Raw genomic sequence first — 54834 nt, 5'->3', positions numbered from 1 at the left:
CTGGCGCAGCGAGCGAGCCGAGTGCGGCAAGATCGCGCTCCGCGTGGCTTTGCCGCAGGAACACGGGCAGGTCGGCCATGGCCTGTGCGAAGGTGGGGTCGCGACACAGCGGCCCCGCACCCAGCGCCCTGCCCGCATGGCTCATGACCTCGTTGGCCGCCTGCTCCACGGCCAGGCGCGCGCGCAAAGCCACCTGCCTCGCATCGTCGCGCGGATGGCGGTCGATCCACGCGGCCGTCTCCCGCAGCAGTGCGGCCGCAGGCGTCAATGCCGCATCGATGGCGCCGAGGTGTGCCAGCCGATGGGCATCGGGGGCCCTGCCCATGAGGCCACGGACCTTTCGCGCGATGCCCCATGCGCCGCCGAACCAGCACGCGGCGATGCCCGCACCGCCTTGCCAGAACCCGGGGCGCTGCGTGTAGTCGCCGGGCTGCCCGAGCCAGCGGGCCCGTGCGCGGTCGAACCGGACATTCACGCTGGCCGAGGCAGCCATGCCCACGGCGTGCCATCCCTCGCCCGTCACCAGAACACCGGGCTGGTCCATCTCGACCATGGCAAGGCAAGGCTTGCCGTCCCGGTTCCAGCAACTCACGACCGCGTGCGTGACGGCGGCGGCGCCCGAGCACCACGCCTTGGTGCCGCTCAGCCGGATGTCTTCGCCACCACCCTCCTCGTCTTCGGCCATCACGCGGGCATCCGGCGGCTCGGCGCACCATGTCGCCCAGCGTGCGCCTGCAGCGGCGATAGAGGCGCCACCCAGTTCGGCCTGGATCGCGAGCGCGTCCGTGTGCCCCTCGAAAAGCTTGACCAGCGAAAGATCATGGGCCGCCACTTCCGCCAGCACACGCCACCGCGCCAAGGTGCGGCCGCCGCCCGGCATGGGCAGGACGTCCAGTCCCGCCTCCACGAGATGCCGCAGCGCCAGATCGCCGCCGAGCCGGAGCTGCAAGTGCCGCAGGTCGGTGTCGCTGGAGTGGTCGTACATGGATGATCGATGGAGACGGGAAGGACTTCAGGACAAGGTAGACAGGCGCCGCGCCGCCACCCGTCGGCGGGCCGCCCTCGCCTTTGTAGGAAGAACCGCGAGGCCCGGGCCCGTCTCTCCATGGTTGATCAGCGGCATGTCGGGCCGCCGGGTCTGCTGGCAGCTTCGAAGCAAACGCCGGCCGCAGTCCGTTGCCGGGACCCTTCGACCAGGAGACCCGCCGCTCAAGCCCGCGCTGTTCAGGCCGGGCCTTTTTGCTCCAACCACCTGGACGCGATGGTCATGCAGCGCAGGCATTTGCCTCGCGTCGCAGCTCGCGGTCGTCGGTGTGCGCTCGCGCCTCTCAGGCCATCGGCCCGGGGGCCTTGAGATAGCGCTCGCGAATCGCCTTCGCCGACCAGTAGGTCAGCGCCGCCACCAGTCCGGTCGGGTTGTAGCCCAGGCCTTGCGGGAAGGCCGAGGCGCCCGGCACGAAGACGTTGTGCACGTCCCAGCTCTGCAGGTAGCGGTTGACCGCGCTGGTGCCCGGGTCGACGCCCATGATCGCGCCGCCGTTGAGGTGGGTCGTCTGGTAGCCCACGACGTCGAAGTGCTCGCCGAAGTTCTTGACGAGAACACGCAGGGACTTCGGGCCCATGGCCTCGGCGATGCGCTGCATCTTCTGCGCCATGAAGCGCGTCATGCGGATGTCGTTGTCCTTCCAGTCGAAAGTCATGCGCAGCAGCGGCAGGCCCCACGCGTCCTTGTAGGTCGGGTCCAGGCTCAGGTAGTTGTCGCGATAGCTCATGTGCGCGCCGTGCGCGTCCATCGAGATGGTGTGGTTGTAGTTGTCGGCCACGGCCTTCTTCCAGCCGCTGCCCCAGGCCGGCGCGCCGTCGGGCAGCGAGATGCCGCTGATGGGCTTGGCGCCGGCCTGGTTGACCCACATCGGCGAGCCGCCGACGAAGCCGGCCGGGCCGTGATCGAAGTTGTCGGCATTGAAGTCGTCGATTGCGACGCCGTTGCCGCCCGCGCCGATGAAGGGATTGGCGTGCACGTCCTTGTCGAAGTAGGCCTTGATGGTCGCCATGTTCTGGTAGGCGAAGTTGCGCCCCACCGTGCCCTGGCCGGTGGCCGGGTCGTACGGCGTGCCGATGCCGGACAGCAGCATCAGCCGCACGTTGTGGAACTGGAAGGCCGCGATGACGACGATGTCGGCCGGCTGCTCGACCTCGCTGCCCTGCGCGTCGAGATAGGTCACGCCAGTCGCGCTGCGGCGGTCGCCCGAGAGGTTCACCCTGAGCACGTGGGCGTTGGTGCGCAGTTCGAAGTTCGGCGCCAGCCGCAGCGCCGGCAGCACGTTGACGTTGGGCGATGCCTTCGAATAGTTGTAGCAGACGTAGCCGCTGCAGTAGCCGCAGAAGTTGCACGGCCCCATCTGGCAGCCGTAGGGGTTGGTGTAGGGTCCGGAGGCGTTGGCCGAGGGCAGGTCGTAGGGATGGTGGCCGAGCTTTCGCGCCGCCTCGCCGAAGCGCTGCGCCGACACCGTGCGCTTCTGCGGCGGCAGCGGGAAGTCGCTCGAGCGGTCCGGTGCGAACGGGTTGCCGCCCTCGCCCACCCGCTTGCCCGCCACCGTCCATGCCGCGCCCGAAGTGCCGAAGACCTTCTCCGCGAAGTCGAAATGCGGCTCCAGCTCCTCGTAGCTGACGCCGAAGTCCTGGATGGTCATGCCCTCGGGAATGAACTTGCGGCCATAGCGTTCCTCGTAGTGGCTACGCAGCCGCAGCTCGACGGGGTCCACCCGGAAGTGCACGCCCGACCAGTGCAGCCCCGCCCCACCCACGCCCGTGCCCGGCAGGAAGGCGCCCAACTGGCGATAGGGCAGCGCCGTGTCGTTCACGCCGTGTCGCACGGTGACTGTTTCGCGCGAGACGTCCTGGAAGAGCTTGCGGCGGATGCTGTAGGCCAGCTCGTCCAGCACCTTGGGATAGATGCCGTCGGTGGCGGTGTCGCGCATCGGCCCCCGCTCGAGCGCGACCACGTTCAGGCCGGCCTCGGTCAGCTCCTTGGCCATGATCGCCCCGGTCCAGCCGAAGCCGACGATCACCACGTCGGCCTTCTTCATCGTGCGCGCCGCCATCTCAGCCTCGCCTCCCGCTCAGGTCCACCGGCGGCAAGGGGTACGGAACGTCGCGCTCAACCCAATCCATGAAGTCGGCGCGCACGCCGGGAAAGCCGATCAGCTTCCATCCGGCCAGGCCGCGGTTGCCGCCATGCACGGGATCGGCAAAGAAGCCTTCGCGCACGTTCTGCAGCAGCAGCGAAAAGAAAAGCCCGGCCGGCACGGTGTCGAACTGCGCCTGCCCTGCTTCGATGGCATGCAAGACCGCGTCCTGCGCATCCGCCGCGAGCTGGGCAAAGGGCTTGCCGTGCGCCTTGCGCGCATGGCCATCGGCGGCGGCGAGGCCCAGCCGATAGATCTGCTGCGGCGTGAGCTGCGACTGGTAGCCCAGCGCGGCCGGCGCATCGGCCTGGAACGGGCCCTGCATGTACCACAGCGCCCCCGCGGCCCAGGGCGTGTCCATCTGCCGGTCGATGAACTCCGGCACGCCTGCCTCGATCGCCCCAGGCCCCAGCGCGTCGCTCGGAATCAACCGACCGCTGGCGGCGCGGACGAAGGCCCATTCGTCCGCCGTGAAAAAGCGTGGCGTGTAGGGCTGCGTTTCCGGGGCCGCGCCCGCGCTGCCGGGCGTTGCCGCCGCCGGCCGGCTGTCGCAGGCGGGCAGCGCCACGGCGGCGAAGGTCGCTGCGCCCAGGCCCTTGAATAGCCTGCGCCTGGAAGAGGAATCGGGGGAAGAATCGGGTGAGTTCGGTGCGGTCACGGGGATGCTCCTGTGTGTGGCGTCCAAGGCCTATCGGGCGGCAGGCGACTGCGCGGCCATTTCCTTCTCGACAGCCTTGCGAATGGGGCCCACGCGCGCCGCGTCCACCGCCGGCGCCTGGTTGCCCCAGCTCTGGCGCACGAAGCTCGCGAGCTGCGCGACCTCATCGTCCGACAGGCGCCAGCCGAAGCCGGGCATGGCCAGCTCGGAAGGCGCCGTGCCCGTGGCGGGCAACTTGCTGCCTTGCAGGATCAGCCGGATGACCGAGCTCGGATCGGCGCTCAACACGGTCGAGTTGCCGGCGATGCCGGGAAAGACCTGCGCGTAGCCCTTGCCGTCGCTGCGATGGCAGCCTGCGCAGTTGTCCGCGTAAAGCTCGGCGCCGCGTGTCGCGTTGACGCCCTGCCCCAGGGCCGTGGCGGTGGCGGGATCCGCCTTGAATGTCGACACCGAATCGGCGCTCGGCCCCAGCGTCTTCAGATAGGCGGCCACGGCGTTCAGGTCCTCGTCGCTCAGGTGCTGCGTGCTGTGCACGATGGCGTCGTTCATCGGACCGCCGACCACCGCGTGGGACGCGTTGCGTGCCGCGCGCAGGGTGGCAACGATGTCGGCCGCCGACCAGGCGCCCAGGCCGTCCGCAGGATTGCCGCGCAGGTTCACCGCGACCCATCCGTCGATGACGGGACCGCCCGCCAGGTAGGCCGGCCCCGACTCGTCCAGCGCCTTCTCCTGCATCGTCAGCGACCGCGGCGTATGGCAGCTGCCGCAATGGCCCAGCCCCTGCACGAGGTACGCGCCGCGCGCCACCGACATGTCCGCATAGCGGTGGGCATCGAAGGCGATGGCATCGGGCTTTGGCGCAAAGGCCTTGCGCCACAGCGCCAGCGGCCAGCGGATCGACAAGGGCCAGACCAGGCCGCGCGGATGCGGTGTCGCAGGTGCCGGCGCCACGCCATGCATGAAGAAGGCGTACAGCGCGCGCACGTCGTCGTCCGTCATGCGCGCATAGGAGGGAAAGGGCATCGCCGGATACAGCGAGTCGCCATCGGCCCGGATGCCATGGCGCACCGCGCGATCGAAGTCGTCCAGCGAGTAACTGCCGATGCCGCTGTCGCGATCGGGCGTGATGTTGGTGCTGTAGATCGCGCCGATCGGCGAGGCCAGCGGCAGCCCGCCCGCGAAGGGCGCGCCGCCTGCCGCGGTGTGGCAGGCGATGCAGTCGCCTGCCTGTGCGAGGTACTTGCCCTTGGCCACCAGGCCCGGCGAACCGCTGTCCGCGCCGGCGGCGATGGTCCTCGTGGACGTCGGCCACAGCGCCAGCGCCAGCAGGGCCACGAGGACGAGTGCCGCAAGGCCGAGCACAGCCCATAGGTACTTTTTCAGCATCGATGCGCTCCTCTCGGGGGCGGTCCGTTCAAGGTGGGAGAGATGTCGACGAGCATTTCCGGCACCAGCAGCCGAGGCCGAACAAAGACGGCGCTTCGAACAGTTTGCAGCAAGCCCGGATTTCTTGCATCGACGTCGTCGGCGCCGCTGCGCTCGACGAAGCGGCGTCCACGCTGCCGGAGACGACTTCAGGGCGCGTCAGGCGCGGCACCGCGGGCGGTCTCGACGGGCAGCTCGAGTTCCTTCGCCACCTCTGCGAGATACGCATTGACCAGCGGAATGGACAGGACCCGCTTGGCTTCCTCGCGCGCATCGCACGGCAAGGTGCCGAATTTCACATTGGCCCCGGGAAAGGGCGAGACCTTCCCCGCTTCGACGCCCGCCAGCCATGCCTTGAAACGGGTCCGGTTCTCCGAGGAGGGCTGATCGGATCTGTCCAGCGCGTCGAAGAGAGCCTGGGCATAGGCGAGGTAGTTTCTGAACGCGTGCACGTTACCCGATATGTCGTCCGGGTTGTCGCCGAAGAGGCTGTCCCAGGCATGCCCCCAGATCACGTTGTAGGCCTTGAGCGTCTCCCCTTCGCCGTGCACGTGGGCGTAGCTGTCGCCCAGCGCATGGATCAGGAAGCCGACCTTCCAGAACTCCTTCCGGTTCTCGGGACGCAGGTCGAATTTCCGGATCATCGCGGCAAGGCGCTCGCGCCTCGCCTCGACCGCCTTCTGGTGCCCGCCGTGCAGCGAGTGAAGCGTTTCGACGATCCGCTGCCGGTAGGGAAGCCACACCACGCCCCATATCGCCACCGCGGTGGCCGAGTACGAGAGCGCCAGATCATCGGGCGCCTGGCTGAACAGCGTGATCTCCCGGTTGACCTCGGCGCTGAGGCCGGCCAGTTCCGCCACCTTGTTGGTCGTGAAGTAATGGCCGTCGGGGGCGAACTCGATGTCGGGACGGGAGCACACCTCGGGAAGCGGGTTGGGGTTGCCGGGACCTTTGCCGATCTCGACCATGGCCTGCTGGAAGTCTGCCGCGACGCAGGGCATACCGAGGACTGCGGCCAGAAGGAATCCCGCTGCCTGGCCCGGCCACTTCATGCCAGCCTCCTCTCGCCGACGCCGGTCCGAGCCGCAGGCACGCATGGGTCGGACAGGGCACGAGGCAGGGCGGGGGCAGGCATAGGCGGTATGGTTGAGCAAGAAACAAGGGCTGCGATCCTAGCGGTGGCCGCTCGCCACGAGAAGAGCCTGTGCGCAGGCGTTGCCTGGCCCATACGGCGCCAGGTTGCGTTCATGCATTCCCGCTGCGCTAGCGCCACGATCTCTTTACGGGCTCGGCAGGCTGCATGCGCTCATCTTGTCATTTGCCCTGGCTACAGCGTGGGAACCGTGCCGCCGTCGATCCGATATTCAGCCCCAGCGATCGAAGCGGACCGCGGGGACGCCAGGAAGGCGATCAGATCGGCTACCTCCTGAGGTGCGGCGGGGCGGCCCACCGGAATTCCGCCCAGCCAATCCATGACGATCTTCTTGCCGCCCTCGTAGTCCGTCCCGGCCTGTGCAGCCATCCGCTGCGCAAACGCGACGGAAGCCTCGGTCTCGATCCAGCCGGGTGCAACACTCAGCACGCGAACTCCCTTGGGCGTCACTTCCCTTGCCAGCGACTTGCTGTACGTGGTGAGGGCTCCCTTGGCCGCGGCGTAGGCGGTCGTCGACTCGGGCAGAGGCAGTACGCGCTGGATGGAACTCACGTGGATGATGACACCCGAGCCTTGAGCCAGCATCGCTGGAAGCAGCGCACGATCCAGACGCACGGCAGGCATCAGGTTCAGGTTCAACTCGGCGAACCAGTGCTCGTCACTGATCGCAGCGAAGCCGCCGCCAGGAGTCTTTGAGCCGCCGAGCACGTTGATCAAGATGTCGGCGCCGCCCCAATCCTGCAGGATGGCCTGAGCGAAGTGACTCGTGCCTTCTGCCGTCGACAGGTCGGCAGCCACGTAAGTGACCCCCTTCAGCGGCTGCGCTGGCACGGTGCGCGCGGACGTCGCCACGCGGGCGCCGGCCTCTGCAAGGGTTTTGACGACTGCAGCGCCCAGGCCCAGCGTGCCGCCGGTGACCACTGCCCGCAGGCCATTCAGGTGAAGGTCGAAGTTCATGCCGTGACCTCCAGCGATGCGATCAGGCCTCTTTCAAGGCGAAAGCGGTAGGACAGGACGATCGGGCTGCCCGGGAAGTTGCCGGTGACGTTGGCGCGCACGAGTTGGAAGCCGTCCTCCCGCTCGATGGCGAACGGCACACTCGTTGCGCCGTACTTGGCCGAGGCTTCGGCCATGAAGGCCTTGATGGCGTTGATGCCCGTGTAGGTATGACCATCGTCCTTCATGACGGCTTGCGACGTGAAGCAATGCGCCAGGGCTTCAGGGTTGTGCTCCGCCGCAAAGTACGCGGCGATCGGCTCGGGAAGGGTCAGGGTGTTCACTTTTTTGGCTCCATGAGATCACTGAAGCCCCGAGGATGCGCGCCGGGGTGAATTTAATGAATACCCTAGAATCCGGATGAGCTGTGTAGAAACGAATACATAATGCGCGGATCCGACTTTGCCGAGTTGAAGGCCTTCGTGGCCGTCGTGGAACGCCAGAGCTTCGCGCGTGCCGCAGAGCATCTGGGCCTCTCGCCCTCGGCACTCAGCCAGACCATCCGTCAGCTCGAAGGCCGCATCGGCGCTCGCCTTCTGAATCGAACGACCCGAAGCGTCGCGCCGTCGGCAAGCGGCGAGCTGCTCTACAGGCGCATAGCTCCGCTGTTCCGGGAGATGGCTGCTGCAGTCGCTGAAGCCGCCGATGCGACAGGACAGATGAGCGGCACGCTGCGCATCAACACGCTCGGGATCGCAGCGAGAACCATCATTGCCCCCCGCCTTTCACGCTTCCATCAAGCACACCCCGACGTGGTTCTCGACATCGTGGTCGACGACGCGCTGGCCGATATTGTTGTTGGCCGCTTCGACGCAGGGATCCGGGTGGGCAACCGGCTCGAGAAGGACATGGTGGCCGTGCGCCTCACACCGGACCTGAACATGGTTGCCGTGGCGTCGCCGGACTACCTCGCGCGTCGAGGAACGCCCAAGTCACCCGCCGAACTGCATGACCATGCATGCATCAACTGGCGCCTCCAGATGGACGGTCGGCACTATCGCTGGGAGTTCAAGAAGCGGGGGCAACGACTCGAAGTCGCGGTGGATGGCCCCGTCGTCACCAACCATGCCGACATCGGCATTGCTGCCGCGCTGAACGGGCTGGGCATTGCCTATCACTTCGACGCAGATGGCGTGGGCGAACTGCTGGGCCAGGGGCGGCTCGTCCAAGTCCTTGCGGACTGGTCGATCTCGCGCCCGGGACTGTTCCTCTACTATCCGAACAGGCAGCATCGACCTGCCCTCCTCGGCGCATTCATCGACTGCCTGCTGGATAGAAAACCGTTCGATGGGGTCTAGACCCTAGAACGGACGAGCGGCCGGGTGCCCTTCAGCCAGTTCTACCTCACCTGGCCAACGGCGCCGCCCCCAGACGCACCGGGAGGGCGCCCCTTTGTCCGACGCCTCAGCTCTTGAAGAACGCCAGCAGATCCGGATTGAGAACGTCTGCGTTGACGGTGAGCATGCCGTGGGAGTAGCCCTTGTACACCTTGAGCGTGCCGTTCTTCAGCAGCTTGATCGACTTCAGCGCGGCGTCGGCGATCGGAACGATCTGATCGTCGTCGCCATGCATGACCAGGGTCGGAATGGTGATCGCTTGGAGGTCCGCCGTCTGATCGGTTTCCGAGAAGGCCTTGATGCCGTCATAGTGGGCCTTGGCGCTGCCCATCATGCCCTGCCGCCACCAGTTCTGGATCACCCCCTGGGAGACCTTCGCGCCCTCGCGGTTGAAGCCGTAGAACGGGCCGGTCGCGACGTCTAGGAACAGCTGTGCCCGGTTGTCGGCGACACCCTTGCGGAAGCCGTCGAACACTTCGACCGGCAAGCCTTCCGGATTGCTCGCTGTCTTGAGCATCAAGGGGGGGACGGCACTCACGAGCACGGCCTTCGCGGCGCGGCCGCTGGGCTGGCCGAACTTCGCGACGTAGCGCGCCACCTCGCCGCCGCCGGTCGAGTGTCCGACGTGGAAGACCTTGGTCAGGTTTAGCGCCTCGACGACGGCGAAGGCATCGGCAGCGTAGTGGTCCATGTCGTGGCCCTCGCTGACCTGCGCCGATCGCCCATGGCCGCGCCGGTCATGCGCGATCACGCGGTAGCCGCGCTGCACGAAGAAGAGCATCTGGGCATCCCAGTCGTCGCTCGAAAGAGGCCAGCCATGATGGAACATGATGGGCTGGCCGTCCTTGGGTCCCCAGTCCTTGTAGAAGATCTCTACGCCGTCCTTGGTGGTGATCGTGTTCATGAGGTGATGTCCTTTCTGAGAATGCGCTGTTGCGCGGTGCTTGGTGGAGGGAGTTGCATTCCCCGCCATCGGGAGACCGGCGATCGCCAGGGTCCCCGCGCCGGCGAGAAGAAGCTTGCGCCTGTCGCTGTCGAAAACGGTGTGAAGATCGAGCTGTTTCATGTGTGACCTCGGCAGCTTCAGGCTTGCGCTTCAAAGGCAGCGACTGAACGGACTGCCTCGAGAACGACATCGGCTTCCACCTTCTGTTCGGACACCCAGGCCAAGTGAACCAGCAGGACGGGGATCATGGGATCGGTGGGAATATTCATGGGTTTCCTGAAAGAAATCAACGGGCTCGGATCGCGCAAGCCGACCGTTTTGAAGACGGCGGCGATCCATGGAGCCTGACTATGAGGCGCAGCGCAACGCGCGTATTGCACATTCGGCGCCCGGATTGAACGCTTGTTTTTCCTCCGCGTCCGAGGCGCCGCATCGGCTTGCGCGACAACCTCGCGACCGCGACCGCCTTGGCCTCCCGCTCGACTATTGATTTTCAGGAACAAGTTTTTTGCCGCGGGCGGGGTTTTCCGGCAAGGGGACCGAACGCACACTCGGCGCCGATCGCGCACTGCTTCGCCTCACTCGCGACCAGCACCGCTCGGCCGTCGCGGCACGCCACATCTACACTGGCCGCTGGCACGCAATGTGCGAAAGGAAGAACGAGGTCGAGCCGACAAGGGTGCAGCCCCCACGGGTTCGATCGACTGCGTGAGGACTATCTTCAAGGAGGCGCGCAAAATTTCTATCCATCGTTCGTCGCAGCGCCGCCAATCGGATACCCCGTCACTTCAACTCCCGCCCTCCCAGTTCATGCGCGCCGAAATCACTCTCAACGAAGGGAGAGGTCAACCGCTCCCCGCAGGGCAAGGGCTCGCGCCACAAGACCTGCTCGGGTGCACGGTCGACCATCTGCAGAGAAATCAGGAACTTTCGGCTGACGGCGTTCGCATCTATCGCAAGACCGTGAACGCCCATGAGCGTCACCATGTCGAGACGGCCGCCAGCGGGCGAGGCGTCCTGCTCGGCATCTCGTTGCGCGACGGTCATCGTCGACGAATCCTTCATGAACACCATGCGTCTTGTCACGACTTCGGCAAAGGCTCGATCTATGTGCGCGATTTCTGCGACCGCTATCGCGCGGACATGCAAAGCGGCTTCGACTTCGTGCTGCTCGAGATCTCCCACCCGGCCCTGCAGCGCGCCATCGACGAAAGACCGGGGCCGCGCGTTGGCGGCCTGGTCGATGTCGCGGGCGTCAGGGACGAGGTGCTCGCCCATCTCGCAAGCGCGCTGATCCCTGCGCTCGAACGTCCTGCCGAGGTCAGCCTGCTGTTCATCGATCAGCTCAGCGTTGCGATGACGAGCTACCTGGTCGACAACTACGGTCGCGCCGCGCCTGCCACCGAGCCGCGGCCGAACCGGCTGCTTTCGCGTTCGCACGAGGCGCGCGTCAAGGAGATGTTGCGCAGCAAGATGGACGGCAGCATTTCGATCGCCGAGATTGCCGACGCCTGCAACCTGTCGCGCAGCTATTTCATCCGCGCCTTTCGCGAGACCACCGGCCAGACACCGCACCAATGGCTGACCGCACAGCGGCTGGAACGCGCGCGCGCGTTGCTGGAGGACGCCGAGCGGCCTCTGGCGGACGTGGCCGCAGCCTGCGGCTTTGCGGACCAGAGTCACTTCACGCGCGTCTTTTCCCAGCACACCGGCATGCCGCCGGGCGGCTGGCGCAAAAAGATGCAGCTTGAAAAATGAGGATGGCCGAACGCGGATGCCGATACGAAACGCCGAGTTCTGCAGTCCTTCCTACTCGCCACCCCGCACCTGCTCGATCGACTCCGTGACGCCATGGAGCGTGCATTGCGAGAACCGTCCGCACCCTGGCCGCACGCCGCACGGCGCGGCCTGCGGCTAGATGCCGAGCTGCGCTGCGATCGCCTGCCCCAGCACAGCGTCGACCAGCCTGAAGTGCTCGATCTGCCGTCGCTGGATGGTCTCGGGCACGCCCGCCATCGCCGCTGCGACGTTGGCGGCCAGACGCTCCCGCTCCGCGCTGCCCATCCGGCGGTACAGCGCCGTGGCCTGCACATAGTCCCCGAGGCCCTGGCGATCGTCGAAGCGCGCCGCATCGCCGCTCAGCGGTAGCGCAGGCTCCGCGTGCCGTCGATCAGGACGCGGTCCGCCGAAGGAGTTGGGCTCGTAGTAGGCGTCGGTGCGAGGCGGCACGTCCAGCCGCATCGCACCGTCGGCGTGGTAGGTGTGCACCGGCGCGCGCGGGCGGTTCACCGGCAGCGCCGCATGGTGCGTGCCGACGCGGTAGCGCTGCGCGTCGGCATACGCCAGCAGGCGTCCTTGCAGCAGTCTGTCGGGCGAGATGCACAGGCCCGGCACCATGTGCGCCGGGTTGAAGGTCGCCTGTTCCACCTGCGCGAAATAGTTGTCGGGGTTCGCGTCGAGCGTGAGCTCGCCCAGTTCGACGAGCGGGAATTCGTCTTGCGGCCAGACCTTGGTGGGGTCGAAGGCATTGAAGGACAGCGCCTCGGCCTGCTGCTGGCTCATGAGCTGCACATGCAGCGACCAGCGCGGGTGCTCGCCACGCTCGATGGCCTCGAACAGGTCGCGCTGCGCGCTCTCGCGGTCCTCGGCGATGGTGGCGCGGGCCTGCGCATCGGTGAGGCAGCGAATGCCCTGCCGCGTCTTGAAATGGAACTTGACCCAGCAGCGCTCGTTGGCGTCGTTGATGAGCCCGAACGCATGTGCGCCGTAGCCGTGCATGTGGCGGTAGCTGCTGGGCAGGCCGCGATCGGAGAACAGCATCACGATCTGGTGAATGCTCTCCGGCGAGAGCGACCAGAAGTCCCAGATGGCGGTGGACGAACGCAGGTGGCTCACCGGATGGCGCTTGAGCGCGCGCACCAGGTCGGGAAACTTCTGCGGATCGCGAATGCACGCCACCGGCAGGTGGCTGCCTACCAGGTCCCAGTTGCCTTCTTCCGTATAGGCCTTGAGGGCGAAGCCGCGCATGTCGCGTTCGGCATCCGCGCAGCCGCGTTCGCCCGTGAGCCCCGAGAAGCGCACCAGCACCGGCGTGACCCGGCCCGGCTGCAGGAAGTGCGCGCGGGTGTGGCGTGCAATGTCGCCCGTGATGCGCAGCTTGCCCAACGCGGCCGCGCCCTTGGCGTGCAGCACCCGCTCCGGAATGCGCTCGCGCGCCAGGTAGGCGAGCTTTTCGGCCATCTGGTAGTCCTGCAGGAGGATCGGTCCGCGCGGTCCCGCGGTGATCGAGTGCTGGCTGTCTGCCACGGGTGCGCCGCCTGCGGTGGTCAAGGTCGGCGGCCTTGGGTTTGTCGTCATGGCGATGTCCCTGATCGAGTCTCGCGGCATGGTGAGCCGCAGGAACGCGCGTGTCTTGAACAGGAGTCGTCTGTTTTGAACGACGGCAGGCTGCAAGCCCCATGCTGCGACGCAACAGCACCCGAATCTGCAAGGCCGCACCCAACCCGACAAGACGACGCCGCGCGCAGGGTGCACCATGGAGCCCCACTCACGACAGGCCCCTGCCATGAAACCCACCCTGCCCCAGCTCATGAGCCTCAACGGCGGCTTCGTCGACACCGCAGGCTTCCTGGCGCTGCACGGCCTGTTCACCGCGCACGTGACGGGCAATTTCGTGACCATCGGCGCGGCACTGGTACACGGCACCTCGGGCGCACTCACCAAGCTGCTGGCGCTGCCTGTGTTCTGCGCGGTGGTGATGCTTGCCCGCCTGCTGAGCTACAGCCTGCCCGGCCTGGGCCTGCCGGTGATGCGGACCATGCTGGTGCTCAAGGCGGTGCTGCTGCTGGCGGGCGGCGTGCTGGCCATCCTTTTCGGCCCCTTCGCCGATGGCGACCGCGCCACGGCGATGATCGCGGGCCTGGTGCTGGTCTCGGCCATGGCCCTCCAGAACGCGGTGCACCGCATCCACCTGGGCAGCGCGCCACCCACCACGCTGATGACAGGCACGACCACGCAGGTCATGGTCGACCTGGCCGACCTGATGCGCGGCGGCCAGGCACCTCAAGACAAGGCCGCAGCGCATGCCCGCATACGGCGCATGTCGGCCGCGGTGGCGTGGTTTGCCGCCGGCTGCGCGGCGGCGGCGCTCATCTACGCGCGCTGGGACGTGTGGTGCTTTGCCGTGCCGCCCGTGCTGGCGGCGCTGGCGGTGGTGCTGCAGCGCAGCACGCACGAAGGCGACGCCGCCGCGCGGTAGCACCGCGATCCCTGGCTCCGGTGCCGGGGGTCACTTGTAGAGCCAGCGCGCCATCAGGCGCGTATACCTCGGCATGATCAGGTACACCATCAGCCCCACGACGGCGGCTGAAGCAATCAGGTGCTCCACCGCATGGAAGGACAGCACGGGCACCGGCGCGAGCAACGAGTGCAGCACCGCGGGCACGAGCATGGTCAGGGGGTAGATCACCGACAGCGTCAGCAGGAACTGCTTGTAGCGTTTGGCCGGCGGCTGCCCCGCGGGCGGGTGGAACCAGAACTCCAGGCCGCTGCGTGTCTCGACCTTCTCTTCCATCTCCAGTAGCGGCTGCGCCTCTTCGATCAAACGGCGGCGAGCGTCCGAGTCGAACCAGTCCTGGGCATGCGCGAGCGAGTCGAAGCGGATGGTGATGGTGTATTGCAAGCTCCCTGCCCCAGGGTGAATCACATTGACGCCACGGTGTCCTGGAAAGCGGGACGCAATGGGCACCACCTTCTTCAGCCACCGCTCATAGTCTTCCACCCTGTCGCGCCGAACGGTCTGCTGGATCACGGCCGTGACGGTTTCGGCCCCGGGCGGCGCGCGCCCGGCGATCTCGTCCAGCGTGGCGGTGCGCAAGGTGGGTTGTCGGTCGTCGGCGGTCATGTTCGGTGGCCTGTTCAAGGGTCTCAGAGGCCGATCATCTTGCGACCCTCGTCGGTCAGCAGGTCGTGCGTTTCGGGGTGTGCGCGCATGTAGCCATTGAATACCGGGCACTGCGGAACCACGCGCAGCCCGCGCTCGCGTGCCGAGGCGAGGCCGGCGAGCACGAGCTGCTTCGCGATGCCCTGCCCTTGCAGGGCTTCGGGCACGAGCGTGTGAATGAACGTGATGACGTTGCCTTCGAGCGAATAGACGGCGACCGCGTGATGGCCTTGCGACACATATTCGAAGCGGTGCTTCGCCGGGTTGTCCTGAACCAGGGAAGAGGCAGGAAGGGAAGGAGAAGGCGAAGAAGCAGTGGTCATGGAAAGCTCGCGACAGGGACGGTTGGATTCAATGCAGGTGCCGCAGGTGCAACGGCCGGCGGGGCGCTGCGGCGGTGGCCCCGTCATTCTTCCCGAACCGGCGCACCAGGTGGGCGCAGATGGTCAGTGCCAGGTGTTGCTGCACGAGCGAGCCGGCGCGTTGCGGCCGCTCGAACAGGGCCAGCACGGCCGCACCCAGGCTGCACATCACCGGGTCGACCACGCCGGGGGCACACACCAGGCTGCTCACATGCACCATGCCCGACGCGCGCGCCACGGCGCGCACCAGCGCGTGCGGCACGTAGAACTGCAACGCATCCAGCGGGTTGCCCAGGTAGCTCGCGACCTCGTCGCGCAGATCGACGATGCCGAGGGCACCCGGCTCATAGCCGCGCACCACCGAGGGCCGCCCGCGCACCCAGGTTTCGTGATGGCGCATGCCGAGAAGGTGCAGCGTGACTAGGAAGGCATCTTCGGGAGGGATCTCCCGCTTCATGCCCAACTGGTCGGACAGGCAGGTGATGCGCGTGACGACGAAGGGCGCCATCAAGGACTCCGCGCCAGCTGCCGGCGCGTTGGGCGCCGGCAGCATGACGAGCGAGGGCGCGGATGGCAACTCGAAATACCGGCCCAGCAGGTCGCCGTAGGCGCCTTCGCGCGTCACGGAAAGCATCGGCCCTTGGTGAACGCCGGCGGACCGGCATTCACCACCGAGTCCCGCTCCTTGCAGGAACGCTCACTGCCATCACGCAAGGCAAGAGTGGCCACAGCGGGGGCAAAAACGGGGGGACTCAGCCCTGGCGCACCGACTCGAACAGGAACCACGTACGGCGCTCGGCCTCATCGATCCAGTTCTCCAGCACGCTGGCCGTGGCCACATCGCCGTACTCGTCGCACACCGCGTGCGCGGCTCGCATGAAGCCGGCCAGGCGCTGGTTGTCCTCGCGCAGTTCGGCCAGCATGCCGATGGGGGTCACGAAGTCGGCGTCGTTGTCGGACAGGCGCTGCAGGCGCACGGCATGGCCGGTGGAACGCAGCGTGGTGCCACCCACCTTGCGCACGCGCTCTGCGATGGGGTCGACCGTGGCGAAGATCTGGTCGGCCTGCTCGTCCAGCAGCAGGTGATAGTCGCGAAACGACGGACCCGACATGTGCCAATGAAAGTTCTTCGTCTTGAAGTACAGCGCGAACACGTCGGCCAGCAGCACGTTCAGTGCGGCGGAAATGTCGCGCGTGGCGTCGGCGCCCAGGTCGCTCGGCGTGTGCAGCGACGCCACGCGGCGCGCCTTGGTTCTGTCGGCCAGGGCCTTGACGGCTTTGGCGGTGTTTGCGCTCTTTGCAGGCTTGGTGGACTTGGATGTGGCCATGGGTCTTCCTTGGAAAGTGCCGTGGGTTGGCGAAATGCCGTCTGCCGTCAGCGAGGCAGATGGCAAAGACGAAAAAGCGGGGATCGGCCCTTGGAGCGCATCCTCGTTGCAACGAAGGTGCGCGTCTTGTCGATTAATGAGACCGTTTGGATATTTGCCGTCGCGGTGCCCAGGGCGCGGGCAATTCGTTCGTTCGCGGGTGACCAACGAAATCGAACTCGCAGTGGCGCGCGACGTGCCGGCGCTCATCATCTGCACATCGCCGGCCAAATCATCGAGCCCGTGCTCATCGAATCCTCGTGCTGAAGCGCGCCGTACAGCACGGAAGTAAAGCTCTCCATGGCGCGGTTCGGATATCACCACGTCCGTCTGGTTCATGGCACAGGCACCTTCCTACTTCGGCTGCTGCTGACGACAGATGTTCGTTCCTACGGTCGTCAGCTGGAGCGATCCGCCCAGCCATTCGAGCCAAGCCAATGAGACCAGATCGTCGATCACCGCCTCGTCGATCTCGCCTGCACGCCGGCGATGCAGCAAGTCAGCCACGTGGGGCAGATCGGCGCGAAGCGCTTCCCGCCGAGAAAGGGAGAGAAACGCTGGAGTCATGCGAGGTCCTTCATGCAGATGCATGCGAACCAGCCTAACACCCGAAGGCCGCCTGCAGCACATGAAAAGAAAAACCACACCGCGCTGAAACCACCTACACTAGACGCATCGACTGCGGCTTGCTCGTTGCCTCAGTCCTTGATTGACACCTCGCGGCAACCTCTGACCGCCAAGGCCTCACCTCCCCGACAAGCTGACCCATTCCCGTCGGCTCCTTGCGGAGCGTCATTCTCCTCAGCGAGTTCCATCGTCGGTCCGTTCAACGCATTCTGCGGACCGCTCCCGTTTCCCTCACAGATCCACTTCGTATGCCTGACCAGCCCAGTACTGGCACGCATGCTCGGCGCGCGCCTCGAAGGCAACCGCCCGCTTCATCACATGCAGATTCCACAGGCCCACGAGGTGGGCAGATACCTCGTCACCCCCATGACCAAGCTCACCGAGAGCGGGCAGTACGCCGCCTCGGTCTCCATCCGCCGCGGCATGCATGACCGGGTCTTCCGGCTCATCCCGCGCTTCGAGAGCGCCGCACGTGCGGCGCACTACGCATTGGCGCAGGGCCGCCACTTCGTGCTGAACAACCAACTGGCCTGAGCATCCGGCCGATCATTGAAGGAGCTTCGTGGGTAAGGAAGAACTGATTGAAATGCAGGGTCGAGTACAGGAAGTACTGCCCGATTCGCGTTTTCGCGTCACCCTGGACAACGGACACAGCCTGATCTGCTACTCGGGCGGCAAGATGCGCAAGCACCGCATCCGGGTGCTGGCAGGCGACAAGGTCTCGCTGGAGATGTCGCCCTACGACCTCAACAAGGGACGCATCACTTTCCGCCATCTCGAACCCCGCTCCCAGAGCGGCTCTCCCCCCGTGCGGCGCCCTGCCCGATAGGCTCGCCTCCCGATGCGTCCTGCATCGGACTCAACCCGTTTTTCGACCACTCAAGAAAGTAATCATGGACAACAAGCTCTACGTCGGCAATCTCTCATACACGACGCGCGAAGACGCGCTTCAACAACAGTTCGCGCCATTTGGTCACGTCGCCTCGGCGAAGGTCATGACGGAGCGCGATTCCGGCCGCTCCAAGGGCTTCGGTTTCGTCGAGATGGGCTCGCCTGCGGAAGCGCAGGCCGCCATCAAGGGGCTCCACGGCAAGGAGATCGATGGCCGGGCCCTGACCGTCAACCTCGCCCGCCCGATGGAGCCGCGCACCGGTGGCTTCGGCGGCAACCGCAGCTACTGAACCATCATCGATCGTGATGCCCTCTCCCGCTCGGCATGCGGCGGGGGCAGACAACGCCGCGTCAGCTGCGCATGTTGCGTTGCTCCGGCGCATCGCGCACGCGATCTTTCCGCTGGCCATCGTCAGGCCCGAGGTGGCCCTGCTCCCGCAGGGTATCGGCCGACCTTGCCATTGAGCCAAGCCTGCATCTGCAGCGCGAGCGTGAGGCGGCAGTAGGCGGCGGAAGCACGCAAGCGTGCACACTGTGGGCAAAGGAGTGATCGCCATGCTTCCCATGCCCCGTTTCTCCTCCAAGCAGGTGTGCGCCGCCCTGGCCCTGAGTTTCTCGGCCTGCGCGATGGCGGCCGATCGCCGCTCGACGCGGCTGCGAGCGACCCCGCCCGGCTCGGCTGGATGGTGGGGGCGCCCCCGCCGCCCGAGCGGCGTCTGCGCTTCGACGACGGCAGCTATTTCCGCTTTCCGGCCTTGCGCTGGAGCGTTGCGCATTTCCGCGAACTCATGCCCACCGTCAATGTCTCGCGCGGCCTGGGTGCACCCGCGCCGCTGCCGCGCGCGCTGCGCGCCGACATTGACGACCTGCGCTTCACGCCGCTGGGTGCCAAGGAGTCGATGACCTGGGCCGAATCGCTGGCCGCCAATTACACCGACGGCATCGTGGTGCTGCACCGGGGGCGCATGGTGTACGAGCGCTACTTCGGGGCCCTGACGGAGCAGGGCCAGCACGGCGCCATGTCGATCACCAAGTCGTTTACCGGCACCCTGGGCGCCATGCTGGTGGCCGAGGGCACGCTCGACCCCTCCAGGCGCGTGGCCGACTACGTGCCGGAGCTTGCGGCGTCGGCCTTCGGCAGCGCGACCGTGCGCCAGATGCTCGACATGACCACGGGCCTGCGGTTCAGCGAGGATTACGCCGATCCCAATGCGGAGGTCTGGGCCCATGCCCAGGCGGGCAGTCCGCTGCCCAAACCCCAGGACTATGCCGGCCCGCGCAGCTACTACGAATACCTGCAGACCGTGCAGCCGGAAGGCCGGCACGGCGGTGCGTTCGCCTACAAGACCGTGAACTCCGACGCGCTCGGCTGGATCATCGCGCGGGTCACGGGGCGCTCTGTGGCCGCGTTGCTGTCCGAGCGCATCTGGAGCCGCCTGGGCGTCGAGCAGGACGCCTACATGACGGTGGACTCTACGGGCACGCCCTTCGCGGGCGGCGGGCTCAACACGGGCCTGCGTGACCTCGCTCGCTTCGGGAGATGCTGCGCAACGGCGGCCGCCACAAGGGCCAGCAGATCGTGCCCCGCGCGGTAGTGGACAACATCCGCCGCGGCGGCGACCGCGAGGCCTTTGCTCGTGCCGACTACACGCTGCTGCAGGGCTGGAGCTACCGCAATATGTGGTGGGTCACGCATGGTGCCGAAGGCGCTTTCATGGCACGCGGCGTGCACGGCCAGCGGCTCGATGTGAATCCCGGCGCGGGCGTGATGATTGCGCGCTATGCGTCGCACCCCGTGGCGAGCAACGCGGCGAACGATCCGACCACGCTCCCCGCATTCGACGCGCTGGCGCGCCACCTCGCGGCTCCACCGCGGTGATTCGCTGCCGCTCACTCGGCCAAAGGGGATCAGTGGAGCGTGACAACGGGGCCCGGTCCTTTCGGTCCGAGAGCCGGTTGCGCTATTGCCCGGGGTTTTCACCGTTCAGACCATGGCGTGGCGTGGCATGAGCTTCCCCCCAGATCTCCAGGGCGTCTTGGCTGAAGACTGGCTAATATGGCCAATCACTCGTCCTTGAGTCCAGCCATGCAAGTCAGTGCCACCGATGCCAAGAGCCGCTTCGGCTACTACCTAAGTCAGGCCGATCGCGAGCCCGTGCAGGTCATGAAGAACGACGGTGTCGCGGTCGTGATGGTCTCGGCTGCCCGTTACGCCGAACTCGAGGCGCTCGAACGGACAAAGACGCTCGGCCAGCGCAAGCGCGAATTCAACGAGACCTATTCAGAGTGGATTGCTGCCCAGAACGGGCTTGTCGAGCGCGTGGGTGTTTTCGGCGAGGACTACCGTCCCTGGTGATCACAGGATGGCCCAGTTCGACGTCTACGCCAACCCGTCCAAGACCCAGCGCGGCGAGATTCCCTGGGTGGTGGACATCCAGAGCGAGATCCTCAACGAGCTCCCGACCCGCCTCGTGATGCCATCGGCGCTGCGTGCCAACATGCCGGCGGCCATGCCGCAGTCGCTCTGTACAACCATCCATCGGCTAGGGCGGAGCGACCCTGGTGGCTTTACCGCATCTGGCCGCACCCATTCGTGTCCGGGATCTGGGGCCTGTCCAGGGCAGCCTTCGATCTCAGGCCAGCGATTTCGTGGCTACGCTAGACCCGGTGACCAGCTGAATCTGAGTCGAGCGTCCAGCACGTCGCGCTCTACCGGCGGTGTGGCTGCATAGAACGAAGGTATCCAACAATCCCTGGTAGATGGCATGTGCGATGCGTTGGGCCCGCCGCGGCTGCGGTAGTGAACGCTCGACCCATGCGGATGCGCAGTCCGGAGGCGTCTGCAGGGCAAGAAGCAAGCTTCCAGCTCGGGCGGGAAACGGATCTGCCCACCCACACACAGCTTCTGAAGGCCCTGTGCGCCAATTTGACGGCCGTCCAGACCCGGCCGTTGAACGTCCCCGACTAGCAACACGCGGCGCCGCCGGCATGCCGCCATTTTGCGTTCCTGTGCCATGATGAAGTTAACAAATCCACTCCCCATAACCGGGCGCTACCCTGCCCCCTGCCTGCACAGCTTCACCTTGGCCTACCTTGTCGCACTTCTGATGTTCGTCGCATCGCTGTGCCATGCGCAGACGGCGCCAGTGCAGCGCCTGCGCATCGTCGGAGGACTCGCCGGGGTCACGCAGTTCACGGGGCAGGAGGAGCAGTTCTGGACGCGCGACCTCGCGGCGCTGTCCGGAGGGCGCTACACCGCCAGCATCGTGCCCTTCGACCGCGCGGGCGTGCCGGGCCAGGAGATGCTGAACCTGATGCAGCTGGGCGTCGTGCCTTTCGGTACGGCGCTGCTGAGTCAGATATCCATCCAGCTGCCAGAGCTCGGCGCGGCCGATATGGCCGGTCAGAACCCGGACATCGCCACGCTGCGCCGCGTGGTCGGTGCGTTCCGCCCCTACCTCTCGCGGACCTTGCGAGAGCGCTATGACGTGGAACTGCTTGCGGTCTACATCTATCCGGCGCAGGTGGTGTTCTGCAACAAGCCGATGCAGCAGCTCGGCGACCTCGCGGGCCGGCGCACCCGCGTTTCCAGCTCCATGCAGGCCGACTTCATCTTGGCGCTGGGCGGCACGCCCGTTTACACCGAGTTCTCGCAGATCATGGCAAACATGAAGTCAGGAAACACCGACTGCGCCATCACCGGCACCATGTCCGGCCACACGCTGGGCCTGCATCAGGTGACCAGCGTACTCTATGCCATGCCGCTGAACTGGGGGGTGGCGGTCTTCGCCGCCAACCGCGAGAGCTTCCAGACGCTGCCACCCGATCTGCAGGCGCTACTGCGCAGGGAGCTGCCGCGGCTGGAAGCTGCGGTATGGATTCAGTCGGAGCGCGAGACCGAGGAAGGTATCGCCTGCAACACAGGCGCCCCGGGTTGCAGCAGATCCACCAAGGGGCACATGACGGCCGTGCGGCCCTCCGCGAAGGACGAGGCCCGCCGCCGCGAGATCTTCGCGACCCGCGTGCTGCCCGGGTGGGTACAGCGCTGTGGGCCGGTGTGCGCCAACGTGTGGAACCAGACGATCGCGCCGGTGGTCGGCATCCAGGCCAGGGCAACGGCGCAGTGACACCGCGATTTCCACGCCGTATCACCGCCATCATCTATGGCGTGGCGCTCGCGTTCCTGGCCACCGTGGGAACGGTGGCGGGCGTCATCGTCTGGGAGGCCAGGCATAAGGCCATCGTCGATCACGAGAACCAGACGGTACGCTTCGTGGCCGGTTCCGAGGCGGCCCTCAATCGTACGCTGCTGAGCGTCGACATGCTGCTGGCGGGCGCCAACGAGATTCTGCGCTACTCGACGGCCGCCACCGCTGGTGACGACGCGAGCAGCCCCGTTCCGCACCAACTGCTCGAGAATCTGGTGAGGCAGAACCTGCTCGTGCGCCACATCGCCTTCGTCGATGCGCGCGGCGCGGTGGTGGCATCGTCGGACCGGCGCGGCGACCGGCTGCCGCTCGCATTGCCCGCGGGCTTCGTCGACGGCGTGCTGGCCAAGCCGGTGTCCACGCTGGCGATCAGCGTGCCGGCCGTCAGCATGGTGACCTCGCAGAAGGTGGTGTACCTCGCCCGTGCCGTGAGGCTGGCGGACGGTTCACGCATGCTGGCGGTGGCGGAAGTGCAGCTGTCGCTGCTGGCGACGATCATGACGCAGGGCGCCGGCCTGCGCGGTCTGGAGGTCACGCTCGAACAAGACGGCGGCCCGCTCCTGGCGAGCCTTCCGCCGCGCGACGACCTGGGCGGCCGGCAGATCGAACCCGCCTTGCACGAACAGACCAGCGATGGCAAGCCGCAGCGCATGGCCGCGCGCCTGAGCGGCGAACCAGCCATCGTGGTGGCCCGCCCCACGCTGCATCGCAATCTGCTGATCGTGGCGAGCATGCCGCTAAGCGCAGCGCTCCAGGAATGGCGCCGCGAACGCGACCTGATCGCATGGACTGGTGCGCTCATCGCGCTGATGATCGTGGCCGTGGCGCGCTTCGCGCATGTCCAGCTGCGCCGCCAATGGCGCTCCCGCATGGAGATGGTGCGATCCAAGGCCACCCTGGACCAGGCGCTGGAGTCCATGGCCGAAGGCTTCATCCTCCTGGACGCCGAGCACCGCGTGCTCACATGGAACCGCAGCTTCGTCGCGATGTTCCCGTGGACGGCATCGATGATCGCGCCACAGCTGCCCTTTCAACGCATCATGGACGAAACGGCACGACGCGTGGTGCACAGCCGCGGCCCGACGGCTTGGACGGCAATGAATGCGCCGCAACTCGCACAGGCGCACTCCGAGCAGGAGGCGCTGCTGCAGAACGGCCAGGTGATCCGCGCGACGCGCAGCCGGACGCCGGATGGCGGCCTGGTCTGCGTCTACCACGACATCACCGAGAAGCGTCGCCACACCGCCGCCATCATCGAGAGCAAGGCGCAGCTGCAGGCGACGCTCGACGCCCTGCCCGACCTGTTGCTCGAGGTCGGGCTCGATGGCCGCTGTCACGGCCATCACGCGCCGCGTGTGCCAATTCATGTCGCGGGATTCGAAAGCCCCGTGGGGCGTACCCTGCAGGAACTGCTGCCGTCCGATGCTGCCTCGCAGGTGATGGCGGCGCTGCGCGAAGCCCACGCCAGCGGCTACTCGGCGGGGCGCCAGTTCGAGCGGCGCGACAAGGGCGAACGCACCTGGTTCGAGATCTCGGCGTCGCGCAAGTCGGTTGACGAGGCGGTCGATGAGACGGTCCATGGACCGGTCGACGACGCCGCCAGCAGGACCGATGCGCGTGGCGCGCGCTTCATCGTGATCCTGCGCGACATCACGCAGAGCAAGCGCGCGGCCCGCGAGATCGAGCACCTCGCCTTCTACGACACGCTCACCGGCCTGCCCAACCGGCGCCGGCTGCTCGACCGCCTGCACCAGACCCTCGGCAACGCCGCGCAGCGCCCGGGGCTGTGCGCACTGCTCTTTCTCGATCTGGACAACTTCAAGACGCTGAACGACGCGCTCGGCCACGACGTGGGCGACGTGCTCCTCCAGCAGGTGGCGCAACGGCTCAAGAGCTGCCTGCGCGACGGCGACACCGTGGCGCGCCTGGGCGGCGACGAGTTCGTGGTGATCCTGGACGACCTGGACGACGAGATCGCGGTCGCCGTCTCGCAGACCGAGACCGTCGGCGCAGCCATCCTCGCGCACCTGAACCAGCCCTATACGCTGGGCACGCAGCACCATCACAGCACCTGCAGCATCGGCGCCTCGCTGTTCGATGCCCGTACCGCCTCGATCGAGGAAGTCCTCAAGCAGGCCGACATCGCCATGTACCGCGCGAAGACGGACGGCGGCAACGCGCTGCGCTTCTTCGAGTCGGACATGCAGACCCGCATCACCACGCGTGCCGCACTGGAGAACGAGCTGCACGCCGCCATCGCGGCACAGCAGTTCGTGCTGCACTACCAGAGCCAGGTGACCAGCGAGAACCGCGTGGTGGGCGCGGAGGTGCTGGTGCGCTGGCAGCATCCGGTGCGCGGGCTGCTGCTGCCGGGCCAGTTCATCGATGTGGCGGAGGACACCGGGCTCATCATCCCGATGGGTCTGTGGGTGCTGGAGACGGCCTGCAGGCAGCTCACGGCATGGCAAGGCGATCCGCGCCGGCGACACCTCAAGTTATCGGTCAACGTCAGTGCCCGGCAGTTCCGCGAAGGTGACTTCGTCGATCAGGTCAGCCGCGTGCTGACGCGCACCGGCGCCGATCCGGCCAAGCTCGAACTGGAGCTCACCGAGAGCCTGCTGCACGAGAAGGTGGCCGACGCGATCGGCAAGATGGAGGCACTCGCCGCGCTGGGCATCCAGTTCTCCATGGACGATTTCGGCACCGGCTTCTCTTCGCTGTCCTACATGACGCAGTTGCCGCTGAGCCAGGTGAAGATCGACAAGTTCTTCGTGCACCGCATCGGACTGGACCCGAAGGTGGAGTCGATCATCCAGGCCATCATCGGCATGGCGCGCAGCATGGAACTGGAACTCGTGGCCGAAGGCGTGGAGACGCCTGCGCAGCGCGAGTTCCTGCTGCGCCATGGCTGCGACCTGTGCCAGGGCTACCTTTTCGGCGTGCCGCAGCCGCTGGAGATCTACGAACGCGAGCTCGATGGAGAGCTTCCCGCCTCGAATCTCGCCTTCGTGCCGTAATAGGCGCACACGTTCAACGATGAAGGGCGACAGGTCCGAGACCGCAGACCGGGGCCGAGGTGGTCGAGGCGCGCGGCATTCAACCTTCGCAATGACAGCTGCAGCGCCGCTCGCGCTGGAGTCATCCCCCGCTCATTCGCGCGCGCTCGCCGTTTCGAGGCCTGGGAATCTCGGCATGAAGCCCAGCTCCTCGCGGATGCGGCGGCCGTCCATGAGCGCATCGAAGGCACGTGCGAACTCGGCGTTGGAGCCATCGGGCGGCGGAGCGCCCACCGATGCGAAGAGCGCGCCAAGCGTGGGCGCTTCGTCGCCGACCACGTTGTAGATGCGGTGCGCAGGCGACGGGGCATCGAGCAGCAGAGTGACGGCCTGCGCGACGTCGACGTGGTGGGCGATCGACATGCGTTGCGCCGGGGGAAAGCCGCGCATCGCCGGAACCACCTCCTCGATGTGCGGATCGCCGTCACCGTACACGAACGGCAGGCGAAGCACACGCACGTCCAGGCCCTGGAGTTCCAGGAGGAAACGCTCGGCCGCCAGCTTGCTCACCGGATAGGCCACCGTCGGCGCGCAGAGGTCGTCCTCGCGAGCGAGCTGTCCACCGTTGGCGCCGTAGACAAGACCGGTGCTGGTGAAGAGGAAACGCCGCACCGAGGCGTCGCGCGCGGCGTGCGCCAGGTGCTGTGTACCGAGATCATTGACCGCGTGCGCCTGCTCGGGCGTCGCACCGCGGAAGAAGGCGGCACAGTGGACCACGGCCTCGATGCCGTGCACTGCAGTGGCCAGCGAGTCTGCGTCCTGCAGGTCGCCCTGGATGATCTCGACACCGGCCTCTTGCAGAGGGGCAGCGCGCGCTGGATCGCGCACAAGGGCTCGCACGTGGTCACCCCGCAGGGCAAGTCGCTTGGCGAGTCGGCTTCCGACCTTTCCGGTCGCTCCAGTGATCAGGATTTTCATGACCTGCAGCGTAGCGTCGCGCCCGCGACGCGAATTGGAAGAAACGGACATGAAGGGGCGAAATCCCATGAGTTCGCCAAGCGGTTGAATAATGGGGCCATGCGCGCGCACCACATTCACCAAGGTCACCTGGCGCAGGAAACTTCGACCGCGTCCTCCGTGGCCGCCCTCTCCCTGCACATGATCGACCGCGATGCGCGAGGCACCCTGGTGCCCCGCCTGGAAACCCAGATCGTCGTTCGCTTCGGATCGATGGCACGGGACGGACTCGATGCACATGTGCTCGGGGCACGGCAGCAGGTGCATCGCAAGCTGGTTCGCGGCGGCCAGCGGATCTTGGTGGCGCGTCTTCGTCTGGGCGTGCACGAAGCGGTTCTCGGCGCGCCCGCTTCCGCCATCGCCGGGCACACTGTCGCACTCGAGGATCTGTGGGACGACAGCGCGCAGCTGTTCGATCGGCTCGCCGGCGCACGCAGCATGGCCGAGGCGGCCGCGGCGCTGGAAGGCGCCATCTCCGAGCGCCTCGGCACCGCGCAGGGAGGCGGTGTCCAGCCGCGTTTCGCACTCGAAGCCGCCAGGAGGCTGGAGAGCGCGAGCGTGGACGTTGTCGCCGCAGACCTTGGCGTGAGCGCCCGGCACCTGCGCCGTGTGTTTCGCGAGGCCCTGGGCATCAGCCCCAAGGCATTCGCCAGGCTCACGCGCTTCCATCGCGCGTTGCGCGACGCCCGCCATGACAGCCGCATGGGCTGGGCCGGCATCGCCGCTGCCGCGGGTTACTACGACCAGGCGCACCTCATCGCCGAGTTCCGCGCGATCGCCGGCGTGACGCCACGCGCACTCGTCGACGAACTTCGTACGGGGCCGGGGATCGACTGAAGTCGGGCCACCGCGCAGGCGCACGCAGCGAAACGGACGAGGCCATCGAAGCCGAAAGGGGCCGGCACCTCGTCGGTGTGCTCACCCAAAGCCGGCAGACTGCCCCGGTTCGGACCCAACGCGGCGGTGATGACCCTGCCCCAACATCGATCCACCGTCCACGGCTTCGAGCCGCAGGCTGAACAATCCCCGCGCTACTCGAGTGGCTGCGGATGCAGGGCTGCGACGGAGGTCGGCGCAAGCAGGGTATGTCTCAGGCTCCAGATACAGGCAGCGAGTCGAAGCAGCCGTTCCACGTTCCGGTCGTGATTCACGTCCTGTGGGTCTTCCCCACCAATCAGATCGCAGATGCAGTCCAGCCCTGCTGCAGGCGTGAAGCCCAGGCCGGCGCGCGCCATCTCGATCGTCGCCGCCAGAACGTCCGTCTTTTCCATGTCGAGCTCCGTGAAGTCATGAGGCGTTGCCCGCCGGGATACTGCCGGACCGCGATGCCGATGAAGGAGCCGCTGCAAAACAGCCCCGCAGCGGAACACACAATCATCGGCAGAGGTGGGTTCACTCGGGCGAGTTACGGCGTCGTGTGCATCTGCTGTGCGTCACGAGCAGCTACCCGCTCTGTCGCGTCGTCGCGCTGATCCCCCTCTTCCGGTGTGCCCCGGCGCGTATTGACAGGCTCCAGACCGGCTCAGGCACCGCGGAGACGGGGTGGCTTGCGATGCTGGGTTGCCTGCTCGTAGTCGTGCGCCAGCGCGAGCAGCACCGCTTCGCTCCACAGCGGGCCGACGAACAGCAGACCAAAGGGCGCACCCGACGCGTAGTAGCCTGCCGGCACCGTCACCGCCGGAAGGCCCGCGATGTTGAGTTCGCCCACCGTGGTTTCCTGAATGGTGCCGGTCTTCACGGCAGGCAACTCCTCGCGCATCTGAGGAAACACCAGTGCATCGAGTCGCTCGCGCTCGAACACCTCGTCCACGATTCGCAGATAGGCTTCCTTCAACGCGATGAAATCCGAAAGGTCCGGTGGCACGGTGGGCGACTTCAGGGCGGCTGCGAACTGCGGCAGATTGTGCAGATAGCTCAACACCCCCTTCGGTCCGAAGGCGGACTCGCTCTGGGTCGCTGCGGCGAACTCGGCGAAGGACGTGAGCGCCGCATCGGGGCCCAGGCGCTCGAGGTACTTCTGCAGGTCATAGGGCACGGATTCCATCCCGCGGGCGTCGAAGTTCGCCAGTGGCGGCGTCGGCTGGCGCAGGTCTGCGAAGCCGGTGCCTGCAAACGGGTCATCGATCAGCACGGCACCTCGCGCCTTTAGTTCATCAGCCGCACGCAGGTAGAGCGCGTTCGCCTCGCCAGAGAGCGGCTGTGTGCGCCAGCCGGGCCCATACAAGCCGATGCGCGCCCCTTCCAGGGTGCGGCTGCCGAACTTCGAGGTGTAGCCCCCCACCGGCTTCTTGCCGACGCCGGCCAGCGTCTTCGGGTCTTCTGCGGAGTAGCCCGCCAGCACGTCCAGGCAGAGCGCCGCATCCTTCACGGTACGTGCGATCGGACCGACGACGTCCCGGTTGCCAGACAGCGGCATGACGCCGGCGTTGGGCACCAGGCCGATGGTCGGCTTGATGCCCACCAGATCCTGAGCCGAAGCCGGATTCTGGATGGAGCCTCCCGTTTCCTCGGCGAGTCCCAATACCGCCATGCTGGCCCCCACCGCCGTTGCCGTACCGGCGCTGCTTCCTCCAGGCACGCGATCCGGCATGACAACGTTGAGCGTGGGGCCCGCCCAGCTGTCGTCCGCGTGCGTTCCGGTGTGGCTCAGGATCGGCACGTTGGTCTTGCCGAGGATGATGGCACCGGCGGCGCGCATGCGCGCCACGACAGGAGCATCGGTCGCAGGCATCAGGTCGACGCCGCCGGTCTTGCTGTGCAACAGCGCCCAGCCGGCGGTCGTCGGAAAGCCGACCATGTCCATCGGATCCTTGACCACGACGGGCACGCCTGCGAGCGGGCCCAGCGCTTCGCCGGCCTGGCGTCGACGATCAATGGCACGCGCGTCGTCGAAGGCTTCGTCGTTGAGGAAGATGACGGCGTTGTAGCGCGCGTTCCAGGTCTCGATCTGAGCAAGGCAGGCTCGTGCAAGCGACTCTGCATTGAAACGGCCGCTTTGGAAACCCTCCTGGACGCTGTCGATGGTCAGGGTCGTGAGGTCGATGTCAGGGGTGATCTGGTTCATGGCGTTGAAGCTCGCTTGGATCTCGTGAAGAAGATGGATGGATGGAAGTAAAGGCGGGGCGGCGCCCCGTTCAGAAGGTCATGTGGCGATCGACGATCTCGTCGCTCAGCATCTCGATGGGACCGCTCGCGACGATCGATCCCTTCTCGAGCATCGCGAAGCTGCTGGCGACACGGCGCACGAAATCGATGTTCTGCTCCACCAGCACCATCGTGAGCCCCAGTTCGCGATTCATGCGCGAGATCGCAGCCTCGATCTCCTGCACGACCGACGGCTGGATGCCCTCGTTGGGCTCGTCGAGCAGCATCACGCTCGGATGGATCGCCAAGGCGCGCGCCAGGGCGAGCTGCTGCTGCTGGCCACCGGACAGCACGCCGCCTGGGCGCTCCAGATTCGCTGCAAGATACGGAAACAGTTCGAGCGCCAGTGCTGGGATCGTGCGCGGCCCCCGCCCGGCGAAGGCGCCCATCAGAATGTTCTGACGGACGCTGAAGTCGGGAATGATCTCGCGCCCCTGCGGTACATAGGCAATGCCCGCACGAGTGCGCAGGTGCGTGGGCAGCGCGTCGATGCGCTGCCCATCGAGCTCGATGCGGCCGGTCGAGTTCACCATGGTGCCCATCAGCGCGCGCAGCAGCGTCGTCTTGCCCATGCCGTTGCGACCGAGAATGGCAGTGATCTTTCCTCGGGGAATGACCAGGCCGACGTCGTGCAGCGCATGGCTGCGGCCGTAGTAGCTGTCGAGATTCGTGAGTGTCAACATGGCGATGCGATTCCGTGGGATCCGAGATAGGCCTGCCGCACGCGGGGATCCCGCTCGATCTCGGCGACGTTGCCTTCGGCCAGCACGCGCCCCAGATGCAGCACGGTGATGCGCTCGGCAATGTCGCGTACGAAGGCCATGTCGTGCTCGACCACCAGGATGGTGTGGCGTCCGCGCAGGCTTTTGAGAATCTGTGCGGTCTTGCGCGTTTCGGCGGCCGTCATGCCGGCGGTGGGTTCGTCGAGCAGGATCACCTTGGGGTCCTGCGCGATCAGCAGCCCCAGTTCCAGCCACTGCGTCTGGCCGTGGCTGAGGTCACCGCCGAGTCGGTGCTGCTCGGCTTCCAGGCCGATGAGGTTCAGGATCTCATCCACCCGGGCATCGATCCCGTGCCCGAAGCCCCAGCGCAGATTGCGCAGGATGGAAGGCTCCCGGCTCGCAGCCACGCACAGGTTGTGTCGCACCGAGAGTTCGCGGAACACACTGGGGATCTGGAACTTGCGGCCGATGCCCGCGCGGGCGATCCGGTATTCGGGCCGATTCGTCAGGTCGCGTCCGTAAAGCAGGACACGGCCCGTCGTACTCGCCGTCTTGCCCGAGATCAGATCCATCAAGGTGGTCTTGCCTGCCCCGTTGGCACCCAGCAGCACGCGCAACTCGCCGTCGGCCACCCGCAGCGAGACGCCATCCACGGCCTTGAAGCCGCCAAAACTCACGCCCAGCGACTGGAGTTCGAGCGCGGTCATGACCTCCCCCCGGCCGCGCGGGCGCGCGTGCGGTGGTCGAAGCGCGCGATCAGGTCGTGGGCCCAGCCACCGATGCCTTTGGGCAGGTAGAGCACCACCAGCACGAAGGTCAAGCCCACGATGACACGCCAGGCTTCGACCAGCGACTGCGTCTCGCTCGCGGTCGCCTCCAGAATGTTGATCAGGATCGCGCCGATGCACGCACCCAGCAGCGAGCCCCGGCCACCCACCGCAGCCCACACCACCATCGTGATCGAGAAGCTCAGGTCCATGAAGGTGGGCGAAGCGAACTCCGCCACCACCACATAGAGCATGCCGGCCACGGCGGCGATGGCCGCGGACAACGCGAAGAAGAAGGTCTGATAGTGCGCCACGTCGAATCCCAGGTAGCGCGCGCGCTGCGGATCGCCCGAAGTCGCGCGCAGGATCACGCCGGCGCGCGTGGCGAGCAAGACTCGCGCGCCGATCAGCACGAATGCGAGCGTGAGCGCGACCAGGTAGTACGTCGATGTGCCGTAAGGGTCGAACTCGTGCGCGCCAACGCGCAGCCATGCGAGGTCGGACAGCCCGTTGAACCCGTTGGTCAGCGGCTGTGCGTCCACCAGCAGGAGGCGCACCAGCAACACCAGCGCGAGCGTGACGATCGAGACGAACACCCCCGCGATGCGCTTTCGGAACAACACGCCCCCCAGAACGAACGCCACCAGCACCGGCAACACCACGCCCATGAAGATGCCGAATCCCTGGGATTGGAAAGGCAGCCAGAGGAACGAGCCCTGGTTGATGCAGCACAGATCCACTGTCGCGCCGGGCTCGGCGTTGGACAGCATGAAATCGGGCACGGGATTCGCGCCCCCGTGCTGCAGGCTGGTGGGACTCGCCATCTTCAGCGACATGGCGAGCATGTAGGCGCCCAGGCCGAAGAAAAGGCCTTGCCCGAGGTTGAGGATGCCTGCGTAGCCCCAGCACATGGCAACGGCAATGCCGAGCATGCCGAACACCAGATACTTGGCGAGCCGATTGAGTCCGAAGCCGTCGAGCACGAGCGGAGCCAGAAAGACCAGCCCCAGGAACAGTGCATACGCAGCCACGGTCAGACGCTTGTCCAGAGAGGTTCCCATGGCCATCACCGCCCCTTGAACGAGAAGAGCCCCTGCGGGCGCACGATGATCAGAAGAATCACCAGGCCGAACACCACCGCGCGCGCGAGGATGTCGTTGCTGAATGCCGCCACCACGCCGGTGACTTCTCCGAGCCCGATCGAGGTGACGATCGCGCCAAGCAGGCTGCCGACACCGCCCGACACCACCACCAGGAAGCTGTCGACGACCAGGGCCGTTCCCATGTCGGGGGATACCGTCTTGAAGCCCGCCACGAGCACGCCGGTGATGCCGGCCAGGCCGGCACCAAAGGCAAAGGTCCATGCATTGACCCGTTGCACATCGATGCCACAGGCCGCGGCCATGCGTGGATTTCGAATGATGGCGCGCACCTGCATGCCGATGCGGGTGCGATACAGGAGCAGCCAGGTCGCGAAGGTGAGCACCACGGTGCTGGCCACGATGAACGCGCGATAGGCATTGATCGGCGTCTGGCCGATCATCACCGCGCCTTGCAGCATCTGCGGAATGGGCATGTTCTGCAGCCCCGGCCCCAGCCCCTCGATATGGATGCCGAAAAAGGCCAGGCCACCTTCGAGCCGGACCGCCTGCTGGATCAGGATGGCAACCCCCCAGGTTGCAAGCAGCGTGTCGCCGAGCCGGCCGTAAAGGCGCCTCACCACGCAGCGCTCTATCAGCAGGCCCAGTGCACCCGAGACGACGAACGCGATCGGGATCGCAGCGAAGAGGCCGAGGCCCAGCCATATCTGCGCCATCACGGCGGCATAGGCACCGACCATGATCATCTCGCCATGGGCCATGTTCACCACGCCCATCGCGCCATAGATGATGACCAGCCCCAACGCGGCCAGCAGAAGTATCGAGCCCATGCTGAGCCCGATCAGTATTACATCCAGCATCGGAAGTCTTTCTCTCGAAGAGGCTCGACCCGCAAGGCGCGCGCCTTGCAGGTCTTGGGCGTCTCAGGCCTTGACCGGAGCGGCGCCCGTGCGCTTGCAGATCAGGTTGGCATCGGTCTCGCCGTAGGCGAAGTAAGGCAGCGGGCGAACGGGCTGGGGACTGGCATCGACCACCTTGCTCTGGCCGTCGGCCTGCCACTGGCCGATGCGCGGCGTGACCCATGCATGCAGGCTTTCCGGATCGATGCGAACCTTGCCGCCGGGTGCGTCGTAGCTCTGACCACCGATGTTGGCGCGGATCGCATCGGCCGTCGTGGCCTTGCCCGCTTCCACCGCCTGCTTCCAGAGGAAGACCTGAAAGTAAGCGGCTTCGAGCGAGTGATAGGTCACCGCCTTCGGGTCGTTGACGAACTTGCGGTAGCGCTCGATGAAGGACTTGTTGGCCGGCGTGTCGATGGACATGAAGTAGGGCACCGAGGTGTAGCTGCCAGCCGCGTATTCGCCCCCCATTGCTGCAATCTCGATCTCGCTGATCACCGTGGCACAGATCGGCACCGCAGCCTGGGACATCCCCTGGTTCTTGTATTCCCGGTAGAAGGCCACCAGCGAGTCACCGACCACATGCGAGAGCACCACGTCGGCGCCCGACTCCTTGATCTTGCGCACCACCGAGGCCCATTCGGAATGACCGAGCTCGAGGTACTCGTCCGCCACCCACTTGGCACCGGCCTGCTCGATCAGCTTCTTGCTGACCTTGGACATCTCTCGCGGATAGACGTAGTTCGAGCCGACGATGAAGAACTTCTTCTTGCCCAGCTTCTCGACGATCCAGGGAATGTAGTTGGCCAGCTGCTGGTTGGCGACCGCGCCGCTGTAGACGACATTCTTCGAGCACTCGAAGCCTTCGTAGTGGGTCTGATAGAACAGCATCGCGTTGCGCCGCTCGAAGACGGGCAATACCGCCTTGCGGCTCGCCGAGGTGTGGCAGCCGAACACGGTCTCGATGCGATCACGCGTGATCAGCTTGGAGGCCTTCTCGTTGAAAGTCTTCGGGTCAGAGGCGCCGTCCTCGAGCACCACTTCGACCTTGCGCCCCATGACACCGCCTGCGGCATTGATCTCGGCGACGGCCATGCGCACGCCGTTGGCAAGCATCTTCTCGACGATCGAGAGTCCGCCGGTCTGCGAATAGAGCGCGCCGACCCTGATGGCGTCGGCTGCGTACGCGGGCCGCATGAGGGCCGGCGATGCGAGCGCGGTCGCAGAAGCAGCCGAGGAAAGAAGGAAGTGGCGACGGTTGGTTTTCAACATAGGGGACCTCAGGACGTGACGCAGCGAACCATGCGCTGCCGATGGTTGATGAGCTCGACTAACAGGACCAGCCGACAACACTGTCGGTTTCAGGCGAAAAAAAACCCACAACGCGGTTTGCACCGCGGTGTGGGCTTCATTGCCAGGTGGCCCGGAGAACACACATGGTTCCCGGAGCCGGTCGCATCGGCGCCTGAATATCAAGGGGATGCAACCACCGAATCGGCATGCCGACTCGATGCGTTCATGCTAACGAGTTAGGGCGGCGGTTGCAACAGGGTTTCCATGTTGATGATCGAACTCGCAATCTGTTCCATCGACAGGCGCTTGGCCATCGCCTGTGCCCGGATCGCCTGGTAGGCGTCCACCTCGCTGATTCCCTTGGAGGCCATCAGGATCGTCTTGGCGCGACTCATGGCCTGGTCGCTGGTTATCTTGCGGCGCAGCTTGCGGTTTTCCTTGAGCATGGCCTGACGCTCGGCCCACAGGCTTCGCGCCGTCACGAGGTGCGCCAGCAGGCCGAATGGCTTGATGGGTTTTTGCACCACTGCAAATGCGGCGCTCTCGAGCACCAGCTGCAAGGTCGTGGGATCCTCGTAGTTCACGATGGCGATCACCGTCGGCTCGGGTCGGGGCAGCGTCTTGAGCAACGCCTCGGTCGCGTGGCGCGCCTCCCCCTCCACCAGCAGGAAGAGGACATCGACATTGGGCGGCACGCTGGCGGGCATCGGCCAGGCCGTGGTGACCATGCAGCCGACGCGCCGCAAGTGGCTTACCAGTGCGTCCCCCTCCTCGTCAGGCGGATGGACGACGACGATCTTGAGTTCGGGCAGCTCTCTCAGCAGCGATATGGTCATGGCGCCCTGCCTCCTTCACGCCGGGCGCCCCGCCAGCGGGTCGAAGCGACTCTCGTACATGTACGGGTCGGGTTTGACCCGCAGACCGGGGTCGTCAACGACCTGGAACACCCCTTGTGCATCCACACGCGCGACGCGCGGCCACAGATAGGTATGGTGGTTTTCCTGGTCGATCCGCACCTTCCCCTGAGGCGCATCAAATTCATGTTCGTGCAGGTGGGGCAGCATCGCTTCAAGCCGATCACTGCCCGCGCGCTCCAGGGTCTGCGCGTAGAGCATCACCTGGAAGTAGGCCGACTCGGCACACGCGGTGATCGGCAAACCTGTGCCAAAGCGCTTGCGCCAGGCCGCGACGAACCTGAGGTTCTCCGGTGTCTGCAGTGTCGAGAAATACGGCGCCGCCGTGATGCTGCCCGCGGCAGCCCGTGGCGACATCTGGGCAATCTCCGCCTCCTGGGTCGACTGGCTGGCGATCGGATGCGTATTCGGGTCGAAGCCCGCAGCACGGTAGGCCTCGTAGAAGCGCGCAATGCCATCGCCCACGACCGTCGAATAGACGACGTCGGGCTTCGCCGCCTCGATCCGCCGGATGACCTTGGCCATATCGATGTCCGCCACCCGCAGCGGGATGTACATCTCGTCGAGCACCTCACCGCCGGCTTGCCTGAACAGGTCCGCGATGATCCGGTTGGACTCGTAGGGATACACGTAGTCCGAACCGATCAGGAACAGTCTCTTGCCGAAGTGGCCAGCCATGTAGCGCACCAGCTGGACCGAGTTCTGATTCGGTGCAGCGCCGGTGTAGACGCAGTTCGGCGAGTACTCGAAGCCTTCGTACAGCGTCGGGTAGAACAGCAGTGCGCGGTGAGCCTCGACCACGGGAAGCACCGCTTTTCGTGTACTCGACATGTAGCAGCCGAATATCACCGGCACGCCCGCTTCGTCGCACAGCTGCTTGGCCAGCTCGCGGTAGCGCGGAGGGCGTGAGGCCGGATCGTGGACCAGCGGCTCGATCGGCCTGCCGAGGACCCCGCCCGCCGCATTGACTTCCTCGATCGCCAGCAGGGTGGCGGCCTGCTGGGTTCGCTCCACCGCCGCGGTGACGCCCGTGGAAGAGAAGAGCACTCCGACACGCCAAGGCTGCGCTGTGGATCTGGTCATTTCCGAACTCCAAAAGAAAAAAGCTCCCAGCAGCCATCGCGGCCGCCGGGAGCTTCACTGCTCCATGTCAATGTCGAGGCTTTGCGGCCTCGTCCACGCTACTGTAGCAGCCTCGTGCGAAAACCACGAAGGGCCGCGGACAAATCGGAAAGCAGTTCCTGCCCTGAAGATCAGCGGCGGGAACGCGGTCACGAAACCCAACATGGCCGCGCTCAGGGAACTGAAAAGGACGAAGGTCCGCGATCGGCGGCATCGAACAATGCCTCGTCTCTTCTCCGTGCAATCGCCTCAGTCGCGCAACAGGCTGCCAGTCGAAACGGCCGGGTTGCCCCCTCCGAGGATCGGCCCCGTCTCCGGCGCATTCTCGGTCATCATCCGGCTCAGCAGGGTTGCCAGCGCGTCGCGCTGAGACGCATCGAACATTCGCAGGAGATGCAATTCTGCGGCCGCATGTCGTGGCATCGCGTCGTCGGCCAAGCGAATTCCCTTGGCCGTGAGCTTGACCAATACGCCCCGCCCATCGTTCGGATCGATGGAGCGCTTGATCCATCCTTCCTTCTCGAGCCGCTTCAGCAGGTTCGACAAGCCGCCCGAAGTGAACAGCAGCGTGCTTTGCAAGCGGGAGGGCGAGAGCCTGTAGGGGGCACCGGCAACGCGCAACGTCGCGAGCACGGCGTACTCCTGGTATTTCAGACCGAAGGGCTCCAGCACCTGGTTCAGCGTGCGCAGCACCACTTCCTCCAGCCTGAGCAGGCGGCCAACCACGGCCTTGCCGCTGCTGTCGATGTCAGGACGCTCGCGTTGCCATTGCCGTATGCCCCGCTCCACCAGGTCGGCATCTGCATTTGCCTGTGACTCCCGGTCCACGAAGTCAGTTTCGGCAGCTCCCACGGCGTCTCGCTGGTGCCGCGCATCGGCTTGGGGCGAACGTCGGATCGATGCTTCCTTCTTGTGCGGCATGACGTCTTTCTCTCCTGGTTGATGCCATCGCACCGCCATTCTGGTGCAGCGAAACGGCTCGGGTTGGCACCTATCTTAAATGCCTTGCATTTATCTTTCGTGAAAGATAAAGTGAATTCCGACGCGGCCATCAGGCCCTCGCCTCACAGGAGCTCTTCATGAAAAGCACGTTCTCGCGTTGTGTCGTCTCCGGCTTCGTGGCCACCGTTCTCGCGGGTGCGGCACACGCCGAAGAGCTCGTGGTCGGCATCTTCGGCGGCTCGTTCGCCGAAGACTCCAAGACCTGCCACATCAGTTCGTTCGAAAAGAAAACCGGCGCGAAGGTCTCGCTCAAGCTTGGCAGTTCGTCGCAGTTCGCGGCCTCGATCCGTGCGACGGGCGGCAAGTCCGACTTCGACGTGGTCTACATCGACAACTCTCTCGCGGCGCAGCTCAAGAACGAGAAGCTCCTGGAGACCATCGACAAAGGCAGGCTCGCCAACGTCGCCGAGATCTCGCCGCGTGCGCTCGACAAGGACGGGCAATACGTGGTGTTCATGACGGGTGCGACCGTCATCGTCTACGACACCAAGCAGATCAAGACGCCTCCCAGCTCATGGGCCGATCTCGCCAAGCCGGAGTACGACGGGCGACTCGCCATCGGCGACATCAGCGGCACCTCGGGCTCGCAGTTCCTGATGGCGCTCAATCGCATGAAGGGCGGCACGCTCGCGAACATGGACGCGGGCTTCGCGGCCGTCAAGCCGATCGCGAAGTCATCGGTCACGCTCTACACGCAGGCCGACCAGATCGTCTCGCTCTTCGAGCGCCAGGAGATCGCCGCGGCCGTCTGGTATCCCGACCGCGCGGGCTCCGCCATCGACAAGGGCCTGCCGCTGGCCATCGTCTACCCGAAGGAAGGTGCGGTGGGCATCCTGCCTGCGCTGGTGATACCGAAGGGCGCGAAGTCGCCCGCACTCGCGCTCAAGTACATCGACGAGGTGCTGTCCAAGGAAGGACAGACCTGCTTCGCCGAACGCAAGTACGCGGGCCCGGTCAACACACAGGTCAAGCTCAGCGACAAGGCCGCCAGGATCGTTCCGTACAAGGAGACCTTCGACAACCTGTGGCTGCCCGACCCGGAGGCCGTGGCCAAGTCGCTTCCCGACTGGACCAAGCGCTGGCAGCGCGAGGTTGCCCGCTGAAGCCTTCGCGACCCCTCGCACACCCACTCCTGGACGACCGACATGCCGGCGCTCACGCTCGATCGACTCGAGAAACACTACCCGGGCCCTCCCTCCCATACCGCCGCCAAGTCGGTCTCCCTCGACGTGCACGATGGTGAGTTCATCTCGCTGCTCGGTCCCTCGGGTTGTGGCAAGACGACTGTGCTGCGCATGGTGGCCGGCCTGATCGAGCCCACCGGCGGGCGCATCCTGGTCGACGGCCGCGACATCACGGCGCTGCCCACCAACAAGCGCAACATCGGGCTGGTCTTCCAGTCGTACGCGCTGTTCCCGCACATGAGCGTGTTCGAGAACGTCGCCTTCGGCCTGCGACGCCAGGGCGTGCAGGGCCCCGAACTGAAGCGGCGCGTGGACCAGGCGCTGGCGGATGTACGCCTGTCCGCGCTCGGCGCGCGGATGCCGCGGCAACTCTCCGGCGGCCAGCAGCAGCGGGTGGCGGTGGCGCGTTCGATCGCGCCGCGGCCGAGCATCCTTCTCTTCGACGAACCGCTGTCCAATCTCGATGCCTCGCTGCGCGACGAGATGCAGATCGAACTCAAGCGCCTGCAGCGCGACGTCGGCATCACGACGCTGTTCGTCACGCACGACCAGGGCGAGGCGATGTCGATGTCCGACCGCGTGTGTGTCCTGGCGCACGGTGTCGTGCAGCAGTTCGACACGCCGGAGGCCATCTACCACCGCCCTGCCACAGGCTTCGTTGCAAGCTTCATCGGCCGACCGAATCGCCTCGCGGGCCGGATCGCGCGAACGCCGTCCGGCGACGCCGGCGTGCAGATCGACGACGGTCCCGTGCTCGCGGCGTCCGGCGCGGACGGCATGGCGCCCGGCAGCCCGGTGGACATCGTCATCCGCCAGGAGGACATCAGCTTCGGCGAAACGCCTCCATCCCACGCGCATGCCCTGTCGGGCCGCGTCGCCATGCGCTCCTTCATCGGCGCCCGCGTGCAATACCTGCTTTCCTTCGGCGGCATCGAACTCCTCGCCGAAACCGCCACCAACGGACCGCATGCCGGGTTGACGGTCGACGCGCCTGCGCGCGTGAGCATCGACCCGCAACATGTCTACGTGACGCCCGCCGCGCCTGCGGAAGTGCGTACCGCGCCATGACGACGCGCAAGACGAACGGCGCGCTGCTGGCGTCGCCGCTGCTGCTGCTCCTGCTGCTGGCTTTCGTCGCGCCAGTACTGCTGATGGTGCCGCTGAGCCTGCATCCGTACGAGCCGGGCGCCGGCATCTCCTCGGGCTGGACGCTTGCCAACTACACCAGCATCGTCACCGACGAGTACTACCGCGAGGTCGTCGTGCGCACGCTGGTGCTGGGCTTTGGCGTGACGCTGATCTGCCTGCTGATGGGCTATCCGCTGGCCTGCTACATCGCCAACGCGGGACCGAAGATGCGGCTCGCGCTCACCATGCTCGTCATCTTTCCGATGCTGCTGAACCTCGTGGTGCGCTCCTTCGGGTGGATCGCCCTGCTGGCCAATCGGGGCCTGGTGAACAACCTGCTGATCGACATGGGCCTGATCGAGCGGCCCATCAAGATGATGTTCAACCTGTTCGGCCTGCTCGTGGGCATGTCGCACATCTTCCTGCCCTTCATGGTGCTGATGCTGGTGCCAGCCATCCAGGCGGTCTCCAAGGACGTGCAGGCTGCGGCGTACACCTTGGCCGCGAGCCGGCTGCGCGTGTTCTGGTCGGTCACGCTGCCGATGAGCGCGCCCGGCATCCTGTCGGGCTCGATCCTGGTGTTCGTCCTGACCATCAGCGCGCTGGTCACGCCACGCATGCTGGGTGGCCCGACCTACAAGGTGATGGCCACCCTGATCTACGACGACTTCCTGCAGACTCTCGATTGGCCGGCAGGCGCCGCGATGTCATTCACCCTGATCTTGCTGACGCTCGTGGTCATCGGCCTGTCGAGCCGCATGCTCAGGCGCTGGGGAGGTCATGCATGAACCTCGAGAACAGGAAGATGCCGCTGCTCGCGGCTACCGCCATCGCGGTGGTGGTGTTCCTGCAGGTGCCGGTGCTGGTCGTGATGCTCGCGGCCTTCAGCAAGACCGCCTACCTCACGATTCCGCCCAGGGGCCTGACGTTCCACTGGTTCGATGTGGTGCTGCGCGATCCGGAATATCTCAGCGCCGCGTGGACCAGCGTGTGGCTGGCTGGTGCCTCGACCGCTGCCGCCCTCGTCCTGGGGCTCATCGCGGCCTATGCGATCCACCGCCGCATGCTGCCCGGTGCCACGGCGCTCACCTCACTGTTCATGGCGCCGCTGATCCTGCCATCGGTGGTGCTGGGCGTCGCACTGCTGCAGTACTACACGCTGACCGGCCTGCGTGGAAGCTCCTTCGGGCTCTGGATCGCGCACGTGGTCATCACGGTGCCCTATGTGGTGCGCGCCAGCCTCAGCAGCCTTGCGGCGGTCGACGAGTCGCTCGAAGATGCCGCCCGCGTGCTGGGTGCCGACGGCCTCACGAGCTTTCGCCTGGTCACGCTGCCACTGGTGAAGCCCGGTCTCGTTGCGGGCGGTCTTTTCGCGTTCATCACCTCGCTCGACAACGTGCCGGTCTCGGTGTTCCTGCTGTCGGCGAGCCAGACCACGCTGCCCGTGAAGATATTCACCTCCGTCGAACAAGGAGTGGACCCGAGCGTGGCTGCGGTCTCCACCCTGCTGATTGTGGCGACCGGCATCGCGCTGCTGCTGGCCGAACGGTGGACCGGTTTCCACAAGCACGTCTGAGGCGCCCGGACACCTCCCCAGCCTCGTCGATCCACCCCATCCTCACGTCGTTCACCTCGACATCCGCCAAGGAGTTTTCTGATGCCGACCACGAGCAAAGGCTTCCCGCTCATGCTGACCTTCGATCTCGACGCGGAGACCATGTGGACCGGACGCGATCCGGCCAACGCCGAGCGGCCCATCCTGATGTCGCAGGGCGCCTACGGCTGGAAGGTGGGCATGCCGCGCATCCTCGCACTGCTGGCGCGCTACGGCATTTCCGCTACTTTCTTCATCCCCGGCGAGGTGGCCGACAAGCATCCCGACCTGGTACGCGAGGTGGTCGACAGGGGCCATGAGGTGGCCCATCACAGCTACAGCCACCGCTGGATCGTCAGCCTCAGCCCGGAAGAGGAGCGCGAGGAGATGGAACGCGGCATGGAGACGCTCACGCGCCTGACAGGCGCCCGCCCGCGCGGCTGGCGCTCTCCGGCTGCGGAGTTCAGCAGCATCACGCTCGATCTCCTCAAGGAATACGGCTTCGACTATTCCTCGAACTTCTTCGACGACGATTCGCCCTACCTGCTGGAGATCGGGGGCGAGTGCACCGACATCGTGGAACTGCCCTTTCGCTGGGTGCTCGACGACGCGCCCTTCTTTCAATACTCGATCACGCTGCCTGGCCGCACGCTGCAGGCGCCCTCCGCCGCGCTGGAGGCGTGGAAGAGCGAGTTCGACATGCTCTACGCCGAGGACCGCATGATGATGGTCGGCATGCACCCGCAGATCATCGGCCAGCCGTCCCGGCTGAAGGTGCTCGAAGGATTGATCGAGCATGCGCTGGCGCACTCACAGGTGTGGATCGATCGCTGCGACCGCATCTCCGATGACATGCGCCCGCGCCTGAAGGCGGCCACCCGGGCCGTACCGGCATGAACACCGCAGCCTCCACCCCCCGGCGCTTCATCGTGAGCGGGGGCGCCAGCGGCATCGGGCTCGCGGTGGCTCGCCTGGCCGTGGAAAGGGGCGCCCAGGTCGTGCTGCTTGACCATGATGCGTCCCGCGTGCAGGCCAGCGCCGAAGCCCTGGGTGACGCCGCGTTGCCACTGGTGTGCGACGTCACCGACTCGGAGGCCGTGATGGCCGCGATGAACCATGCCGTCGACTGGCTGGGCGGCCTCGATGCACTGGTGAACTCAGCCGGTATCGATTCGCTCAAGCCGCTGGAGCAGACCGGCGACGACGAATGGGCCCGCACGCTGGCTGTCAATCTGACCGGCCCGATGCTGACGTGCCGAGCCGCCATGCCGCACCTTCGCGCGGCCGGAGGCGGCAGCATCGTCAACATCGCTTCCGGCGCGGGGCTGCGGCCATTGCCGAATCGCACGGCGTACTGCGCGACGAAGGCGGCCGTCATCATGTTCGGCAAGGCGTTGTCCATCGAGGCGGCGGCCGATGGCATCCGCGTCAACGCGGTGTGCCCCGGCGCCATCGACACGCCGCTGTTTCGCAGCAGCTACGAACGCAGCGAGGATCCAGAGGGCGCACTCGAGGAGATCCGGCAGCGCTACGCGCTCGGCCGCGTGGCAGCGCCGGAGGAAGTGGCCGAGGCCGTGCTCTACCTGAGCGGTCCCGGCGCCAGCTACATCACCGGCACCGCGCTGGCCGTCGATGGCGGCCGCACCTTCCACTGAGGCGGCAGGCATGGGCCTCGAACAACGCATCGCCGTCGTCACCGGCGGCGGCCAGGGCATCGGCGCAGCCACTGCGCTCGACTTCCTCGACAAGGGCGCTCGCGTCGCCGTGCTGGACCTCGACTGCGCGCCGCTCAGCCGGGAATTGGCTGCGCACCCGGACATGGCGGCGCGCTGCCTGCGTGTGACAGGGGACTGCACCGACGCCACAGTGGTTTCTGCCTTTTTTGGCCAGGTCGAGGAAGACATGGGGCCGGTGGACATCCTCTTCAACAACGTCGGCCAGAGCGCGCGCGATCGCGGCAGCCTGTTCGCCGAATCCGAAGAGGCCACCTGGCGGTTCGTCCTGGAGGTCTCGTTGCTGACGACGATGCGTGCCTCGCGCCGCACCGCGCCGGGCATGAAGGCCCGCGGCTTCGGGCGCATCGTCAACATGAGCACCGACGCCGCCTTCGCTGGCGACATGGGCCTCGCCGACTACGCCGCCGCGAAGATGGGCGTGATCGGTTTCACACGCTCGCTGGCACGCGAGCTCGCCCCGCATGGCGTCACGGTGAATGCCGTGTGCCCCGGTGCCATACGCACACGTGCACATGACAAGCTCAAGCCCGAAGTCCTGAAGAGGATCGTCGCCGACACCCCGGCGGGCTTCGTCGGTTCGCCCCAGGACGTGGCCGCCGCGGTGCGCTTCCTGGCCAGCGAAGAAGCACGCTTCATCACGGGCCAGACGCTGCTGATCGACGGCGGCCGCTGGATGCTCTGAGCCTTCCATACCTGCTGCTCCAAGGATACGAACATGGACCTGATGGACCACAACGCGCGTGATCTCGCCGTGCTGATCCGCAACAAGAAGGCCTCTTCCGTGGAGGCTGTGCGCTCGGCACTGGATCGCATCGAGGGGCGGCGCGAACTCAATGCCTTCATCACCGTCACGGGCGAGCAGGCCCTCGAAGCCGCACGTCAGGCGGAGGCGGCGGTCATGAAGGGCGAGATGCTCGGACCGCTGCATGGTGTGCCCTACTCCGTCAAGGACCTCACGCTGACCGCGGGCGTGCGCACGACGATGGGGTCGGCCATCTACCAAGACTTCGTCCCGAAGGAGGATGCCGTGGCCGTGGCACGCGCCAAGGCGGCTGGCGCCATCCTCATCGGCAAGACAACCACGCCGGAGTTCGGCCACAAGCAGGTGGCCGCCGCGCCGATCTTCGGACGAACGCTCAACCCGATCGATCCGCGCTATACCCCTGGCGCCTCGAGCAGCGGCGCGGCCGTGGCCGTGGCCGCAGGCATGGGCTCGCTCGCGCTGGGCACCGACGGCGGCGGGTCGATCCGCATTCCCGCTTCATGCTGCGGCATCGTCGGACTCAAGGCCACGCTCGGCGTGGTGCCGAACCTGCAGGCGCCCGATCTGTTTTCCGCGAACTCCTTCACCGGTCCGATGGCGCGCGACGTCGCCGACACGCAGTTGCTGTTCGACGTGATCAAAGGCTTCGATCTGCGCGACCCTTATGGCTTGGGAGGACCCATGCCGCGGCGTGCAGCGCCAGCTTCGCTGCGAGGCCTGCGCGTGGCGTGGCTCCCCACGGCGGGTAACCCGGTCGATCCCGAGGTCGAAGCTGTGACTACCGCCGCCGTGCGGGCCATGGAACGCGAAGGTGCGATCGTGGAGGACGTGCTGCTGAACTTCGTCTCACTCGAGCGCCATTTCCTGGTGGTGCTGCAGTCGATGCTGGCCGCACGCGTGGGTGCCAACCTCGAGCGCTTCGGAGCACGGCTCGACCCCACGTTGATCGACGCGGTGCAGAAGGGGCGCCGCCACAGCGCGGTGGACCTGCACGACGCGACCTTCGCCAAGACCCGGTGCTTTGGCGAGTTGCAGGCGCTGCTCGACCGCTTCGACGTGCTGGTTTCTCCAACGGTGTCTGCGCCCCCGCTTCCCATCGACATGGACGTAAGCGGCGAGATCGAGATTGCAGGCCGACCCGCCGGCACCGTCCGCGGCGCGTGGTATCCGTACACCTACCCGATGAACCTCACCGGGCATCCGGCGTTGTCGATGCCTTGCGGGAGAAGCTCGAACGGCCTGCCGATCGGACTGCAGCTCGCGGGACGCTGGTACGACGACGACTACTTGCTCGCCATCGCAGGTCTGATCGAGCGCGTGATCGACCAGGCATCTACATAGCTTCCACCTCGCGCGTCCGTCTTCCTCGCGCTGTCTAGAGCCAACCATGCCCAGGCGCAATCCTGTGCCGTAGTTCCTTTGCCCAGGGCCACTTGCGCATCGCTTGCCACAGGAGCGGCCACGGGTCAGTTGTCGACGCGGATGAGCACCTTGCCGCGGGCATGTCCGGTGGCTACCTTTTCCAGCGCTGATCGGGCCTCCTCCAACGGAAAGATGGAGTCCGTGATGACCTGCAGGTGCCCCACCTGGAACATGTGGGTGGCTCGCGGGAGAAAAGGCGACGCGCTTGCGAAGAAGATGAACTCGCCGTGGTGTCCATTGGTCGGCTTGATTTCGAACTCCACGAGCGTTGCGATGCGCCCGCCTGCGCGCAGCACGGACCAGGACTTCGCCAGCGTGTCTCCCCCGATGGTGTCCAGCACGAGGTCGATGTCGCGCGTTGTCGCAAAGTCCTGCGTCCGGTAGTCGATGACTTCGTCCGCACCGAGGCTCTTGACGAGATCCGTGTTCCTTGCCGACGCGGTGGCGACAACGTGGGCGCCCGCCTGGCGAGCCAGCTGGACGGCCATGCTGCCCACGCCTCCCGCCGCCGCATGAATCAACACGCGCTGCCCGCGCTTCAGTTGACCGAAATCGAACAGGGCTTGCTGAGCGGTGCCGAAGGCGGTTGGAAGGGCCGCCGCCTGTTCGGCACTCATGTCCGCCGGGATGATGCACACATCATCGACGGCAACCACCACCGTCTGAGCAAAGGCGCCGCCGGCGTTCGGAGTCGTGCGTCCGACGACGCGGTCGCCCGGCTTGACGGCGGTGACCTCGGCGCCGACGGACTCGATGACCCCACTGAAATCCGTTCCCGGCACATAGGGAAGCTCCGCGGGGAAGACCTGCCGCATGTGGCCGGCGATCATCTTCACGTCCAGCGGGTTCACGCTCGCGGCCTGCACACGCACGAGGACTTCGTCGGGGTTGGTTGCGCGCACAGGGCGCTGCCCGATCACCACGGCGTCGGGGCTGCCGAAGGCATTGATGGATGCAGTTTTCATTTGAATATCTCCAAAGCCGGGCTCAGGCTTGCGGTGGGAACTGGCCGAGCTGAAGGAACAGACCGAACCAGTCCTCCATGTGCCAGGTCGCCGTCAGACGCCCGTCGACGAGTGTGTGGAATTCATGGAGGCGAAAACCGACGCTCTTGCCCGTCGGAGCAATGCCGAACAGTTCGCCCTCGTGCGTGCCGCTGATCTCCGCGCGGACGCCGATACGGCCGGGCTCCTGGACCATGTCGTGGACGGTGATCCTGACATCGGGAAATGCCTGAACGACGCTGCGGATGATGGGCTTGATGCCGTCTGGCCCGGGGCCCTGGCCTGGAGCAAGCGGAATGTCGTCCCAGTTGGGCGCGAGAACCTCATCGACGAGGTCGGGGTTCTTGTCGGAGAAGGCACGGTAGAAGGTTTCCACCGCCTGACGCTCGATGCGAAGGCGCTCGGTGTGTTCGGTAGGCAGGGTGCTCATGGCTGGGCTTCGCCAGTTGTTGAAGATGGCGCGATTCTGGGCACCGACCTAGAATCCGTCCAACAAATATCTGATATATCTTTTTATTCGTCGCATGGATTTTCATGGCATCGACCTGAACCTTCTGGTGGCCTTCGACGCGCTGATGAACGAGCAGAGCGTCACGCGCGCCGCGACGCAAGTTGGCGTGAGCCAACCCGCAATGAGTGCAGCCCTTTCGAGGTTGCGAAAACTATTCGGTGACCCGTTGTTCATGCGCAGCGCCGAGGGCTTGACGCCCACGGCACGCGCAAGGGAGTTGGCCGAGCCGATTGCGCGGGCCTTGCAACAGCTCGAGTCGACACTGGTGAAGAAGCCCGAGTTCGTGCCCGGGAAGGCGTCGTTCACTTTCAAGCTAGGGCTGTCCGACTATCCAGCGTTCGCGCTGCTTCCTTCACTGCTGCAGGCGCTTGGAAAGACCGCGCCCGGCGTGTCGTTGAACGTGCAGGCGTTCAACGACCGGGATCAGGCAGTCGACCTGCTGGATGCGGGCCTCATCGACGCCGCCGTCGGTGTACCGCCCACCCATGCAGACGCTCGGATACTGATGCGCCCCGTATTGCAGGATGAATTCGTCACCATCGTCGCGCACGGCAACCCGGCAGCCAGGCGTGGGATGAACATGAAGAACTACCTGGAGCTCCCGCACGTACTCGTGTCTCCCGAAGGCGAACTCCACGGCATCGTGGATCAGGCACTCGCACAGCAGGGGAAGAGGCGCACGCTTGCGCTGACCCTGCCACAGATGTTCGCCGTGCCAGCCATCGTGGCCAAGACGGACATGACGGCCACCGTCTTGAAACGCGTTGCCCTTCACGCGCAAACCGGCCGGAAGCTCGTCCTTTTTCCGCCTCCGGTCCCTTTGCCTAGAGTGGAATTCGACCTGATCTGGCATCGACGCAGTGACACGCATCCTGCACAGGTATGGTTGAGGAAGTTCATCGGGGAGCGTGCGGCGTTGTTGTGATTCCGGCGCGACAACGCCGCCGAGCCGCGATAGCCAACATTCAACCCAGCCAATGAAATCTGGCGCATGGATTTCGGGTCGGCTCGAGATCCGGACGCCTTCTTTGCCTGGTTTCGACCGCGCCCTCTCCTGCCATGGCGCAGTGTCAGTCGACCGTCGGAAGCCCGAAGCCGAACCCGAAGCTCGCTCCTTTCTTTGCAACTGGTGCGGTCTTCGCCTCTTCCTCGACGGGGCCCACGTCGAGATCGTCAACCATGCCCTGCAACTGCAGCAGGCCCGCCGCCATGGCAGTCTTGTAGCTTCGCACGGACCGGGACTGCTCACGCAGGACGCGCCAACCGTCGCCGTCGAGTTCGATCAGTCGCCACCGGTAGGCGCCTTGTGCGTCTTCGACGACCGTGATGGCGATGGGGCGCAGTGCGGGCATGATGGGTTTCTGGGTTTCGCGAGCAGATTGGGCAGACGGTAGCGTATCTCCGAAACACCGCAATCCGCGAGCGAGCGCCAGCGACGGACAGCGCCGTCCTACACAGCCCGCCGACTTTCGATCTCTGCCGACCTGGAGATGAGCGCGGGCGCCGCGATATGGCCCGTACCACGGCACTGCACCGGGAAGCGGCCTTCATTCGTTGCACGACCGCAGGCCATCGCCCCGGCAGACGGACCTGCCAACCTCAATGAAGCGCCGCCAGCGTCTTCAGTCGCGCCAGCAGCGAACCGACGATGCCGCTGTACGTGCGCCTCTCGGACGGCCCGACCCACTGCGCGAATGCCACCCGGAAGACGGCGATGCCCGCCTCTGCCACGAGGCTCGCGTCGGGCTCGCCGATGCCTCTTGCGCGCAGCGCCGCAGCCAGCGCCGCGGAGAGCCTCGCCAGCTTGATGAGCTCCCGCTCGTGCAGTTCGCCATTGGCGGCGATGACCGAGGCGCGCAGGCGAGCGAAGTCGCGGCGGTCCTCGCTGAAGAAATCGGCAGGTGCCTGCAGCGCGAACGCCATCGCATCCATGGCCGTGGCATCCACCGGCGCGCTTCGAAGCGCCGCCACCATCGACGCCTGCAGCACTTCCGAGCCGCTGAAGAGGACTTCGCGCTTGTCGGCGAAATAGCGGAAGAACGTGCGCGAAGTGAGCCCTGCGCGCTCGGCGATGGCGGCGACGGTCGTCTGTTCGTAGCCGACCTCCGCAAACAGTTCCATGGCCGCCATCCGAAGACGGCCCTCGCCGTCCGGCTCCCAACGCCCCATCGTCGCTTCCTCATGGTGTTGACACAAAGTGACATCATAGGCCTACAATGATGTCACTCAATGACATCGAAAGGACATCCATGCGCATCCTTGTGACCGGCGCTTCCGGCTGGATCGGCTCGGCCAGCGTCACCGAGCTCATCGCGGCCGGACACCACGTGATCGGACTTGCACGCAACGACGGGGCCGCCACCAGGATCAAGGCCCTGGGAGCCGAGGTGACGCACGGCTCGCTCGACGACCTGGACAGCCTGCGCGCTGCTGCCGCCCGCGCCGAGGGCGTCGTGCACCTGGGCTACAAGCACGACTTTTCCCAGATGGCCGACGCTGCGCGAACCGATCGCGCGGCGATCGACACCTTCGCCGAGGTGCTGCAGGGCACTGGCGGCCCGCTGCTGATCGCCTCGGGCACGCTCGGCCTGGCGCCGGGACGCATCGGCACCGAGGCAGACATGCCAGACCCGGCGGTGCATCCCCGCGTCGGCAATGCGGCCTACACGCTGGGCCTGGCCGATCGCGGCATCCGATCCCTGGTGGTGCGTTTTGCGCCGACCGTCCATGGCGCCGGCGGCGACCACGGCTTCGTGGCAACGCTGGCCAAGACCGCGCGCACTCAGGGTGTCTCGGCCTATCTGGGCACCGGCCAGAACCGCTGGTCGGCGGTCCACCGGCTCGATGCCGCGAAGCTGGTGCGGCTTGCCATCGACAAGGCTGCGCCCGGGTCCATACTCCACGCGGTCGCCGAGGAGGCCATCACCGCGCACACGATCGCCACTGCGCTTGGGCAGCAGCTGGCCGTCCCGGTGCAATCGATTCCTTCGGACCTTGCGGCCGCGCATTTCGGCTGGATCGGCATGTTCTTCGGTGCCGACGCACCGGCTTCAAGTGCCCAGACACGCGAACTGCTGGGCTGGAAGCCGCAGCACCCGACATTGCTCGAAGACATCGCGGCGGGCCACTACCCGGGCACCTGAAAGGCATCGGGAGCCTCTCCTGAAGCCGCGCACCTGGCTGGCATGCCGCGGCGGGTTGCGGCGCTGCGCGACCTCTCGCCGGTCCTCCTATGAACATGGGATTCCAGACACCGCGCTTTGCGATTCCACTGCATCCACGGTGAGGAAGCCAGCGCATGTCCAAACGAACCATCCACAACGCAACCGTGACCCTGAAGCTACCCCTCGACATTGGAGCCCACGCGGAACTCACCGCGTTGCGGGCGGCCGGCATACCGGTCGACGCCATGGGCAATGCGCAGCATGGCTTTCTGTTCGTGCGGCTGAGCAACGGAAGACGAAGCCAGAACAACATCTTCCGCTGGTTTGCCGGCGAGGTCGGGCAGACACCTGGCTGACTGCGTCTGCGTGGAGGGCGCCGTTCAGGCGCTGCGCGATTCGCTGTCCAGGCTCGCCATCTGCGCCGCGGCATAGCGGTCGCCGGCGGCGGCGCCCTTGGGCACCGCGCGCTCGATGGCCGCGAAATCGTCAGGTCCCAGCTTCACGGCCAGCGCGCCGAGCGCTTCTTCAAGCCGTGCGCGCTGCCGCGCGCCGATCAGCGGCACGATGTCGTCGCCCTGTGCCGCCACCCAGGCGATGGCAATCTGCGCGACGGTCACGCCCTTCGCGTCGGCGATCCGGCGCAGCGCCTCGACCAGTGCGAGATTGCGTTCCACATTCCCGCCCTGAAAGCGCGGGCTGTGCGCACGGAAATCCTTCTCGCCCGCGGCGTCCTTCTTCCAGTGCCCGCTGATCAGGCCGCGCGACAGCACGCCATACGCGGTGATGCCGATACCCAGCTCGCGGCAGGTCGCGAGGATGTCGTCCTCGATGCCGCGCGAGATCAGCGAATACTCGATCTGCAGGTCGCTGATCGGATGCACCGCCGCGGCCTTGCGGATGGTGTTCGAGCCCACCTCCGACAGGCCGATGTGGCGCACGTAGCCCGCCTTCACCAGGTCTGCGATGGCGCCCACCGTCTCCTCGATCGGCACGTTCGGATCGAGCCGCGCGGGGCGGTAGATATCGATGTGATCCACGCCCAGGCGCTGCAATGAGTAGGTGGCGAAGTTCTTCACCGCTGCGGGCCGCGCGTCGTAGCCGACCCAGCCGCCGGCCGGATCGCGCATGGCGCCGAACTTCACGCTGAGCAGTGCCGCGTCGCGCTGCGAGGGCTTCAGGCCCTTGAGCGCTTCGCCGATCAGCATCTCGTTGTGGCCGCTGCCGTAGAAGTCGCCGGTGTCGAGCAGCGTGATGCCCGCATCCATGGCGGCGTGGATGGTGGCGATGCTTTCCGCGCGGTCGGAGGGGCCATACATGCCCGACATGCCCATGCAGCCGAGGCCGATCGCGGAAACCTTGGGGCCGGTGGCACCGAGTTGGAGGGTGTTCATTGGATCTGTCCTTTCAGAGGGGCCGGACGCGATGGCGAGCGGCATGGCGGTAGTCTGGAAGCAAACACCCCGTTCGATAATCCGCCCGAGACTGCACGGGTTGTGCGGAAAAACGCACAATTACCCGATGACCGAACCCGATCTCTCCGACCTGGGCGCCTTCGTGGCCGTCACGCGCGCGCGCGGTTTCCGGGGCGCGGCCGCCCTGCGCGGCGTGTCGCCCTCCTCGCTCAGCGAGGCCATGCGGCGGCTCGAGGCACAACTCGGCGTGCGCCTGCTGAACCGCACCACACGCAGCGTGACCCCCACCGAAGCGGGCCAGCGGCTGCTCGATCGCATCTCGCCCGCGCTGGACGACATCGCCGGCGCGCTCGATACGCTCAACAGCTTTCGCGACAGCCCCACCGGCACCCTGCGGCTCAACGTACCGACCATCGTGGCGCAGCGCGTGCTGCCGCCGCTGGCCAGCCGCTTCCTGCGCACGCACCCGGGCATCACGCTGGAGATCACGACCAACGACACCTTCATCGACGTACTCGCAGCGGGCTTCGACGCCGGCGTGCGCTACGACGAGAGCATCGCCCGCGACATGATCGCCGTGCCCCTGGGTCCGCGCACGCAGCGCTTCGTGGCCGCGGCGTCACCGGGCTACCTCGCCGAGCACGGGGTGCCGAAGCACCCGACCGACCTGCTGCAGCACGCCTGCATCGGCCACCGCTTCCCGAGCGGCGTGCTTGCGGCCTGGGGCTTCGTGCGCAAGGGAAAGGCCGTGAAGATCACGCCGAGCGGACCGCTGATCGCGTCGATGCTCGACCTGGAGTTGCATGCCGCCGAGTCGGGCCTGGGCGTGATCTACACCTTCGACGAGTACCTGCGCCCTTCCATCGACAAGGGCACGCTGGTGCCGGTCCTGGAGGACTGGTGGCAGAGCTTCTCGGGGCCCTTTCTCTACTACCCGAGCCGCACGCACATGCCGGCGCCGCTGCGGGCATTCGTCGATTTCCTGAAGGCACAGAGCCTGTCGACCTGAGGCCATATCCTGCGGAGCCATCGCGCTGGCCCGGAGGCTTTCAGCCCGCTCGAGCGCGTGCCTTGCCCCTGGACGCTCCACCTTTGGCGGCCGCTTCTTCACGGATGCCCTCCCTACTGAATGCGCAGGACGCGCCGGGAGCGACAACGACGGAAACCGGCCATCGACACACTGAGGCTGACCTCGCGCACCGGATCCAACAGTGAGCAATGTCCCCGGCCGCAGTGCTGCCCGACGCCCGCTGCCGCCGCCCTCCTACGGGGTGAGTCGCTCGGCTGCGCATCATGCAGCCATGGACCGATTTCAGCGTCACGCGCACGTTGCGGGGAAGGCCAGCGGATGACACCAACGCCTCTCCCGGCAGCCGATGCATCAGGCAGCCCTCGCTCAGTCCGCCTCCTGCCTCTGTGCAAGGAGGCGATCAGCGCGTGGATCGACGATCTGGCGCCCAGCATGGGAGCGGCGATCGCGTACTACACGATGTTCTCGCTGGCGCCGCTGCTGATCATCGTCATTGCGGTGGCGGGCGCGCTGTTCGGCACGGAGGCCGTGCAGGGCCAGATCGCCGCGCAGCTGTCGGGCCTGGTGGGCGAGGAAGGCGCGCTCGCCGTGCAAGGCCTGATCCGAAGTGCCAGCGAGCCCGAGCGGGGACTCATCGCCGGCGCGATCAGCATCATCGTGCTTGTCGTGGGAGCAACCACGGTCTTCGCCGAACTGCAGAGCGCGCTCGATCGCATCTGGCATGTGCCGGAGCGCGCTAAGCCGCACGGCGTGTGGGGCGTCCTGCGCGCGCGCGTGCTGTCGTTCGGACTGATCCTGGGCCTGGCCTTCATGCTGATGGTTTCCCTCGTGGTGAGTGCCGCCCTGGCCGCTCTCGGCACCTGGAGCACGAACCTCGTACCGGGATGGGAGCTGATGCTGCAGGGCCTCAACCTGCTGGTGTCGCTCACCATCCTGACGGTCCTCTTCGCGATGATCTTCAAGTTCATGCCAAGCGCCCCGATCGCCTGGCGGGATGTCTGGACCGGCGCGGCCGTCACGGCGGTGCTGTTCGAGATCGGCAAGGTGCTGATCGGCCTGTACCTCGGCAAGAGCGGCGTCAACGAGTCGTTTGCGGCGGCAGGTTCGCTCGTCGTCCTGCTGGCCTGGGTCTACTACGCGGCGCAGATCTTCCTGCTCGGCGCGGAGTTCACCAAGGTCTACGCCCATGCGCACGGTTCCGTGGCAGCGAGCAAGGCACAAGCTGCCACCCAGGAAACAGCGCGCCAGGCCGAAGCGGGAACGGACGATGTCGAACGAACGCCCCGGAGCCTGCGCGAACCTTCGGAGGCGCACGCGGCTGTGGAGCGCAAGGAGCTGATCGTGGCGATCGCTTCGCGGGTCATCGTGGTGGGGGGTCTCGCGATGCTCCGCTCACTGCTGAGCGGCAGGCGCCGCACTTCACGCGCGCGGCATCGCCGAGGTCCGACCTGAGCCCGGCGTCGCCATGCTGTCGAGGCCTCGGCTCCGAGGCGACACATCGCCCGGCCAATGCACTCAGGCCGGCATGCTCGCTTTGAGCAGGCCGCGCGCCGGAGCGCCACCGGCCAAGAGCGCACCGACCTCCGTCCCGGGATCGGAGCCCGCCGACTTTCGTGGCACGCGGCGGCGGGTGACGTAGTCCGGGTGAATGCAACGCTGGGTGCCATCCTCGAAAGCCACGGTAATGGATCCCTCCGTCGAGGCGACGACGACGCCCGCCCCGAAACGCCTGACCTTGACCGGATCGCTTTCGGCGAAACGCACCGGCGGTCGGGCGGGCGCCGTCGTCGAAGAGCTCTGCGCCCTGTCCGCAGTCGCCGTTGTCGACTGCGTGCTCACGAGGATCGGCTGCGCCAGCGCGGCCTCGTGGGCTGCGATACGACGGCAGTTGTCGCATGTGCCGCAGCGCTTCGCGTCGGCCGAAGGGTCCAGATCGGCCAGCAGCATCTGCCAGCGACACTGACCCGACTGCGCGTACGAGAGCATGCGCTCGAGCGTCTCCCGGTCCTGCACCCGGCGCTCCTTGTAGGCGGCCAGCATCTTGCCCAGGTCGGCGCCCGAGACTGCCTCCCGTCGAAGCGAGATCTCTCCTCGCCGGCCGATGCGCAGGAGCTTCTCCTGCCGCAGCAGCGCCACCGCGGCCTGCATCCTGCTGCGCGGGCGATCCAAAGCGGCTAGGAGGCTGGTCGAGGTCCAGCTCTCGTGGGCAGGCGGCGTGGCGAGCAGCCGGCGATAGACCGCATCGAGGTCCTCGAGCTGGGGATACTTTCCGGCCAGGAAGAACTGCTGAACCGCACGGTCCTTGGCGTGGAAGAGCAGAACACAACGTGCTCGCTGTCCATCGCGGCCGGCGCGGCCTGCTTCCTGGTAGTAGGCGTGCAGGCTCGACGGCATCTGGGAATGAACGATGAAGCGGATGTCGGGCTTGTCGATGCCCATGCCGAAGGCGTTGGTTGCCACCATCACCCGCGCGGCACCGCTCATGAAACGCTCTTGTGCGTCGTCACGCTCGCGCGCTCCCAACTTGCCGTGATAGAGCGCGACCGACTCGCCGCGCGCACGGAGAGTCTCGAAGGCCTGCTCGGCGGCCTTCACCGTGGCTGCGTAGACGATGCCGCTGCCGCCTTCCTCCTGCACCACCTCCACGATGCGTCGCTGGCGGTCGTCCTCGTGCTGCATCTGCTCCACCGCGAAGTGCAGGTTGGCGCGATAGGCACCCGTGTCGATCAGCCCGCTGCGCGGGATCCCGAGGTGCTTCATCACGTCGGCGGCAACCTCCGAGCCGGCCGTGGCGGTGAGTGCCAGCACGG

55 protein-coding genes and 2 pseudogenes (1 of these 57 only partly in view) are annotated in these 54834 nt (G+C 66.3%); 25 read left to right on the top strand and 32 right to left on the bottom strand.

Features of this window, described 5'->3' with window-relative positions:
* The 7 genes from ACTJLF_RS31790 to ACTJLF_RS31760 form a co-directional block, all read right to left on the bottom strand.
* Positions 1 to 985, bottom strand: the 5' portion of a protein-coding gene (locus ACTJLF_RS31790) for an acyl-CoA dehydrogenase (RefSeq protein WP_440884654.1). Its footprint begins 35 nt before the window's first position; only the first 985 of its 1020 coding nucleotides appear in the window; its start codon is at positions 983 to 985; its stop codon lies beyond the left edge, outside the window.
* A gap of 343 nt (positions 986 to 1328) precedes the next feature.
* Positions 1329 to 3104 (bottom strand): GMC family oxidoreductase, encoded by a 1776-nt coding sequence (locus tag ACTJLF_RS31785; RefSeq protein WP_207918299.1) that lies wholly within the window; start codon positions 3102 to 3104, stop codon positions 1329 to 1331.
* Between the two features lies 1 nt (position 3105).
* Positions 3106 to 3846, bottom strand: coding sequence for a gluconate 2-dehydrogenase subunit 3 family protein (locus ACTJLF_RS31780; RefSeq protein ID WP_440884653.1), 741 nt, complete (start codon positions 3844 to 3846; stop codon positions 3106 to 3108).
* A 30-nt stretch (positions 3847 to 3876) separates the two neighbouring features.
* Complete coding sequence (locus ACTJLF_RS31775; RefSeq protein ID WP_440884652.1) at positions 3877 to 5232, bottom strand: c-type cytochrome; 1356 nt, start codon at positions 5230 to 5232, stop codon at positions 3877 to 3879.
* A 188-nt stretch (positions 5233 to 5420) separates the two neighbouring features.
* Positions 5421 to 6323 carry a hypothetical protein gene (locus tag ACTJLF_RS31770; RefSeq protein ID WP_354425147.1) on the bottom strand — a complete coding sequence of 301 codons (903 nt, stop codon included), beginning with the start codon at positions 6321 to 6323 and terminating at the stop codon, positions 5421 to 5423.
* A gap of 275 nt (positions 6324 to 6598) precedes the next feature.
* On the bottom strand, positions 6599 to 7381 hold the full coding sequence (locus tag ACTJLF_RS31765; protein WP_126185594.1) for an SDR family oxidoreductase: 783 nt from the start codon (positions 7379 to 7381) through the stop codon (positions 6599 to 6601).
* The gene (locus ACTJLF_RS31760; protein WP_026346663.1) at positions 7378 to 7704 is read right to left on the bottom strand and encodes a nuclear transport factor 2 family protein; all 327 of its coding nucleotides are present in this window, start codon (positions 7702 to 7704) and stop codon (positions 7378 to 7380) included. The genes ACTJLF_RS31765 and ACTJLF_RS31760 overlap by 4 nt, the downstream gene beginning before the upstream one ends.
* A gap of 102 nt (positions 7705 to 7806) precedes the next feature.
* Between ACTJLF_RS31760 and ACTJLF_RS31755 the strand changes: the two genes are divergently transcribed.
* Positions 7807 to 8718 (top strand): LysR family transcriptional regulator, encoded by a 912-nt coding sequence (locus ACTJLF_RS31755; RefSeq protein ID WP_440884651.1) that lies wholly within the window; start codon positions 7807 to 7809, stop codon positions 8716 to 8718.
* A gap of 106 nt (positions 8719 to 8824) precedes the next feature.
* On the opposite strand, the gene ACTJLF_RS31750 is transcribed toward ACTJLF_RS31755, so the two are convergent.
* A complete protein-coding gene (locus tag ACTJLF_RS31750; RefSeq protein ID WP_019657251.1) occupies positions 8825 to 9661 on the bottom strand; it encodes an alpha/beta fold hydrolase in 837 nt (278 codons plus the stop codon).
* Between the two features lie 179 nt (positions 9662 to 9840).
* Positions 9841 to 9972: a hypothetical protein gene (locus ACTJLF_RS31745; protein WP_260310611.1), complete on the bottom strand. Its 132-nt coding sequence runs from the start codon at positions 9970 to 9972 to the stop codon at positions 9841 to 9843.
* Positions 9973 to 10513: 541 nt separating this feature from the next.
* On the opposite strand from ACTJLF_RS31745, the gene ACTJLF_RS31740 reads away from it, so the two are divergent.
* Entirely contained in the window at positions 10514 to 11461 is a 948-nt protein-coding gene (locus ACTJLF_RS31740; protein WP_080647916.1) for a helix-turn-helix transcriptional regulator, read from the top strand.
* A 156-nt stretch (positions 11462 to 11617) separates the two neighbouring features.
* Here the strand turns inward: ACTJLF_RS31740 and ACTJLF_RS31735 are convergent, their stop codons facing one another.
* Complete coding sequence (locus ACTJLF_RS31735; protein ID WP_440884650.1) at positions 11618 to 13060, bottom strand: catalase; 1443 nt, start codon at positions 13058 to 13060, stop codon at positions 11618 to 11620.
* A 208-nt stretch (positions 13061 to 13268) separates the two neighbouring features.
* Here ACTJLF_RS31735 and ACTJLF_RS31730 point away from each other — a divergent pair, with 208 nt between their 5' ends.
* On the top strand, positions 13269 to 13961 hold the full coding sequence (locus ACTJLF_RS31730; protein ID WP_440884649.1) for a YoaK family protein: 693 nt from the start codon (positions 13269 to 13271) through the stop codon (positions 13959 to 13961).
* Between the two features lie 30 nt (positions 13962 to 13991).
* Here the strand turns inward: ACTJLF_RS31730 and ACTJLF_RS31725 are convergent, their stop codons facing one another.
* The 5 genes from ACTJLF_RS31725 to ACTJLF_RS31705 form a co-directional block, all read right to left on the bottom strand.
* Complete coding sequence (locus ACTJLF_RS31725; RefSeq protein ID WP_354413826.1) at positions 13992 to 14606, bottom strand: antibiotic biosynthesis monooxygenase; 615 nt, start codon at positions 14604 to 14606, stop codon at positions 13992 to 13994.
* Between the two features lie 23 nt (positions 14607 to 14629).
* Entirely contained in the window at positions 14630 to 14968 is a 339-nt protein-coding gene (locus ACTJLF_RS31720) for a GNAT family N-acetyltransferase (RefSeq protein ID WP_126185601.1), read from the bottom strand.
* Positions 14969 to 14996: 28 nt separating this feature from the next.
* Complete coding sequence (locus ACTJLF_RS31715) at positions 14997 to 15641, bottom strand: AraC family transcriptional regulator (RefSeq protein WP_354327967.1); 645 nt, start codon at positions 15639 to 15641, stop codon at positions 14997 to 14999.
* 118 nt (positions 15642 to 15759) lie between these two features.
* The gene (locus ACTJLF_RS31710; RefSeq protein WP_354327968.1) at positions 15760 to 16335 is read right to left on the bottom strand and encodes a Dps family protein; all 576 of its coding nucleotides are present in this window, start codon (positions 16333 to 16335) and stop codon (positions 15760 to 15762) included.
* A 393-nt stretch (positions 16336 to 16728) separates the two neighbouring features.
* Entirely contained in the window at positions 16729 to 16941 is a 213-nt protein-coding gene (locus ACTJLF_RS31705; RefSeq protein ID WP_019657240.1) for a hypothetical protein, read from the bottom strand.
* Positions 16942 to 17319: 378 nt separating this feature from the next.
* Here ACTJLF_RS31705 and ACTJLF_RS31700 point away from each other — a divergent pair, with 378 nt between their 5' ends.
* The 8 genes and pseudogenes from ACTJLF_RS31700 to ACTJLF_RS31665 all read left to right on the top strand — a co-directional run bounded on the left by ACTJLF_RS31700 (position 17320) and on the right by ACTJLF_RS31665 (position 25117).
* Positions 17320 to 17535 (top strand): hypothetical protein, encoded by a 216-nt coding sequence (locus ACTJLF_RS31700; protein ID WP_354413994.1) that lies wholly within the window; start codon positions 17320 to 17322, stop codon positions 17533 to 17535.
* A 28-nt stretch (positions 17536 to 17563) separates the two neighbouring features.
* The gene (gene infA, locus ACTJLF_RS31695) at positions 17564 to 17830 is read left to right on the top strand and encodes a translation initiation factor IF-1 (RefSeq protein ID WP_019657238.1); all 267 of its coding nucleotides are present in this window, start codon (positions 17564 to 17566) and stop codon (positions 17828 to 17830) included.
* A gap of 64 nt (positions 17831 to 17894) precedes the next feature.
* Positions 17895 to 18167 (top strand): annotated as a pseudogene (locus ACTJLF_RS31690) (RNA recognition motif domain-containing protein); the annotation flags it as partial.
* Positions 18168 to 18575: 408 nt separating this feature from the next.
* Positions 18576 to 19771: pseudogene (locus ACTJLF_RS31685) on the top strand (serine hydrolase domain-containing protein).
* Between the two features lie 207 nt (positions 19772 to 19978).
* A complete protein-coding gene (locus tag ACTJLF_RS31680; protein WP_354327969.1) occupies positions 19979 to 20248 on the top strand; it encodes a prevent-host-death protein in 270 nt (89 codons plus the stop codon).
* A gap of 7 nt (positions 20249 to 20255) precedes the next feature.
* A complete protein-coding gene (locus ACTJLF_RS31675; RefSeq protein WP_354327970.1) occupies positions 20256 to 20624 on the top strand; it encodes a CcdB family protein in 369 nt (122 codons plus the stop codon).
* 375 nt (positions 20625 to 20999) lie between these two features.
* Complete coding sequence (locus ACTJLF_RS31670; RefSeq protein WP_440884660.1) at positions 21000 to 22019, top strand: TRAP transporter substrate-binding protein; 1020 nt, start codon at positions 21000 to 21002, stop codon at positions 22017 to 22019.
* Positions 22016 to 25117, top strand: a complete 3102-nt coding sequence (locus ACTJLF_RS31665; protein WP_440884648.1) for a bifunctional diguanylate cyclase/phosphodiesterase — start codon at positions 22016 to 22018, stop codon at positions 25115 to 25117. The genes ACTJLF_RS31670 and ACTJLF_RS31665 overlap by 4 nt, the downstream gene beginning before the upstream one ends.
* Positions 25118 to 25249: 132 nt before the next feature.
* Here the strand turns inward: ACTJLF_RS31665 and ACTJLF_RS31660 are convergent, their stop codons facing one another.
* A complete protein-coding gene (locus tag ACTJLF_RS31660) occupies positions 25250 to 26074 on the bottom strand; it encodes an NAD-dependent epimerase/dehydratase family protein (RefSeq protein WP_354327972.1) in 825 nt (274 codons plus the stop codon).
* Here ACTJLF_RS31660 and ACTJLF_RS31655 point away from each other — a divergent pair.
* The gene (locus ACTJLF_RS31655; protein ID WP_440884647.1) at positions 25997 to 26950 is read left to right on the top strand and encodes a helix-turn-helix domain-containing protein; all 954 of its coding nucleotides are present in this window, start codon (positions 25997 to 25999) and stop codon (positions 26948 to 26950) included. The two genes, ACTJLF_RS31660 and ACTJLF_RS31655, sit on opposite strands and share 78 nt — an antisense overlap.
* 194 nt (positions 26951 to 27144) lie before the next feature.
* Here the strand turns inward: ACTJLF_RS31655 and ACTJLF_RS31650 are convergent, their stop codons facing one another.
* The 10 genes from ACTJLF_RS31650 to ACTJLF_RS31605 form a co-directional block, all read right to left on the bottom strand.
* Positions 27145 to 27384 (bottom strand): hypothetical protein, encoded by a 240-nt coding sequence (locus ACTJLF_RS31650; RefSeq protein WP_354327974.1) that lies wholly within the window; start codon positions 27382 to 27384, stop codon positions 27145 to 27147.
* A 251-nt stretch (positions 27385 to 27635) separates the two neighbouring features.
* On the bottom strand, positions 27636 to 29177 hold the full coding sequence (locus tag ACTJLF_RS31645) for an amidase (RefSeq protein ID WP_440884646.1): 1542 nt from the start codon (positions 29175 to 29177) through the stop codon (positions 27636 to 27638).
* Between the two features lie 70 nt (positions 29178 to 29247).
* Positions 29248 to 29940, bottom strand: a complete 693-nt coding sequence (locus ACTJLF_RS31640) for an ATP-binding cassette domain-containing protein (protein WP_440884645.1) — start codon at positions 29938 to 29940, stop codon at positions 29248 to 29250.
* Positions 29934 to 30686: an urea ABC transporter ATP-binding protein UrtD gene (gene urtD, locus ACTJLF_RS31635; RefSeq protein WP_019657226.1), complete on the bottom strand. Its 753-nt coding sequence runs from the start codon at positions 30684 to 30686 to the stop codon at positions 29934 to 29936. The genes ACTJLF_RS31640 and urtD overlap by 7 nt, the downstream gene beginning before the upstream one ends.
* On the bottom strand, positions 30683 to 31807 hold the full coding sequence (gene urtC / locus ACTJLF_RS31630; protein ID WP_164713563.1) for an urea ABC transporter permease subunit UrtC: 1125 nt from the start codon (positions 31805 to 31807) through the stop codon (positions 30683 to 30685). The genes urtD and urtC overlap by 4 nt, the downstream gene beginning before the upstream one ends.
* Positions 31808 to 31812: 5 nt before the next feature.
* Positions 31813 to 32706, bottom strand: a complete 894-nt coding sequence (gene urtB, locus ACTJLF_RS31625) for an urea ABC transporter permease subunit UrtB (protein ID WP_019657224.1) — start codon at positions 32704 to 32706, stop codon at positions 31813 to 31815.
* A gap of 63 nt (positions 32707 to 32769) precedes the next feature.
* Complete coding sequence (locus ACTJLF_RS31620; RefSeq protein ID WP_206169192.1) at positions 32770 to 34017, bottom strand: transporter substrate-binding domain-containing protein; 1248 nt, start codon at positions 34015 to 34017, stop codon at positions 32770 to 32772.
* Positions 34018 to 34274: 257 nt separating this feature from the next.
* Entirely contained in the window at positions 34275 to 34874 is a 600-nt protein-coding gene (locus tag ACTJLF_RS31615; protein WP_019657222.1) for an ANTAR domain-containing response regulator, read from the bottom strand.
* 15 nt (positions 34875 to 34889) lie between these two features.
* Entirely contained in the window at positions 34890 to 36035 is a 1146-nt protein-coding gene (locus ACTJLF_RS31610; RefSeq protein ID WP_126185619.1) for a transporter substrate-binding domain-containing protein, read from the bottom strand.
* Positions 36036 to 36323: 288 nt separating this feature from the next.
* Positions 36324 to 36995: a MarR family winged helix-turn-helix transcriptional regulator gene (locus tag ACTJLF_RS31605; RefSeq protein ID WP_126185620.1), complete on the bottom strand. Its 672-nt coding sequence runs from the start codon at positions 36993 to 36995 to the stop codon at positions 36324 to 36326.
* Between the two features lie 158 nt (positions 36996 to 37153).
* On the opposite strand from ACTJLF_RS31605, the gene ACTJLF_RS31600 reads away from it, so the two are divergent.
* The 8 genes from ACTJLF_RS31600 (at position 37154) to ACTJLF_RS31565 (ending at position 44822) form a co-directional block, all read left to right on the top strand.
* Positions 37154 to 38179 carry an ABC transporter substrate-binding protein gene (locus ACTJLF_RS31600; RefSeq protein ID WP_354425182.1) on the top strand — a complete coding sequence of 342 codons (1026 nt, stop codon included), beginning with the start codon at positions 37154 to 37156 and terminating at the stop codon, positions 38177 to 38179.
* Positions 38180 to 38221: 42 nt separating this feature from the next.
* The gene (locus tag ACTJLF_RS31595) at positions 38222 to 39328 is read left to right on the top strand and encodes an ABC transporter ATP-binding protein (protein ID WP_126185622.1); all 1107 of its coding nucleotides are present in this window, start codon (positions 38222 to 38224) and stop codon (positions 39326 to 39328) included.
* Positions 39325 to 40176 carry an ABC transporter permease gene (locus ACTJLF_RS31590; protein WP_440884644.1) on the top strand — a complete coding sequence of 284 codons (852 nt, stop codon included), beginning with the start codon at positions 39325 to 39327 and terminating at the stop codon, positions 40174 to 40176. Before ACTJLF_RS31595 ends, ACTJLF_RS31590 begins: the two co-directional genes overlap by 4 nt.
* Positions 40173 to 40964 (top strand): ABC transporter permease, encoded by a 792-nt coding sequence (locus ACTJLF_RS31585; protein ID WP_126185624.1) that lies wholly within the window; start codon positions 40173 to 40175, stop codon positions 40962 to 40964. Before ACTJLF_RS31590 ends, ACTJLF_RS31585 begins: the two co-directional genes overlap by 4 nt.
* Before the next feature lie 81 nt (positions 40965 to 41045).
* Positions 41046 to 41879, top strand: a complete 834-nt coding sequence (locus ACTJLF_RS31580; RefSeq protein WP_440884643.1) for a polysaccharide deacetylase family protein — start codon at positions 41046 to 41048, stop codon at positions 41877 to 41879.
* A complete protein-coding gene (locus ACTJLF_RS31575; protein WP_440884642.1) occupies positions 41876 to 42637 on the top strand; it encodes an SDR family NAD(P)-dependent oxidoreductase in 762 nt (253 codons plus the stop codon). Before ACTJLF_RS31580 ends, ACTJLF_RS31575 begins: the two co-directional genes overlap by 4 nt.
* Before the next feature lie 10 nt (positions 42638 to 42647).
* Positions 42648 to 43400 carry an SDR family NAD(P)-dependent oxidoreductase gene (locus ACTJLF_RS31570; RefSeq protein ID WP_440884641.1) on the top strand — a complete coding sequence of 251 codons (753 nt, stop codon included), beginning with the start codon at positions 42648 to 42650 and terminating at the stop codon, positions 43398 to 43400.
* Between the two features lie 33 nt (positions 43401 to 43433).
* The gene (locus tag ACTJLF_RS31565; protein WP_440884640.1) at positions 43434 to 44822 is read left to right on the top strand and encodes an amidase; all 1389 of its coding nucleotides are present in this window, start codon (positions 43434 to 43436) and stop codon (positions 44820 to 44822) included.
* A gap of 125 nt (positions 44823 to 44947) precedes the next feature.
* Here the strand turns inward: ACTJLF_RS31565 and ACTJLF_RS31560 are convergent, their stop codons facing one another.
* Positions 44948 to 45868: an NADP-dependent oxidoreductase gene (locus ACTJLF_RS31560; RefSeq protein ID WP_440884639.1), complete on the bottom strand. Its 921-nt coding sequence runs from the start codon at positions 45866 to 45868 to the stop codon at positions 44948 to 44950.
* A 22-nt stretch (positions 45869 to 45890) separates the two neighbouring features.
* Positions 45891 to 46337, bottom strand: a complete 447-nt coding sequence (locus ACTJLF_RS31555) for an ester cyclase (RefSeq protein WP_145759875.1) — start codon at positions 46335 to 46337, stop codon at positions 45891 to 45893.
* 94 nt (positions 46338 to 46431) lie between these two features.
* On the opposite strand from ACTJLF_RS31555, the gene ACTJLF_RS31550 reads away from it, so the two are divergent.
* Entirely contained in the window at positions 46432 to 47343 is a 912-nt protein-coding gene (locus ACTJLF_RS31550; protein WP_440884638.1) for a LysR family transcriptional regulator, read from the top strand.
* A 145-nt stretch (positions 47344 to 47488) separates the two neighbouring features.
* Here ACTJLF_RS31550 and ACTJLF_RS31545 read toward each other — a convergent pair whose 3' ends face one another.
* Positions 47489 to 47770, bottom strand: a complete 282-nt coding sequence (locus ACTJLF_RS31545) for a hypothetical protein (protein ID WP_126185631.1) — start codon at positions 47768 to 47770, stop codon at positions 47489 to 47491.
* A 247-nt stretch (positions 47771 to 48017) separates the two neighbouring features.
* On the bottom strand, positions 48018 to 48539 hold the full coding sequence (locus ACTJLF_RS31540; RefSeq protein ID WP_240650145.1) for a TetR family transcriptional regulator: 522 nt from the start codon (positions 48537 to 48539) through the stop codon (positions 48018 to 48020).
* A gap of 128 nt (positions 48540 to 48667) precedes the next feature.
* On the opposite strand from ACTJLF_RS31540, the gene ACTJLF_RS31535 reads away from it, so the two are divergent.
* Both ACTJLF_RS31535 and ACTJLF_RS31530 read left to right on the top strand, forming a co-directional pair.
* Positions 48668 to 49561 carry an SDR family oxidoreductase gene (locus ACTJLF_RS31535; RefSeq protein ID WP_440884637.1) on the top strand — a complete coding sequence of 298 codons (894 nt, stop codon included), beginning with the start codon at positions 48668 to 48670 and terminating at the stop codon, positions 49559 to 49561.
* 155 nt (positions 49562 to 49716) lie between these two features.
* Entirely contained in the window at positions 49717 to 49938 is a 222-nt protein-coding gene (locus tag ACTJLF_RS31530; RefSeq protein WP_440884636.1) for a hypothetical protein, read from the top strand.
* A gap of 24 nt (positions 49939 to 49962) precedes the next feature.
* On the opposite strand, the gene ACTJLF_RS31525 is transcribed toward ACTJLF_RS31530, so the two are convergent.
* On the bottom strand, positions 49963 to 50973 hold the full coding sequence (locus tag ACTJLF_RS31525) for an aldo/keto reductase (RefSeq protein ID WP_440884635.1): 1011 nt from the start codon (positions 50971 to 50973) through the stop codon (positions 49963 to 49965).
* Between the two features lie 127 nt (positions 50974 to 51100).
* Between ACTJLF_RS31525 and ACTJLF_RS31520 the strand changes: the two genes are divergently transcribed.
* Positions 51101 to 52003, top strand: a complete 903-nt coding sequence (locus ACTJLF_RS31520) for a LysR family transcriptional regulator (RefSeq protein WP_132753128.1) — start codon at positions 51101 to 51103, stop codon at positions 52001 to 52003.
* A 339-nt stretch (positions 52004 to 52342) separates the two neighbouring features.
* Entirely contained in the window at positions 52343 to 53476 is a 1134-nt protein-coding gene (locus tag ACTJLF_RS31515) for a YihY/virulence factor BrkB family protein (RefSeq protein ID WP_440884634.1), read from the top strand.
* A gap of 63 nt (positions 53477 to 53539) precedes the next feature.
* Here ACTJLF_RS31515 and ACTJLF_RS31510 read toward each other — a convergent pair.
* The coding region (locus ACTJLF_RS31510) for a helicase-related protein (RefSeq protein ID WP_440884633.1) at positions 53540 to 54834 on the bottom strand (1295 nt) is incomplete at its 5' end.

This window comes from Variovorax sp. 22077, from assembly GCF_052044195.1.
GTDB classification, from domain to species: Bacteria; Pseudomonadota; Gammaproteobacteria; order Burkholderiales; family Burkholderiaceae_C; genus Variovorax; species Variovorax atrisoli.
This window is presented reverse-complemented; position numbering and strand designations above follow the sequence as displayed.

Excerpts from the sequence above, each read along its gene's own strand:
- ACTJLF_RS31725 (WP_354413826.1), bottom strand. The coding sequence starts at position 14,606 with ATGACCGCCGACGACCGACAACCCACCTTGCGCACCGCCACGCTGGAC.
- ACTJLF_RS31700 (WP_354413994.1), top strand. The coding sequence starts at position 17,320 with ATGCAGATTCCACAGGCCCACGAGGTGGGCAGATACCTCGTCACCCCC.
- ACTJLF_RS31750 (WP_019657251.1), bottom strand. The coding sequence starts at position 9,661 with ATGAACACGATCACCACCAAGGACGGCGTAGAGATCTTCTACAAGGAC.
- ACTJLF_RS31770 (WP_354425147.1), bottom strand. The coding sequence starts at position 6,323 with ATGAAGTGGCCGGGCCAGGCAGCGGGATTCCTTCTGGCCGCAGTCCTC.
- ACTJLF_RS31555 (WP_145759875.1), bottom strand. The coding sequence starts at position 46,337 with ATGAGCACCCTGCCTACCGAACACACCGAGCGCCTTCGCATCGAGCGT.
- ACTJLF_RS31640 (WP_440884645.1), bottom strand. The coding sequence starts at position 29,940 with ATGTTGACACTCACGAATCTCGACAGCTACTACGGCCGCAGCCATGCG.
- ACTJLF_RS31560 (WP_440884639.1), bottom strand. The coding sequence starts at position 45,868 with ATGAAAACTGCATCCATCAATGCCTTCGGCAGCCCCGACGCCGTGGTG.
- urtD (WP_019657226.1), bottom strand. The coding sequence starts at position 30,686 with ATGACCGCGCTCGAACTCCAGTCGCTGGGCGTGAGTTTTGGCGGCTTC.
- ACTJLF_RS31565 (WP_440884640.1), top strand. The coding sequence starts at position 43,434 with ATGGACCTGATGGACCACAACGCGCGTGATCTCGCCGTGCTGATCCGC.
- ACTJLF_RS31615 (WP_019657222.1), bottom strand. The coding sequence starts at position 34,874 with ATGACCATATCGCTGCTGAGAGAGCTGCCCGAACTCAAGATCGTCGTC.
- ACTJLF_RS31660 (WP_354327972.1), bottom strand. The coding sequence starts at position 26,074 with ATGAAAATCCTGATCACTGGAGCGACCGGAAAGGTCGGAAGCCGACTC.
- ACTJLF_RS31785 (WP_207918299.1), bottom strand. The coding sequence starts at position 3,104 with ATGGCGGCGCGCACGATGAAGAAGGCCGACGTGGTGATCGTCGGCTTC.
- ACTJLF_RS31540 (WP_240650145.1), bottom strand. The coding sequence starts at position 48,539 with ATGGAACTGTTTGCGGAGGTCGGCTACGAACAGACGACCGTCGCCGCC.
- ACTJLF_RS31735 (WP_440884650.1), bottom strand. The coding sequence starts at position 13,060 with ATGACGACAAACCCAAGGCCGCCGACCTTGACCACCGCAGGCGGCGCA.
- ACTJLF_RS31670 (WP_440884660.1), top strand. The coding sequence starts at position 21,000 with ATGTTCGTCGCATCGCTGTGCCATGCGCAGACGGCGCCAGTGCAGCGC.
- ACTJLF_RS31580 (WP_440884643.1), top strand. The coding sequence starts at position 41,046 with ATGCCGACCACGAGCAAAGGCTTCCCGCTCATGCTGACCTTCGATCTC.
- ACTJLF_RS31755 (WP_440884651.1), top strand. The coding sequence starts at position 7,807 with ATGCGCGGATCCGACTTTGCCGAGTTGAAGGCCTTCGTGGCCGTCGTG.
- ACTJLF_RS31520 (WP_132753128.1), top strand. The coding sequence starts at position 51,101 with ATGACCGAACCCGATCTCTCCGACCTGGGCGCCTTCGTGGCCGTCACG.
- ACTJLF_RS31775 (WP_440884652.1), bottom strand. The coding sequence starts at position 5,232 with ATGCTGAAAAAGTACCTATGGGCTGTGCTCGGCCTTGCGGCACTCGTC.
- ACTJLF_RS31575 (WP_440884642.1), top strand. The coding sequence starts at position 41,876 with ATGAACACCGCAGCCTCCACCCCCCGGCGCTTCATCGTGAGCGGGGGC.
- ACTJLF_RS31650 (WP_354327974.1), bottom strand. The coding sequence starts at position 27,384 with ATGGAAAAGACGGACGTTCTGGCGGCGACGATCGAGATGGCGCGCGCC.
- ACTJLF_RS31740 (WP_080647916.1), top strand. The coding sequence starts at position 10,514 with ATGCGCGCCGAAATCACTCTCAACGAAGGGAGAGGTCAACCGCTCCCC.
- ACTJLF_RS31530 (WP_440884636.1), top strand. The coding sequence starts at position 49,717 with ATGTCCAAACGAACCATCCACAACGCAACCGTGACCCTGAAGCTACCC.
- ACTJLF_RS31590 (WP_440884644.1), top strand. The coding sequence starts at position 39,325 with ATGACGACGCGCAAGACGAACGGCGCGCTGCTGGCGTCGCCGCTGCTG.
- ACTJLF_RS31515 (WP_440884634.1), top strand. The coding sequence starts at position 52,343 with ATGACACCAACGCCTCTCCCGGCAGCCGATGCATCAGGCAGCCCTCGC.
- ACTJLF_RS31720 (WP_126185601.1), bottom strand. The coding sequence starts at position 14,968 with ATGACCACTGCTTCTTCGCCTTCTCCTTCCCTTCCTGCCTCTTCCCTG.
- urtC (WP_164713563.1), bottom strand. The coding sequence starts at position 31,807 with ATGGGAACCTCTCTGGACAAGCGTCTGACCGTGGCTGCGTATGCACTG.
- ACTJLF_RS31745 (WP_260310611.1), bottom strand. The coding sequence starts at position 9,972 with ATGAATATTCCCACCGATCCCATGATCCCCGTCCTGCTGGTTCACTTG.
- ACTJLF_RS31730 (WP_440884649.1), top strand. The coding sequence starts at position 13,269 with ATGAAACCCACCCTGCCCCAGCTCATGAGCCTCAACGGCGGCTTCGTC.
- ACTJLF_RS31680 (WP_354327969.1), top strand. The coding sequence starts at position 19,979 with ATGCAAGTCAGTGCCACCGATGCCAAGAGCCGCTTCGGCTACTACCTA.
- ACTJLF_RS31710 (WP_354327968.1), bottom strand. The coding sequence starts at position 16,335 with ATGGCCACATCCAAGTCCACCAAGCCTGCAAAGAGCGCAAACACCGCC.
- ACTJLF_RS31705 (WP_019657240.1), bottom strand. The coding sequence starts at position 16,941 with ATGACTCCAGCGTTTCTCTCCCTTTCTCGGCGGGAAGCGCTTCGCGCC.
- urtB (WP_019657224.1), bottom strand. The coding sequence starts at position 32,706 with ATGCTGGATGTAATACTGATCGGGCTCAGCATGGGCTCGATACTTCTG.
- ACTJLF_RS31675 (WP_354327970.1), top strand. The coding sequence starts at position 20,256 with ATGGCCCAGTTCGACGTCTACGCCAACCCGTCCAAGACCCAGCGCGGC.
- ACTJLF_RS31585 (WP_126185624.1), top strand. The coding sequence starts at position 40,173 with ATGAACCTCGAGAACAGGAAGATGCCGCTGCTCGCGGCTACCGCCATC.
- ACTJLF_RS31535 (WP_440884637.1), top strand. The coding sequence starts at position 48,668 with ATGCGCATCCTTGTGACCGGCGCTTCCGGCTGGATCGGCTCGGCCAGC.
- ACTJLF_RS31645 (WP_440884646.1), bottom strand. The coding sequence starts at position 29,177 with ATGAACCAGATCACCCCTGACATCGACCTCACGACCCTGACCATCGAC.
- ACTJLF_RS31765 (WP_126185594.1), bottom strand. The coding sequence starts at position 7,381 with ATGAACTTCGACCTTCACCTGAATGGCCTGCGGGCAGTGGTCACCGGC.
- ACTJLF_RS31550 (WP_440884638.1), top strand. The coding sequence starts at position 46,432 with ATGGATTTTCATGGCATCGACCTGAACCTTCTGGTGGCCTTCGACGCG.
- ACTJLF_RS31595 (WP_126185622.1), top strand. The coding sequence starts at position 38,222 with ATGCCGGCGCTCACGCTCGATCGACTCGAGAAACACTACCCGGGCCCT.
- ACTJLF_RS31715 (WP_354327967.1), bottom strand. The coding sequence starts at position 15,641 with ATGCTTTCCGTGACGCGCGAAGGCGCCTACGGCGACCTGCTGGGCCGG.
- ACTJLF_RS31600 (WP_354425182.1), top strand. The coding sequence starts at position 37,154 with ATGAAAAGCACGTTCTCGCGTTGTGTCGTCTCCGGCTTCGTGGCCACC.
- ACTJLF_RS31545 (WP_126185631.1), bottom strand. The coding sequence starts at position 47,770 with ATGCCCGCACTGCGCCCCATCGCCATCACGGTCGTCGAAGACGCACAA.
- ACTJLF_RS31525 (WP_440884635.1), bottom strand. The coding sequence starts at position 50,973 with ATGAACACCCTCCAACTCGGTGCCACCGGCCCCAAGGTTTCCGCGATC.
- ACTJLF_RS31610 (WP_126185619.1), bottom strand. The coding sequence starts at position 36,035 with ATGACCAGATCCACAGCGCAGCCTTGGCGTGTCGGAGTGCTCTTCTCT.
- ACTJLF_RS31605 (WP_126185620.1), bottom strand. The coding sequence starts at position 36,995 with ATGCCGCACAAGAAGGAAGCATCGATCCGACGTTCGCCCCAAGCCGAT.
- ACTJLF_RS31620 (WP_206169192.1), bottom strand. The coding sequence starts at position 34,017 with ATGTTGAAAACCAACCGTCGCCACTTCCTTCTTTCCTCGGCTGCTTCT.
- ACTJLF_RS31570 (WP_440884641.1), top strand. The coding sequence starts at position 42,648 with ATGGGCCTCGAACAACGCATCGCCGTCGTCACCGGCGGCGGCCAGGGC.